Annotated in this window: 50 protein-coding genes and 1 pseudogene (1 of these 51 running past the window's edge); 23 read left to right on the top strand and 28 right to left on the bottom strand. The window is 69.4% G+C overall.

Annotation, left to right across the window (positions count from 1 at the left end):
* A protein-coding gene (gene arsB / locus GSI01S_RS03485) for an ACR3 family arsenite efflux transporter (RefSeq protein ID WP_039866870.1) crosses the window boundary here: on the top strand, positions 1-240 show its 3' end. It extends 852 nt beyond the left edge of the window; 240 of the gene's 1,092 nt are visible here — the last part of the coding sequence; its start codon lies beyond the left edge, outside the window; it ends in the stop codon at positions 238-240.
* 54 nt (positions 241-294) lie between these two features.
* On the opposite strand, the gene aztD is transcribed toward arsB, so the two are convergent.
* The 4 genes from aztD to aztB are packed head-to-tail and all read right to left on the bottom strand — an operon-like array spanning position 295 to position 4,573.
* The gene (aztD, locus tag GSI01S_RS03480) at positions 295-1,497 is read right to left on the bottom strand and encodes a zinc metallochaperone AztD (protein ID WP_006895005.1); all 1,203 of its coding nucleotides are present in this window, start codon (positions 1,495-1,497) and stop codon (positions 295-297) included.
* Positions 1,498-1,546: 49 nt separating this feature from the next.
* Positions 1,547-2,479: a zinc ABC transporter substrate-binding protein AztC gene (aztC, locus tag GSI01S_RS03475; protein ID WP_006895004.1), complete on the bottom strand. Its 933-nt coding sequence runs from the start codon at positions 2,477-2,479 to the stop codon at positions 1,547-1,549.
* Entirely contained in the window at positions 2,476-3,669 is a 1,194-nt protein-coding gene (locus tag GSI01S_RS03470; protein ID WP_006895003.1) for a hypothetical protein, read from the bottom strand. The genes aztC and GSI01S_RS03470 overlap by 4 nt, the downstream gene beginning before the upstream one ends.
* A gap of 46 nt (positions 3,670-3,715) precedes the next feature.
* Positions 3,716-4,573, bottom strand: coding sequence for a zinc ABC transporter permease AztB (gene aztB / locus GSI01S_RS03465; RefSeq protein ID WP_006895002.1), 858 nt, complete (start codon positions 4,571-4,573; stop codon positions 3,716-3,718).
* Between the two features lie 48 nt (positions 4,574-4,621).
* Here aztB and aztA point away from each other — a divergent pair, with 48 nt between their 5' ends.
* From aztA to GSI01S_RS03450, 3 genes and pseudogenes are all read left to right on the top strand, one after another.
* A complete protein-coding gene (gene aztA, locus GSI01S_RS03460) occupies positions 4,622-5,254 on the top strand; it encodes a zinc ABC transporter ATP-binding protein AztA (protein WP_006895001.1) in 633 nt (210 codons plus the stop codon).
* A 75-nt stretch (positions 5,255-5,329) separates the two neighbouring features.
* Positions 5,330-6,244 (top strand): homoserine O-acetyltransferase MetA, encoded by a 915-nt coding sequence (gene metA / locus GSI01S_RS03455; protein WP_006895000.1) that lies wholly within the window; start codon positions 5,330-5,332, stop codon positions 6,242-6,244.
* A 172-nt stretch (positions 6,245-6,416) separates the two neighbouring features.
* A pseudogene (locus GSI01S_RS03450) lies at positions 6,417-6,749 on the top strand (linear amide C-N hydrolase); the annotation flags it as partial.
* An 83-nt stretch (positions 6,750-6,832) separates the two neighbouring features.
* On the opposite strand, the gene GSI01S_RS03445 reads toward GSI01S_RS03450, so the two are convergent.
* The 5 genes from GSI01S_RS03445 to GSI01S_RS03425 form a co-directional block, all read right to left on the bottom strand.
* Positions 6,833-7,204: a hypothetical protein gene (locus GSI01S_RS03445; RefSeq protein WP_101841569.1), complete on the bottom strand. Its 372-nt coding sequence runs from the start codon at positions 7,202-7,204 to the stop codon at positions 6,833-6,835.
* Positions 7,205-7,253: 49 nt separating this feature from the next.
* Complete coding sequence (locus tag GSI01S_RS03440) at positions 7,254-7,856, bottom strand: TetR/AcrR family transcriptional regulator (protein ID WP_039866831.1); 603 nt, start codon at positions 7,854-7,856, stop codon at positions 7,254-7,256.
* A gap of 125 nt (positions 7,857-7,981) precedes the next feature.
* A complete protein-coding gene (locus GSI01S_RS03435) occupies positions 7,982-9,493 on the bottom strand; it encodes an MFS transporter (RefSeq protein WP_006894996.1) in 1,512 nt (503 codons plus the stop codon).
* Between the two features lie 35 nt (positions 9,494-9,528).
* The gene (locus GSI01S_RS03430; RefSeq protein ID WP_039866829.1) at positions 9,529-10,560 is read right to left on the bottom strand and encodes an Atu2307/SP_0267 family LLM class monooxygenase; all 1,032 of its coding nucleotides are present in this window, start codon (positions 10,558-10,560) and stop codon (positions 9,529-9,531) included.
* Between the two features lie 42 nt (positions 10,561-10,602).
* Positions 10,603-11,439: a mycofactocin-coupled SDR family oxidoreductase gene (locus GSI01S_RS03425; protein WP_006894994.1), complete on the bottom strand. Its 837-nt coding sequence runs from the start codon at positions 11,437-11,439 to the stop codon at positions 10,603-10,605.
* Positions 11,440-11,648: 209 nt separating this feature from the next.
* Here GSI01S_RS03425 and GSI01S_RS03420 point away from each other — a divergent pair, with 209 nt between their 5' ends.
* The 5 genes from GSI01S_RS03420 (at position 11,649) to GSI01S_RS03400 (ending at position 21,299) form a co-directional block, all read left to right on the top strand.
* Positions 11,649-14,909, top strand: a complete 3,261-nt coding sequence (locus GSI01S_RS03420; RefSeq protein ID WP_039866827.1) for an arabinosyltransferase domain-containing protein — start codon at positions 11,649-11,651, stop codon at positions 14,907-14,909.
* Positions 14,902-18,234, top strand: coding sequence for an arabinosyltransferase domain-containing protein (locus GSI01S_RS03415; RefSeq protein ID WP_006894992.1), 3,333 nt, complete (start codon positions 14,902-14,904; stop codon positions 18,232-18,234). The genes GSI01S_RS03420 and GSI01S_RS03415 overlap by 8 nt, the downstream gene beginning before the upstream one ends.
* Positions 18,235-18,271: 37 nt before the next feature.
* Positions 18,272-19,351 carry an NADH:flavin oxidoreductase gene (locus GSI01S_RS03410; protein ID WP_006894991.1) on the top strand — a complete coding sequence of 360 codons (1,080 nt, stop codon included), beginning with the start codon at positions 18,272-18,274 and terminating at the stop codon, positions 19,349-19,351.
* 108 nt (positions 19,352-19,459) lie between these two features.
* Entirely contained in the window at positions 19,460-19,966 is a 507-nt protein-coding gene (locus GSI01S_RS03405; protein ID WP_006894990.1) for a hypothetical protein, read from the top strand.
* 49 nt (positions 19,967-20,015) lie between these two features.
* Positions 20,016-21,299: a flotillin family protein gene (locus GSI01S_RS03400; RefSeq protein ID WP_006894989.1), complete on the top strand. Its 1,284-nt coding sequence runs from the start codon at positions 20,016-20,018 to the stop codon at positions 21,297-21,299.
* 55 nt (positions 21,300-21,354) lie between these two features.
* On the opposite strand, the gene GSI01S_RS03395 is transcribed toward GSI01S_RS03400, so the two are convergent.
* The 3 genes from GSI01S_RS03395 to GSI01S_RS03385 are packed head-to-tail and all read right to left on the bottom strand — an operon-like array spanning position 21,355 to position 23,332.
* Positions 21,355-21,699, bottom strand: a complete 345-nt coding sequence (locus GSI01S_RS03395) for a GNAT family N-acetyltransferase (RefSeq protein ID WP_006894988.1) — start codon at positions 21,697-21,699, stop codon at positions 21,355-21,357.
* A gap of 16 nt (positions 21,700-21,715) precedes the next feature.
* Positions 21,716-22,702, bottom strand: coding sequence for a pirin family protein (locus GSI01S_RS03390; RefSeq protein ID WP_006894987.1), 987 nt, complete (start codon positions 22,700-22,702; stop codon positions 21,716-21,718).
* 3 nt (positions 22,703-22,705) lie between these two features.
* A complete protein-coding gene (locus GSI01S_RS03385; RefSeq protein ID WP_039866865.1) occupies positions 22,706-23,332 on the bottom strand; it encodes an LON peptidase substrate-binding domain-containing protein in 627 nt (208 codons plus the stop codon).
* A gap of 236 nt (positions 23,333-23,568) precedes the next feature.
* On the opposite strand from GSI01S_RS03385, the gene sfnG reads away from it, so the two are divergent.
* From sfnG to GSI01S_RS03360, 5 genes are read left to right on the top strand one after another with little or no spacing between them, the layout of a single operon-like run.
* Complete coding sequence (gene sfnG, locus GSI01S_RS03380) at positions 23,569-24,741, top strand: dimethylsulfone monooxygenase SfnG (RefSeq protein WP_006894983.1); 1,173 nt, start codon at positions 23,569-23,571, stop codon at positions 24,739-24,741.
* Between the two features lie 43 nt (positions 24,742-24,784).
* Positions 24,785-26,002, top strand: coding sequence for an acyl-CoA dehydrogenase family protein (locus tag GSI01S_RS03375; protein WP_006894981.1), 1,218 nt, complete (start codon positions 24,785-24,787; stop codon positions 26,000-26,002).
* 42 nt (positions 26,003-26,044) lie between these two features.
* Positions 26,045-27,247 (top strand): acyl-CoA dehydrogenase family protein, encoded by a 1,203-nt coding sequence (locus GSI01S_RS03370; RefSeq protein WP_006894979.1) that lies wholly within the window; start codon positions 26,045-26,047, stop codon positions 27,245-27,247.
* A gap of 19 nt (positions 27,248-27,266) precedes the next feature.
* A complete protein-coding gene (locus tag GSI01S_RS03365; protein ID WP_006894978.1) occupies positions 27,267-28,538 on the top strand; it encodes an LLM class flavin-dependent oxidoreductase in 1,272 nt (423 codons plus the stop codon).
* Positions 28,539-28,560: 22 nt separating this feature from the next.
* The gene (locus tag GSI01S_RS03360) at positions 28,561-29,058 is read left to right on the top strand and encodes a flavin reductase family protein (RefSeq protein WP_039866824.1); all 498 of its coding nucleotides are present in this window, start codon (positions 28,561-28,563) and stop codon (positions 29,056-29,058) included.
* 61 nt (positions 29,059-29,119) lie between these two features.
* Here the strand turns inward: GSI01S_RS03360 and GSI01S_RS03355 are convergent, their stop codons facing one another.
* The gene (locus GSI01S_RS03355) at positions 29,120-29,821 is read right to left on the bottom strand and encodes a VOC family protein (RefSeq protein ID WP_101841570.1); all 702 of its coding nucleotides are present in this window, start codon (positions 29,819-29,821) and stop codon (positions 29,120-29,122) included.
* A gap of 80 nt (positions 29,822-29,901) precedes the next feature.
* Between GSI01S_RS03355 and GSI01S_RS03350 the strand changes: the two genes are divergently transcribed.
* Both GSI01S_RS03350 and GSI01S_RS03345 read left to right on the top strand, forming a co-directional pair.
* Positions 29,902-31,683, top strand: coding sequence for an alpha/beta hydrolase (locus GSI01S_RS03350; protein ID WP_006894973.1), 1,782 nt, complete (start codon positions 29,902-29,904; stop codon positions 31,681-31,683).
* A 60-nt stretch (positions 31,684-31,743) separates the two neighbouring features.
* On the top strand, positions 31,744-32,607 hold the full coding sequence (locus GSI01S_RS03345) for a crotonase/enoyl-CoA hydratase family protein (RefSeq protein ID WP_051999595.1): 864 nt from the start codon (positions 31,744-31,746) through the stop codon (positions 32,605-32,607).
* A 21-nt stretch (positions 32,608-32,628) separates the two neighbouring features.
* Here GSI01S_RS03345 and GSI01S_RS03340 read toward each other — a convergent pair whose 3' ends face one another.
* The 3 genes from GSI01S_RS03340 to GSI01S_RS03330 all read right to left on the bottom strand — a co-directional run bounded on the left by GSI01S_RS03340 (position 32,629) and on the right by GSI01S_RS03330 (position 34,079).
* Complete coding sequence (locus GSI01S_RS03340; protein WP_006894968.1) at positions 32,629-32,913, bottom strand: hypothetical protein; 285 nt, start codon at positions 32,911-32,913, stop codon at positions 32,629-32,631.
* Positions 32,914-32,915: 2 nt separating this feature from the next.
* Positions 32,916-33,716 carry an adenylate/guanylate cyclase domain-containing protein gene (locus GSI01S_RS03335; RefSeq protein WP_006894967.1) on the bottom strand — a complete coding sequence of 267 codons (801 nt, stop codon included), beginning with the start codon at positions 33,714-33,716 and terminating at the stop codon, positions 32,916-32,918.
* An 81-nt stretch (positions 33,717-33,797) separates the two neighbouring features.
* Positions 33,798-34,079, bottom strand: coding sequence for a hypothetical protein (locus GSI01S_RS03330; protein ID WP_006894965.1), 282 nt, complete (start codon positions 34,077-34,079; stop codon positions 33,798-33,800).
* 172 nt (positions 34,080-34,251) lie between these two features.
* Here GSI01S_RS03330 and GSI01S_RS03325 point away from each other — a divergent pair, with 172 nt between their 5' ends.
* On the top strand, positions 34,252-34,596 hold the full coding sequence (locus GSI01S_RS03325) for an RNA polymerase-binding protein RbpA (RefSeq protein WP_006894962.1): 345 nt from the start codon (positions 34,252-34,254) through the stop codon (positions 34,594-34,596).
* Positions 34,597-34,680: 84 nt separating this feature from the next.
* Here the strand turns inward: GSI01S_RS03325 and GSI01S_RS03320 are convergent, their stop codons facing one another.
* The 5 genes from GSI01S_RS03320 to cobN form a co-directional block, all read right to left on the bottom strand.
* Positions 34,681-35,457, bottom strand: coding sequence for a polyprenol monophosphomannose synthase (locus GSI01S_RS03320; RefSeq protein ID WP_006894961.1), 777 nt, complete (start codon positions 35,455-35,457; stop codon positions 34,681-34,683).
* Positions 35,438-37,057, bottom strand: a complete 1,620-nt coding sequence (gene lnt / locus GSI01S_RS03315) for an apolipoprotein N-acyltransferase (RefSeq protein WP_006894959.1) — start codon at positions 37,055-37,057, stop codon at positions 35,438-35,440. The genes GSI01S_RS03320 and lnt overlap by 20 nt, the downstream gene beginning before the upstream one ends.
* Entirely contained in the window at positions 37,054-38,670 is a 1,617-nt protein-coding gene (locus GSI01S_RS03310; RefSeq protein ID WP_039866822.1) for an amidohydrolase, read from the bottom strand. The genes lnt and GSI01S_RS03310 overlap by 4 nt, the downstream gene beginning before the upstream one ends.
* A gap of 64 nt (positions 38,671-38,734) precedes the next feature.
* Positions 38,735-39,274, bottom strand: coding sequence for an FxsA family protein (locus GSI01S_RS03305; RefSeq protein WP_006894957.1), 540 nt, complete (start codon positions 39,272-39,274; stop codon positions 38,735-38,737).
* A 106-nt stretch (positions 39,275-39,380) separates the two neighbouring features.
* Positions 39,381-43,016: a cobaltochelatase subunit CobN gene (gene cobN, locus GSI01S_RS03300; protein WP_006894956.1), complete on the bottom strand. Its 3,636-nt coding sequence runs from the start codon at positions 43,014-43,016 to the stop codon at positions 39,381-39,383.
* 207 nt (positions 43,017-43,223) lie between these two features.
* Between cobN and cobG the strand changes: the two genes are divergently transcribed.
* From cobG to GSI01S_RS03285, 3 genes are all read left to right on the top strand, one after another.
* Positions 43,224-44,396: a precorrin-3B synthase gene (cobG, locus tag GSI01S_RS03295; RefSeq protein WP_006894955.1), complete on the top strand. Its 1,173-nt coding sequence runs from the start codon at positions 43,224-43,226 to the stop codon at positions 44,394-44,396.
* A 72-nt stretch (positions 44,397-44,468) separates the two neighbouring features.
* The gene (locus GSI01S_RS03290; protein WP_006894954.1) at positions 44,469-45,092 is read left to right on the top strand and encodes a precorrin-8X methylmutase; all 624 of its coding nucleotides are present in this window, start codon (positions 44,469-44,471) and stop codon (positions 45,090-45,092) included.
* An 11-nt stretch (positions 45,093-45,103) separates the two neighbouring features.
* Positions 45,104-46,618, top strand: coding sequence for a precorrin-2 C(20)-methyltransferase (locus GSI01S_RS03285; protein ID WP_006894953.1), 1,515 nt, complete (start codon positions 45,104-45,106; stop codon positions 46,616-46,618).
* On the opposite strand, the gene GSI01S_RS03280 is transcribed toward GSI01S_RS03285, so the two are convergent.
* Genes GSI01S_RS03280 through dprE2 form a run of 4 tightly spaced genes read right to left on the bottom strand, consistent with a single transcriptional unit; the run spans position 46,615 to position 50,132 of the window.
* Positions 46,615-47,379, bottom strand: a complete 765-nt coding sequence (locus tag GSI01S_RS03280) for a cobalt-precorrin-6A reductase (RefSeq protein WP_006894952.1) — start codon at positions 47,377-47,379, stop codon at positions 46,615-46,617. The two genes, GSI01S_RS03285 and GSI01S_RS03280, sit on opposite strands and share 4 nt — an antisense overlap.
* Positions 47,372-48,145 (bottom strand): precorrin-4 C(11)-methyltransferase, encoded by a 774-nt coding sequence (gene cobM, locus GSI01S_RS03275; protein WP_006894951.1) that lies wholly within the window; start codon positions 48,143-48,145, stop codon positions 47,372-47,374. Before cobM ends, GSI01S_RS03280 begins: the two co-directional genes overlap by 8 nt.
* Entirely contained in the window at positions 48,142-49,386 is a 1,245-nt protein-coding gene (locus tag GSI01S_RS03270) for a bifunctional cobalt-precorrin-7 (C(5))-methyltransferase/cobalt-precorrin-6B (C(15))-methyltransferase (RefSeq protein WP_006894949.1), read from the bottom strand. Before GSI01S_RS03270 ends, cobM begins: the two co-directional genes overlap by 4 nt.
* Positions 49,383-50,132 carry a decaprenylphospho-beta-D-erythro-pentofuranosid-2-ulose 2-reductase gene (gene dprE2, locus GSI01S_RS03265; protein WP_433820935.1) on the bottom strand — a complete coding sequence of 250 codons (750 nt, stop codon included), beginning with the start codon at positions 50,130-50,132 and terminating at the stop codon, positions 49,383-49,385. The genes GSI01S_RS03270 and dprE2 overlap by 4 nt, the downstream gene beginning before the upstream one ends.
* 80 nt (positions 50,133-50,212) lie before the next feature.
* Here dprE2 and GSI01S_RS03260 point away from each other — a divergent pair, with 80 nt between their 5' ends.
* On the top strand, positions 50,213-50,629 hold the full coding sequence (locus GSI01S_RS03260; protein WP_006894947.1) for a TIGR03618 family F420-dependent PPOX class oxidoreductase: 417 nt from the start codon (positions 50,213-50,215) through the stop codon (positions 50,627-50,629).
* A 692-nt stretch (positions 50,630-51,321) separates the two neighbouring features.
* Positions 51,322-52,836: an HNH endonuclease signature motif containing protein gene (locus tag GSI01S_RS03255; protein ID WP_006894945.1), complete on the top strand. Its 1,515-nt coding sequence runs from the start codon at positions 51,322-51,324 to the stop codon at positions 52,834-52,836.
* On the opposite strand, the gene GSI01S_RS03250 is transcribed toward GSI01S_RS03255, so the two are convergent.
* Entirely contained in the window at positions 52,796-53,914 is a 1,119-nt protein-coding gene (locus tag GSI01S_RS03250) for a M24 family metallopeptidase (RefSeq protein WP_006894944.1), read from the bottom strand. The two genes, GSI01S_RS03255 and GSI01S_RS03250, sit on opposite strands and share 41 nt — an antisense overlap.
* 42 nt (positions 53,915-53,956) lie before the next feature.
* On the opposite strand from GSI01S_RS03250, the gene GSI01S_RS03245 reads away from it, so the two are divergent.
* Positions 53,957-54,892, top strand: a complete 936-nt coding sequence (locus tag GSI01S_RS03245) for a 5'-3' exonuclease (protein WP_169317705.1) — start codon at positions 53,957-53,959, stop codon at positions 54,890-54,892.
* A gap of 43 nt (positions 54,893-54,935) precedes the next feature.
* On the opposite strand, the gene GSI01S_RS03240 is transcribed toward GSI01S_RS03245, so the two are convergent.
* A complete protein-coding gene (locus tag GSI01S_RS03240) occupies positions 54,936-55,736 on the bottom strand; it encodes a DUF4333 domain-containing protein (protein WP_006894942.1) in 801 nt (266 codons plus the stop codon).
* 65 nt (positions 55,737-55,801) lie between these two features.
* Positions 55,802-57,671 (bottom strand): helicase-related protein (locus GSI01S_RS03235; RefSeq protein ID WP_006894941.1); only part of this gene is annotated, 1,870 nt, incomplete at its 5' end.

Here is a 57,671-nt window from a genome sequence, read left to right as displayed (position 1 = left end):
CGACTGGGGTACGCGCGGACCACCACTCTGGCCTTCACCGCGGCAGGCAACAATTTCGAGCTCGCCATCGCGGTGGCCATCGGCACGTACGGCGCCACATCGGGCCAAGCTCTTGCGGGCGTCGTCGGCCCGCTGATCGAGGTCCCGGTCCTCGTAGCGCTCGTGTACGTGTCTCTCGCACTGCGCAGACGGTTCGCCGCCGACGCTCCCGGGGACGGAGACGAAGCCGAAAACGCTTGAGGCCCCGGCTGTTCCGAGACCGGAACAGCCGGGGCGCCGAGCCTCACACCACGGTCAGTGCTTGTGGAGGGTTCCGCTGATCTCGTTCGGTGTCACGTCGAGCGACGCCTCGGCACTCACCGTGCCGGTGGACAACGACACCCGCTTGATCGTCTTCGTCGCGGGATCGGTCACATAGGCGGTGTCGTCACGGACGAACAGGGACGGCCGCGGCTCCTGCCAGTCCATCGGTTCCTGCCACTTGCCGACGACCGGAATCGACTTGACGTTCGCGCCGGAGACGACGTCGAAGACATGCAGATGTCCGTCGGTGCCCAGGATCAGAGCTTCGCCGCCGGGTCCACGGCCGAGCGAGCGGAAGCTGTAACTGGCGCCGCCCGGCATCTGGACCAACCGCTGCTTCTGGGCAGCGGTATCGATCAGAGCGAACTGCGTGGGGAATTCGCGCTCGGCATCCGGGTCGGTCTTGTAGTCGCCGACGAGCACCGGCGACGCGTCGCTGCCGACCTGAGTGGACGTGGCGCCGTACTCCGGATCGACGGAGGGCACCTTCACGAACGCGCCGTTCTTGAACAGGAGGACCCCGTCCTTGCAGCCGAGCCCGACCACCTCCCCGGACGCCACCGCCTCGCCGTGGACTCCCGGGCACTGATCACTGTGAGCGATCTGTCTGCCCTGCGCGTCGACGGCCCGCGCTCCGCGCCGGTTCTCCTCGTCGCCCACCGAGGCGACGATAGTCCCGTCGGTGAGTTCCACGGCGACGCCGTGATGCGGACTCGCACTCGTGTATTCGCGTGTGGTCGGTGCGCCGTCCGACAGTTCGTGCGGATCGAACGAGAGCGCCGACCCCGTGGAGTCGGTGAACAGCACGGTCTTACCGCCGTGCAGCACGACGTGACCCGGCTTCTCCCCGGGATAGACGAGATCGGTCAATTCGGCATGGGAGGCGTCCATCACCGTGAACCCCTTCTCGTCGGAGACGATGAGATGGTCGTCGTCTCCCGCCGGATTGACGCGAGTGAATCCGTCCATCGGAACCTTGCTCACCACGTCGAGGCTGGTGCCGTCGAGGAGCGCGATGCCTCCGTCGTAGGTGACGGCGATCGGTTCGGCGACTTCGGTTCCGTCGGGAGGCGTGCTCGACGACGCCGACTCGTCATCGGCCGACGAGCACGCGGTCATCGTGAGGGCGGCCGCGGCCGCCAGCGTGAGCACTACCCTGCTGTGCCGCACCCACTCTCGGTTGCTGAGCATCATTCACTGTCACCTTTCATTCACATGGGTGTCCGTCGAGGCCCGGGACGGGTCAACGCGACAGACCTGAACTGATACGAGAAGCGTTGGTTCGCATCATGGCGATGTAGCTGTCTGCCTCGGTGCCCCGCTCGTCGAGAGACTCCGAGTACAGCGGAACGATGGCGACCGCCGTCCGGGTCTCGGCTGCGAGGGCCTTCGCGAGGCGGTCGGGCTGGGACGTGTCGACGAAGATCGCCGACACCGCGGTGGTCCGGATGGCCGTCGCGAGCGATGCCAGGTCGGAGCTGCTCGGCGACGCGAGGGTGGTACCGCTCGGCACGACGGCGCCGATCACCTCGAAGCCGTAGCGATCAGCGAGATAGCCGAATACGTGGTGATTCGTCACCAGCTTGCGGCGATCCTGGGGAATCGCCGCGAAGAGCCCGCGCATCCACTCGTCCAGATCGTTCAGCTCCGAGAGATACGCCTCGGTGTTCGCGCTCAGCCGGGCCCGGTCGACGCCATCGATCTCCGCGAGCCGGTGCGAGACGGCACGGACCGCGTCGCGCATCCGGGTCGGGTCGGTCCAGAAGTGCGGGTCCGCGGCTCCGGAGGTCTCACCGGTGCGGAACGTGATCGGTCGGGCGGCCCCGCCGGCTTCGACGATCGGGACCCCGTCGTCGTGCGCGGCGCGCACATGATGCTCGATGCCTTCTTCCAGGCCCAGCCCGTTGTAGACGATCAGGTCCGCATTGCGCATGGCGCCCGCCTCGCGGGCCGAGACGGCGAACGAATGCGGGTCCGCGTTCGGCTTCATCAGGGTCATCACCGTCGCCTGATCACCCACCAGCCGACCGACGACGTCACCCAGAATGTTGGTGGTCGCCACCACCTGCGGCTGGTCGTCGTGCGCGATGCCGCAGCCGGTGAGCGCCACTGTCCCGAGCAGGGTCCCGATCACCGCTGCGAGCAGTGTCGCCACGAGGCGACGCGGCGGCGTCATCGACCGACCTCGACCATGAGCTCGGGCTCGACGTCGACCGGGAGGGTGCGTGTCCTGCGCAGGGAGTCGCCGTAGTCGAACTCGTGAACGGCTCGGGCCGTGGGCTCGGAGAGGTACGCCCGGCCGGTGTCGGCGGTCAGCACCTTCCCGGCCATGCCCGCAGACGCACCGGCCGTCGCGACCGGCCGCCCGGCGCCGGTTGCGGGGTCGACGGCCAGGGTGCGCAGTTCACCGTCGTCGGTGAGCACGATCAGCGTCTCGTCGCGCCCCGGGGCCAGAGCGGCGGACAGCCGGTCGGCCGAGGGCACCCACCGAAGCGACCCTGCCGAGGAGTCGAGCAGCCACGAGCCGGCCGCGGTGGCCGCGACGGCCCGGTTGCTGCGTGGCCGAACGCCGAACGCACCCGCCCGCGGTCCCCTGCGTCCGTAGTCGAGTACCTGTGCGGCGACCTCGCCGCCCCTGTCGGTGAAGAGGATGATCGCCTCGGCGCAGGACACCGCGACCGCGTTGCGCAGCAGCGCCGGGCCCTGCGGGTCGACGCAGGGCTGGGCCGGTCGGCGGGGATTTCCGTCCCGATCGGTGAAGACGACTCTTGAGGCGGGGCGGTCCGGACCGTCGCCCAAGCCCAACACCAGGCCATCTGCGTAGGGCACGGCGAAACCCGCACTGCTGCGGGTGTCGATGGTCGAGATCGGGCGCGGGGCCGAACCGTTCTCCAGACCCCGCCGGTCCAGCACGGTCACCGAGCCTCCGCGCGCGCCCACCGCGGTGATCTCGTCCGCTCCCGACACGGTCGTGACGGCCGCGGGCACGGTCAGCGTGCCGAGCGGCTTGGTCGTCGCCCGGTAGTAGTGAACGTGATCGCCGTGATCGACGGTCCAGCCGCCGCTGTCCACCACTTCCAGAGTGTCGCCGTCGATCACGTAGACGAAACGGCCGTCCTCGTCCAGACGCTGCGCCGCCGTGGTCAGGTCCACCGTCACGGTGCTCTCCTCCGCCGGGTCGAGGAAGCTCAGCTTCTTCCCGTTCCGGGCGGCGACGGCGAGTGCGATCTGGGGTTCGGACTTCTCTTTCGCTCCTTCGACGTAGCCGTGCGGGCGCTCGGTGCCGGCCAGGCCGTTCTCCGGCGCCGGTTCGTCGGCGCCGCAGCCGGCGGCCAGGATGACGGTCGACGTCGCGAGCGCCGTCATCGCTGTTCGGACTGTTCGCGTTCGGTTGGGCAAGAGTGTTCGCCTTTCATGTCGTCGGGTCGGCGATGCCACGGGCGCGCCGCAGCACCGCGCGTCCGATGGCGCGGAGTGTGAGGGTGAGGAAGAACAGGACGACCGCGGTCGCGGCGATGGTGGCACCGGCCGCCGTGGCCCGATGCCAGGAGACGAGCAGCCCGACGAAAGTGGCGAGGGCGCCGAATCCGAACGCCATGAGCATGGCCGCGGGAACCCGGCGCACGATCAGCAGTGCGGACGCCGACGGCGCCACCAGCATGCCGAAGGCCAGCAGGGTGCCGACCACGCTGAAGGCGCCCGCCATCGCAACGGCGAGTGTCAGGACCATCAGCAGATTGGTCGCGGTCGGCCGCAGACCGAGCGTGCGCGCCTTGCGGACATCGAAGGTCACCGCGAGGAATCCCCGGTAGGACAGCGTTGTCACCGCCAGGACCGCCGCGACGAGTACGCACAGCCGCACGAGGTCGCCGTCGTCGACGGCCAGCACGTCACCGAATAGGAAGCCGGTCAGGTCGGTCGCGAACGACGAGGAGTGCGAGACGATGATGACCCCGACCGCCAGCAGTCCGACGAACAGCAAGCCGATGCTCGTGTCCCGGCCGAAGTCGCGGTGGGTGCGCATGGACTCGACCCCGAGCACCATCACCACCGCGCTCGCCGCCGCGCCGACGATCAGGTCGACCCCCGTCAGCGCCGCGACCGCGACCCCGGGAAGCATGGCGTGTCCCATCGCCTCGCCGAGGAAGGTCATGCCGCGGGCGATCACCCACACCCCGACGAGTGCGCACAGCGCCGACAGCACCACGCCGGCCCACAGCGCGCGCGCCATGAACGCGACCGAGAACGGCTCCAGTATCGTTGGGATCACGCGTTAACAGTAACGGTTATCAATTTCATTAACTCGAAGGGGTCCCGATTGACTGCCACCGGCTACACCGTGCGCGGGCTGAGCTTCAGCTATGGCGCGACGACGGTCCTCGAGAATCTGACGACGACTCTGCAGCCGGGGGCGGTCACCGCCCTCGTCGGCGCCAACGGCACGGGCAAGAGCACGCTGCTGGAGCTGATCGCCGGAGTGCGCACACCGGACGCCGGCGAGATCACGCCCCGACCGCGACGCCCCGCTCTGCTGACACAGCGCAGCGAGCTCATCGACGGACTGCCGTTGACCGTCCGGGACTGCGTGCGAATCGGGACCTTCGGACAGGTGCCGTGCTGGCGCCCGACGGCACGGCGTGAGCGGCGCGCGGCAGAGGAGATCATCGAACGAGTCGGCATGACGCCGTTGCGGGAGTCCCGGATGCGCGACCTCTCGGGTGGGCAGCGCCAGCGGGTGTTGATCGCGCAGACGCTGGTTCAGCCGGCTGATCTCTATCTCCTCGACGAGCCCTCGACGGCGCTGGACGCCGGGACGCGAGAGCTCCTCTGCACCCTGCTGCGGGAACACGCGGACGCCGGTAAGACGGTGGTCGTGGCGTCGCATGATCGCGAGGAGATTCGATTCGCCGACACGGTCATCGAGCTCGCGAGCCCGTCGATGTCGCGATGACCGTCGGGGCCGGCGCGGTCGGCTCCCGCACCGGTCCGGGGCGCGCCACGGGCATCCAGACTAGACTTATCGGCTATGCCCGTCACAGTGCCGCACGATCTCCCCGCCCGGGCCGTCCTGGAGGCGGAGAAGGTCTTCGTCATGTCCGACGAGCGCGCGGGGCATCAGGACATCCGCCCGATGCGGATCGCGATCTTGAATCTGATGCCGATGAAGGTCGCGACCGAGACACAGTTGCTGAGACTGCTGAGCAACAGCCCGCTGCAGGTCGAGATCACCTTGCTGCACATGTCCAGCCACGTCTCGCGGAACACGCCGCCCGGTCATCTCGAGTCGTTCTATTCGACCTTCGGCGATGTGGCAGACAAGCACTTCGACGGATTGATCGTCACCGGGGCCCCGATCGAGAGGCTCGACTTCGAGGACGTCGACTACTGGCCCGAGATGACCAGAATCCTGGATTGGACACGCAGCAACGTGCAGTCGACGCTGCACATCTGCTGGGGCGCGCAGGCTGCGCTCTACCGGCACTACGGGGTCGGCAAGTACGAAGTGCGCCAGAAGATCTCCGGCGTGTTCACCCATCGCCTCACCGGCGCGAAGTCGCCGCTCGTCACAGGTTTCGACGAGGAGTTCCTGGCCCCGCATTCCCGGCACACCGACGTCCACGCCCGTGACATCGAGGCGACCGGTGCGGTCGAGGTGCTGGCCGTGAGCGACGAGGCAGGCGTCTTCCTGGCGGCCACTCCCGACGGTCGCGAGGTCTTCGTCACCGGGCATCCCGAGTACGACGCGGACACGCTGGCCCGCGAGTATCGGCGCGACAGTGACCAGCAGAGCGACGTCGCGGTGCCCGCACACTACTTCCCGGGCGACGACCCGACCGCGCTCCCGCTCAACCGCTGGCGCGGACACGGTCACCTCCTGTACACCAACTGGCTCAACTACTGCGTCTACCAGGAGACGCCGTTCGATCCGAACGGCGTCTGAGACCCGATCGATCGCCGACTTCGGCGCAGGGGCTCCGCTCCGTGCAGAAACCGGACTGATCCGTGCCGCCACGGCCTTGCGCGACGCGGACCCCACGGGGGCACCTTAGGCTGACAGTGACGCCTGAGCCCACTGCTCACCGCGCCTGAACTGCGACGAAAGCGATTGACGTATGTGTACACGTGTTATATGGCCGGACGCGGGTGGTTCGGTGGTCGTCGGACGCAACATGGACTTCGCGCGCGATCTGCACACCAACCTCTGGAAGCTCCCCCGCGGTGTGAAGCGCGACGACCGGGTCGGCGGAGGCCTCTCGTGGACCGCGAAGTACGGCAGCGTGGTCGCCGGAGTGTACGACATCATCTCCGCCGACGGGGTCAACGAGAAGGGTCTGGCCGGACACGTCCTGTGGCTGGCGGAGTCGGATTACGGCACGCCCGATCCGGCGCGCCCGCAGCTCGCCATGTCCGTGTGGATGCAGTACTACCTGGACAACTTCGCCACCGATCCAGGAGAAGGTGGAGGCGAAGATCGCCGAGTTCATCGCCTCAGAGTAGGAATCTCGACGAACCCCCTGGTTGTGTCCGGTCAGCGGTGGGGCGTGAGAGTGATCGCGCCGATGACGGTGCCGCCGAAATAGGCCGGGCCCCGGTAGCCGCCGTGACCGTCGCTGTTGAGAATGACGCGATGTCCCGGGAAGAGGTCGACATAGCCGCCGGTGGCAGTCCGATGAATCGGGTACCGCCCGATGAGTACCAGTTGATCGCCCTCGACGCGGGCATCACGTTGCAGAAGGACGATCCCGGACGACGAGGTCGTTGACGTGTAGGAGCCCGGAGCGACGTCCGCGGCCGCCTGGCCGGCGGAGCCGAAGAGCGCCATGGCTCCGATCCCCGCCGCGATCGCGGCGGTCCGAACGACAGCGGTCCGAACGACAGTGGGGCTGGGGCGCATCGACATCGTCGTCTCCTGGCTGCTCGGGCCTATCAGCGTACGCCGCGCCGGTCGCTCAGCGCGAGCGAAGCCCGTCGGCGACGGTGGCGATGTACGTCGCGAGCAATCGGTCGAGCCGATCGTGGTCGGCACGCAGCGCCCCGGGGCGCCAGGCCAGTGCCAGCAGTCCGTTGAGGGTGGCCCAGAAGGCTGTCGCCAGATCGTCCGGATCGAGATCGGAGCGGGCGCTGCCGTCGGCCATGCCCGCGCGGATGGTCGCCGCGAGCTTGGCGTTCTGCTCCCCCGTCAGCTCCGCGATGTGGGCGACGGCGTCCGGCTCGTCGGGCGGCTCCACAAGGATGCGAAACTCGTGCGGCCGTTCCCTGGCGAACTTGGCGTAGGCGGCGGCCGCCAGCAGGAGGCGTTCCTCTGCGGTCCCCTCCGCGTCGTAGGCGGCGTCCATGTAGACCCGGCTCTCCCTCATCGCCTGCTCAGCCACCGCCGTGAGCAACGCCGACCGCCCGCCGACCCTGTTGTAGATGGTCTGGACTGCGACGTCCGCGCTTTCGGAGACCGCATCGAGCGTCAGCGCATCGGTGCCGCGGGTGGCGACGAGTTCGCGCGCGGCGTCGACGATCGCCTGACGCGTCGCCGCGGCGCGCCGCTGGGTACGCGTCATCGGCGCCTGCCCGTCCCCCGGCTTCGACGCCGACTGCTTCCGTACGCCACTGGGAGTCACGGACCCACCCTATCGACTTCCAACGGTGGAATCGATTCCAAGTCGGCTGCGGCCCTGCGGCCCGCTCAGACCGGTGCGGCGGCCGGTTCCGGACTCGCGGTGTTCAGCCCGAGCGGGTGTCGGACGTTGATCAGCAATCCCGCCACGACTGCCACGAACGCGAGGATGGCGGCCGCGACATAGAAACCGACACTGTCGCCGTGCACCATGGCGAGAGCCTGGAAATGAGGAATGTCCGCGGGGCCGCGGACCGAGTCCCGGTGATCGGTGATGTAGCGCGCGGCCGCGTTCGCGGCGATCGTGTTCAGCAACGCAGTCCCGACGGCGCCGCCGACCTGCTGCGAGGTGTTCACCATCGCCGAAGCGACACCCGCGTCGTACGGTGCGACTCCGAAGGTCGCCAGGTTCATCGACGTCATGAACACCGTTCCCATGCCGAAGCCGAGAATGATCAGACCGGGGAAGATCACGCTCCAGTATCGGGTGGCGTCGGCCGAGACCTGCGCGAGGATCAGCATGGCGCACGACCCGAGCAAGGCGCCGGGCACCAGCAGATACCGCGGCGGGACGCGGGTGATCAAGCGGGCCGCCACCTGCGTGGACCCGATGAGCATGCCGAACACCATGGGCAGGAACGCGAACCCGGCACTCAGCGGAGTGTAGTGATGCACAGTCTGCATGTAGAGGGTCAGGAACAGGAACGATCCGAACATCGCGATCACGGACAGCGCGACGGTCAGGTACGCGCCGCCGCGCGAACGGTCTGCGACCACGCGCAGCGGAAGCAGCGGATACGAGTACCTCCACTGCCAGCCTACGAACAGAGCGAGCAGCACCACCGCCGCCACCAGACAGGTCAGCGTCCCGCCGTCGGCCCAGCCCTTCTCCGCGGCCCGGCTGAAGCCGTACACCACCAGCGCCAGCCCGGAGCCGCCCAGCACCACGCCGAGCACGTCGAGCTTGACGACGTGGTCGGTGCTCCTCGGCGGCTCCTTGATTTCGAAGACCGCGCCGAGCAGCGCGACGGCCGCGATCGCGACGTTGATGTACATCGTCCAGCGCCAGTCGAGCACCTGCGTCAGCAGGCCGCCGAGGAGCAGGCCGACGGCGGCGCCGCCGCCGGCGATCGCGCCGAAGACGCCGAACGCGCGTGCACGTTCCTTCGGTTGCGTGAACATCACGGTCAGGAGGGAGAGCGCCGCGGGCGCCAGCAGGGCTCCGAAGGCCCCCTGCACGGCTCGCGCGGCGAAGAGCATCGCCTCATTGACCGCCGCGCCGCCGACCGCGGATGCGCAGGCGAATCCGACCAGGCCGATCATCAGCGCCCGGCGGCGGCCCCACATGTCCGCCACGCGGCCGCCGAACAACAGCAGTCCGCCGAAGGCGAGGGCGTACGCGGTGATCACCCACTGCTGGTTCGCGGTGCTGATTCCGAGATCCCGCTTGGCATCGGGCAGGGCGATGTTGACCACCGTGCCGTCGAGAACCACCATCAACTGTGCGAGACAGATGAAGACCAGGGCCTTCCAGCGGCGGGGATCGGGTTCGGTGACGGGTTCGGCTGCGGGCACTGACATCGGGTCGCTCGATTCGTCGTCGCTATCGTGCAATCTCAGGCAAGGTCAGCCAGAATCCTACGCACCGCGGGCACCACCTTCTCGCCGTACAGCCGGATGGACTCCTGCTGGTCGTCATGGGTGACCGGTTGGTCGTATTTGAGGTCGAAGCGGTCGACCTTCAACGTGTGAACAGTCGCCGCGATCTTCTCTGCGACCGTCTCGGGGGAGCCGACGTACAGCGATCCGGTCTCGATCTCGCGCTCGAAGTCGCCCGCGGCCGGCGGCGGCCATCCCCGCTCACGCCCCATCCGTTCCCGCATCTCGAACCAGCCGTCGCGCACCAGATTCCGGGCCGCTTGGTCCGTATCGGCGATCAGGCCCGGCGAGTGGACCGCCACCGGCCTGCGTGGAACGCCGAACTGATCCTGCGCGCGCTCGAACAGGTCGACGTAACCGGCGAAGCGGTCGGCGGGTCCGCCGATGATCGCCAGGAACAGACCGAAGCCGTATCGTGCGGTCCGGACCACCGATTCGGGACTGCCGCCGACGCCCACCCACGCGGTGATGCCGTGGGCGGTGGCCGGGTAGACGCGCTGGTCCGACAGCGAGGCGCGGGTGCTGCCCGACCAGGTCACCGGCTCCTCGGTCAAGAGCGCCGAGAGCAGGGCGAGCTTCTCCTCGAACAGCACCTCGTAATCGCGGAGGTCGTACCCGAAGAGCGGGAACGACTCGGTGAAGGACCCGCGGCCGGCGACGATCTCGGCTCGGCCGTTCGAGACCGCGTCGAGCGTCGCGAACCGCTCGAAGACGCGGACCGGATCGTCGGAGCTCAGCACCGTCACGGCCGAACCCAGCCGGATCCGTTCGGTCCGCGAAGCGATGGCGGCCAGGACCATCTCCGGACTCGACACCGCGAAGTCGGGCCGGTGATGTTCACCGACGCCGAAGAAGTCCAGGCCCGCTGCATCGGCGACCACCGCATCGTCCACCAGATCACGGATCACCTGCGGGTGGGGCACCGGCTCTCCGTGTGCGTCGCGGGTCACTCCGCCGAAGGTGTCCAGGCCGAATTCGATGTGGTTCACGGTTGGGTCAACGATCACCGTGGACCGAATGATTCCCGCACGTCAGCTCGAGACCCGGGCGGCGGCGCCCGCGTCGACGGGAAGCACGGTGCCGGTGATGTGGGCGCTGGCCTCCGCGGCGAAGAACAGGACCGCGCGAGTGACCTCCTCGGGTTCGAGGAAGGCGATCGGCTGCGCGTGCAGCATCGCCATCACCGGCTCCACATCCGCGCGCGTGGGTGCGTCCAGGTCTGGCCGCACCACCGAGTACAGCGCGTCGTTGTGCACCATCGGCGTCGAGATATTGCCCGGCGCAATGGCGTTCACCGTGATCCCGTGAGCGGCGAGATCGAGCGCCACGCTCTTAGTCATGCCGATGACGCCCCATTTTGACGCGCCGTACGCGGCCTGACCCTGTGCCGCGCTCCGCCCGAGCATCGAGGAGATGGTGACGATGCGCCCGTAGCCGCGCGCGATCATCCCGGGCGCTACCGCGGCGAGGGTGTTGTACACACCGGTCAGGTTGCTGCCGATGACCTCCTCCCAGACGGCCGCGGACGCCTCGGTGATCGGCGACGTGCCGGAGACGCCTGCATTGGCGACTGCGACGTCGACGCGGCCCAGCTCGTTCTCGGCGCGTGCGACCAGCGCCTCCATCGCCGCCCGATCTGCGGTGTCCGCCTTCACCGCGATGCATCGCCGCCCGGTGGCCTCCACCAGTCGGACCGTCTCGGCGAGATCCTCCTCGGTGCCCATCGGGTAGGCGATCGCGGGGCTGTCCGCACACCGATCGCAGACGACGACGTCCGCGCCCCGTTCGGCGAACGCGATCGCGTGCGCACGTCCCTGACCGCGTGCGGCTCCGGTCACCAATGCCACGCGATTGCTGAAGTCGTCCATGCCGTCTCCTTGCCGCCGGACGTGCGTCCGGATCGTCGATCGAAACTCGTCTGTCCAGAGGACACACCACATCTATCAGTCGCGGCGAGTCCGTGCGCCCACTGAGCGGGATCGCGTCCCGCGACAGTGCCTTCGGCCGCACCGCCGGTGCGGCTCGCCCCGTGCGGCTCTTGGTGAAGGTTAAGAGACAGCGCCTATCCTCACTCCCGATGAGTACTTCACACAGGGTGACCGCGCGCGGGTACGCGGTCATCGCCGCCGTCGCGGGTCTGGTCGCCCTCGTAGCTGCCATCGCCACACCGTTCCTGCCGGTCACCGAGCGGACATCGTCGTTCGACTGGCCGCGGGGCCAGAGCATCTCCGCCGACAATGCGTCGGTCACGGCGCCCCTGGCGACGCAGACCGCCCGGCGGCTCGACGTCACGGTGAATTGCCGGGTGCTCCGGGAGGCGGGGGCGGAGGGCTCCACCGCGGTCGTCGTGTCGACGGTTCCCGCTTCGGCACCGCGCGACATCCGCGACACCGCCCTCGTGGTCACGTCCGGTTCTTCCGGTGCGACGGTCAACGTGCGCGGATCGGCGTTGACGAGCATCGACCGCGCGGGCCTGAACAACTGTTCGCAACTGCGCTTCTGGGCGTCGGAGGACTCCTTGGGAGCTCAGTTCGTCGGGGCCGGCGCAACGGTGCACGGTGATCCCGCCACCCGGCCGGCGGTCGCCGGAGTCTTCACCGATCTGTCCGGGGACACCGTGCGACGGGCACAGCAGGGTCTGACCGTGCACGTCGACGTCGACAACGCCTTCGACGTCGCCCGAACCGCGCTCAAGACCGCGGTCATCGTCATCGGTGTTCTGGCCGCCCTGGTGGCGCTGTTCGCGTTGAGCCGCCTCGACGCCGTGTCGCGCTTCCGGGCGCCGACCGCCGGGCGCCGACCGCTCCGCAGGCTCGTCGCACCGAGCGTCACCGATCTCACCGTCACCGCCGCCCTGCTGATCTGGCACGTCCTCGGAGCGGGCACCGCCGACGACGGCTACGTGATGGTGATGGGCCGCAACGCGACCGACGCCGGGTATCTGTCCGACTACTATCGCTACTTCGGTGTCCCCGAGGCCCCGTTCGACTGGTACTACTCCTTCCTCTCCCACTGGGCCACGGTGAGTTCCGCGGGCGTCTGGATGCGTCTGCCGGGCCTGGTGGCCGGGCTGGTGTCGTGGTTCATCCTCAGCCGCGTCCTGCTACCCCGTCTGGGCGCCGCCGTCCGGTCCTCACGGTGGGCGGTGTTCAGCGCCGCCGCGGTGTTCGTCGCGTTCTGGATCGCCTTCTGCAGCGGCCTGCGGCCGGAGCCGATCATCGTCGCGGGATCGCTCGCGACCTGGTGGCTGGTCGAGACGTCGATCGCGACGCGCAGGCTGCTGCCCGCGGCGCTCGCGACGTTCGTCGCGTTGCTTACACTCGCCACCGGACCGCAGGGCGTCATCGCCGTCGCCGTTCTGATCGTCGGCTCCCGGCCGATGCTGCGAGTGGTCCGGACACTGCGCGGGCAGTACCGTCTGCTGCCGCTGTTCGCGCCCGTCGCCGCGGCCGTCTCCCTCATCTGCTTTCTGGTCTTCCGCACCCAGACCCTGGGCGCGGTCGTCGAGGCGATCCGGGTCCGGTACGTCGTCGGCCCGACGCTGTCCTGGTACCAGGAGTTGATGCGGTACTACTTCCTCACGCTGGGGACCCCGGACGGTTCCCTCGCCCGTCGTGTACCGGTGCTGCTCCTGCTCGCCACACTGGGGTTGACGACCGCGGTCATGATGCGGCGCGGCCGCCTGCCGGGCTTCGCACGCGGCCCGGTGTGGCGACTGATCGGCAGCGTCCTCCTCACGATGGGTCTGCTCTCGTTCGTGCCCATGAAGTGGACCGTCCAGTTCGGGATCTTCGCCGGGTTGGCCGCCGCCTGTGCCGCCGTTGCCACCGCGGCGATGATCCGGGTGTCGGCGCATGCGCCGCGCACCCTCTGGACGTACGTCACCGTGCTGGTCGGCGCGTGTGCCGTCGCGACGGCCGGCGACAACGCCTGGGGATGGTCGTACGACTACGGCATCCCGTGGTTCGACAAGGCTCCCGTCCTCGCCGGACGACCGGTGTCGACGCTGTTCCTCGTGCTGACCGCGCTCTCGTTCCTCATGCTGGTCTGGGTCAGCGTGCGGCCGCACACCGCACGTCCCCCGTCGGCCGCAGCGGTCCGCCGGCGCCGCATCGTATCGGCGGTGCCGGTCCTGCTGATCGCCGCAGCGCTGGTGCTCGCCGAGTTCGCACTCTTCGGCAAGGCTGCGCTGAGCCGCTCGGACACCTATACGGCGTTCAGCGCCAACGCGCGCGCCCTGACCGGGAGCGCCTGCGGGATGGCCGACCGCGTGCTCGTCGAGGAGGATCCGAATGTCGGGATGCTGCAGCCGGTCGGGGCCGTCGACGCGTCGCGGGCGCTCGCCGGGGAGTCGACGGGGTTCTCCCCCGACGGCGTCGCCGACGATCTGACACCCGATCCGGTCCGGCTCGGCGCCGGCACCCTCCGCACCGCGACGCCCGGCCACTCGTACTCCGGCGACGGCGCTCCAGCGGGTACCACCGGGGGTACCGGTCCGGAGACCGCGAACGGCGGCACCGTGGCACTGCCCTTCGGTCTCGATCCGGCCACCACTCCGGTGCTCGGCAGCTACGGCTTCGACAACGGCCGGGCGGAACTGACCACCGACTGGTACCGGCTCCCCGACCGGACTACGTCTCCGCTGATCGTCATCACCACGGCGGGTTCGGTCTTCTCCGTGGGACAGGACGGGGCCGTGACCGCCGGCCGCGATCTGCATGTCGAGTTCGGCGTCGACACCGACGGGGAGTTCACCCCGGTGGGTGCGCCGTTCGTTCCCATCGATCCGGGTCCCGACCACCCCAACCGGCCGTGGCGCAACCTGCGGATCCCGATGGCCGCGATCCCGCCGTCGGCGACCGCGATGCGGATCGTCGCCGTCGACTCGAACCTGAGTCCCGACGAGTGGCTGGCGATCACCCCGCCGCGTGCCCCGCGGCTGCAGACCCTGCAGAACGTCGTCGGCAGCCGGGAACCGGTGCTGTTGGACCTGTCGGTCGGCAGTCAGTTCCCCTGCCAGCAGCCGGTGACCGCGCGCGACGGGGTGTACGACGTTCCCCGATGGCGCATCACACCCGACCGGACCACGACCTATTCGACGTCGAAGAGCTGGCAGGCCGCGTCCTCCGGCGGAATCCTGTCGGTGTCGGAGTCGCTGACCAGGCCGTCGACGATGGCCACCTACCTGGAGAACGACTGGTACCGAGACTGGGGCAACCTCGTGAGACTCGAACCGCTCGTGCCGGATGCACCGGCCGCTGCGTTGACCACCGCGACAGTCCGGCAGGCCGGCTGGCGCAATCCGAGCACAATCGTGGCTGGAGGTACCGATGAGTGATCGGACACCGAGCCCCCGGACGGTCCGCATCGCACGGATCGTCGCCGTCGTGGCCGGCGCCATCGGCATCCTGCTCGCCCTCGCGTCGCCGTTCCTGCCGGTCACGTACGCCAAGACCGAGATCACCTGGCCGCAAGCCACGTCGTCGACGTCGGCGCCGACCGTGGCGAACATCGCGGCGCCCAACGTCTCGTACAACCCCGTGTCGATGGATGCGACCGTGCCCTGCTCGCTGGCATCGCTGCTGCCGGCCGACGGCGGCGTGCTGCTCTCGACCGTGCCGAAATCCGGTGTCGACGCGCGCAAGGTGGGCCTGTTCATCAGCGCCACCCACGACAACCTCCTGGTCACCCAGCGCAACGCCGTGCTGATGACGATCCCGCGCGAGCAGGCGCAGCGCACTCCTGAATGCCGCATCGTCGTGCACGCCGACACCGCCGGCACCCGCGGCGACGTCGAGGGACTGACGGTCCCCGACTCGGCCTTCGACATCCGCGATCCGAACGCGCGGCCGCAGATCATCGGCGTGTACACCGACCTGCCGGCCACCGCCCCCACCGCCGGGCTGAGCTTCCGCTCCACCGTCGACACCCGGTTCAGCACCAGCCCCACCCCGCTCAAACGCACCCTGCTGATCGTCGGCGTGGTCGCGACGATCCTGTCTCTCATCGCGCTCGCCGTGCTCGATGCCCGGGACGGGCGACGCCTGCGCCGACTGCTGCCTCGGCGCTGGTGGCGACCGACCGTGCTCGACGGATTCGTCACCGCGGTGCTGCTGATCTGGCTGATGATCGGCGGCAACACCGCCGACGACGGCTATCAGGTGACTGTCGGGCGCGTGGCGCCCGGCGCGGGTTACCTCGACAACTATTACCGGTACTTCGGTGTCCCCCAAGACCCGTTCGGCTGGCATTACCAGTACCTGGCCAAATGGATGGAGGTCAGCACCGCGATCCCGTGGCTGCGCCTGCTGCCGTTCCTGTTCGCGATCGTCGGATGGTTCCTGATCAGCCGCGTGGCGATCCCGCGCCTGGGTCGGACGATCGCCGGTTCCGGTGTCGCACGCTGGGCCGCGGCCCTGGCCTTCCTCGCCGTGTGGCTGCCGTTCAACAACGGCCTGCGCGTGGAACCGGTGATCACCGTCGGCATCCTGCTGACCTGGGTGCTCGTCGAACGCGCGATCGCCACCGGCCGACTGCTCCCCTTCGGTCTCGCGATCGTTTCGGCCGCCTTCACCCTGACCATCCACCCGGTGGGCGCGGTCGCGGCGGTCGCGCTGCTGGCCGGGCTCCGGCCGATGCTCAAGCGGGTGCTGTACCGGCGGCGTCGCGACGGGCTGGCGCCGATGCTGGTGCCCCTCGTGGCGGCGGGTCTGGCCGTCCTGTACGAGATCTTCGCCGACCAGCCGCTCGCCACGATCGTCGAGGGCGTGCAGGCTCAGGGCATCGTGGGTCCGACCAATCACTGGTGGACCGAGGCGATGCGGTACTACATCCTGCTCAATCCGACACCCGACGGCTCCATCGCGCGCCGGGTCGGAATCTTCGTGACGATCCTGTCGGTGCTGCTGGTCGTCCTCGTCCTCGTCCGCAAGCACAGCGTGCCGGGTGTGGCGACCGCGGCCCTGTGGCGGCTCGTGGCCGTCACCGGCGGCGCCGTGGCGGTGCTGGCCTTCGTCCCGACCAAGGCGACCCACCAGATGGGCATCTTCGCCTGCCTGGCCGGGCCGCTGGCCGCGGCCGCGACCGCCTTCCTGAAACCGAGTGTGCTTCGGCGCCCATGCAACCGGACGTTCTTCGCCGCGGCGTCGGCGTACGCGCTCGCGGTGGCCTTCGCCGGCCGCAACCAGTGGTGGTATGTGGGCAGCTACGGCATCCCGTGGTCGGACGACACGCCGCATATCGCCGGCATCGGTTTCTTCTGGCCGATCTTCGCCGTCGCCGTACTGCTGACGGCCGTCGGACTGTGGCAGTACTACCGGGACGACGGCCGAGCACAGTTCGCCGACGCCGCGGAACCCTTCCGGCGCCCGGAGCCGAGCCGTATGGCCGACCTGCCGATGTACTCGCTCGTGATCGTCTCCGCGGTGATCCTGGCCTTCAACATGATCTCGTTCGGTAAAGCGGCCAGGACGCAATCGGATTCGTGGACCTGGGCGAGTTCCAACATCGCGTCCCTGCAGGGGCGCCCGTGCGCACTCGCCGACGCCGTGCTGGTGGAGGCCGATCCGAACACGGGTCTTCTCGCGCCGGCGCAGTTGGCCGGCCAGCGGCCCGCGAGCGCCGGCCAGGCCCTCGCGGGCGGAGCGACGCCCCCGGCCGGGTTCTCACCCGACGGCGTGCCGACGCACTTGGAGACCGACGACAGCGACACGTCCAGCAGTGACACCGACGCTCATCCCGCCCAAGCGGTCGACCAGGATCAGAGCGGGCAGTCGACCACCGGTGATTCGACGACCGCCGACACCACCTCCGACACCAGTGGCGGCACCACGGTCAGCCGTGGTGTCAACGGTTCGTCGGTGAAGCTGCCCTTCGGTCTCGACCCGCAGCGGGTGCCGGTGCTCGGGAGCTTCGGTGCGCCCGCCGGGACCGGCCGCCTGACCTCGGACTGGTACCAGCTGCCCGAACGCTCCGACGATCGGCCTCTGATCACCCTGTCGGCCGCGGGTGCGGTGGAGTCGATCGACGAACTGGCGGTCCGGCATCCGGGCCAGCAACTGCGGCTCGAAGCCGGACGGGTGCAGCCGGACGGCACCGTTGCAACCGTCGCGTCCCTGACCCCGTACGACGCAGGCGGCGCACCGCAGTGGCGCAACCTGCGGTTCCCGATGGCCGAGATTCCTCCCGGCGCGTCCGTCGTCCGGATCGTCGCCGAGGACACCTCGCCGGGCTACGATGCCTGGCTGGCCGTCACGCCACCGCGTGCCACACGACTGCAGACGCTCAATTCGCTCGTCGGCAGCGATGATCCGGTACTGCTCGACTGGGAAGTCGCGTTCGCGTTCCCCTGCCAGCGCCCGGCCGGCGTGGTGCACGGCATCCTCGAGACGCCGAAGTGGCGCATCACCCCCGATGCGGTCGGTGAACGGGTGAACTCGGCGCAGTGGATGGCCGGCGACTACGGCGGCCCGCTGGGCATCACCGAGAACGAGCTGCGACAGACGGAGGTCCCGGCCTACCTCGAGAACGACTGGGGCCGTGACTGGGGTTCACTGCAGCGGTTCACCCCGCTCCTGCCGCAGCACGACGCCGAACTCACCGTCACCCACGAGGACCACACCGGTCTCTGGACTCCCGGGCCGATGCGGGTGATCCGCAACTGAATCGGGACAGTGGAAGGCACCCCGGTAGCCTGGGACGGTGATCACACCTGCCTCTCCCTTGGATTTCGCACGCGGCCCCGCCTGGGCCAACCGCATCGCCCTGGCTCCGCTGACGAATCTGCAGAGCAATGCCGACGGCACTCTCTCGGACGACGAGTACCACTGGCTCGTGAGGAGAGCCGAGGGCGGCTTCGGCATGGTGATGACATGCGCGGCATGGGTGTCCGGCCGGGGGCACTCGTTCTCCGGACAGCTCGGCGTCGCCGGCCCCGAGCACCTCGACGGACTGACCCGGCTGGCGCACGGGCTGCGCGCGGCGGGAGCGGTCTCATCGATCCAGTTGCAGCACGGAGGGCGACGCGGCGACGGACAGTTCGACCCCGTCCGGGTGGCGCCGTGGAACGATGCCGCCAAGCAGGCGGTGGAACTGAGCACCGCCGAGGTGGAGGCGATCGTGGAGGAGTTCGCCGAAGCCGCAGTCCTCGCCTCCGAGGCCGGTTTCGACGGGGCCGAGATCCACGGGGCCCACGGCTACCTGCTCTGCCAGTTCCTCGACGCGCGCAGTAATCACCGCGCCGACAAGTACGGCGGCAGCGCCGACAACCGATTCCGCATCATCCACGAGGTGGTCGATGCGGTCCGTCGCGCCACCGGACCGGATTTTCAGCTGGGCCTGCGACTCTCGCCCGAGCGTTACGGCGTTCCGCTCGCCGAGTCGCGCGAGCTGGCGGCTCAGGTTCTCGCCTCGGGACGGCTCGACTACCTCGACATGTCGATGTGGGACGCGTTCAAACACCCGGCCGAGGAGGAGCACCGCGACCGCACTCTGCTCGAACACTTCACCGATCTGCCGCGCGGGGGCACCCGTCTCGGCGTCGCCGGGAAGATCCTGACCGGTGCTCAAGTGCGCGAGAGCCTCGACGCCGGCGCCGACTTCGTCTTGATCGGGACCGCCGGGATCCTGCACCACGATTTCGCAGCCAGAGTGGTCGCCGACCCCGCGTTCACGTCGACGCCGCAGCCCGTGTCTGCCGATCACATGCGCGCCGAGTCCGTCGGTCCGGCGTTTCTCGAGTACCTGTCGACGAACTGGGACGACTTCGTGCTCTCCTCCTGAGGCCGGCGTCCCGCGGTTCCGGCCACACGCGCCGGTCGCCCGTCCGAATGGTCGGCTCTGAACGGTGTGTCACACTGGGGGCACAGGTGACTGCAGACGGGGGTATGCGTGCTGGGAATCGTGCTGTTGATCGTCGGCGGCGTCGGTCTGGTGTTGACGTTGCTGTCCGTCCTCGGTGTGGATGCCGGCGGCGTGGACGTTCACCTCGGCGACTCCGGCGCCGGACTGCTGTCCATTGTCACCCCGTTCGCCACTGGGTTCGGCCTGCTCGCGGGCGGGCTCCTGACGTTCACCGAGACGGCGACCTGGCCGGCACTGCTGGTCGGTGCGCTCGCCGGCGTGGTGCTCTCGGTCGCGGCCGTCGTCGTTCTGGGGTACCTCGTCGGCGCCGAAGCCGAACTGCCGAACGTCGACCTCATCGGTTCGGCGGTACGCATCGTGGAACCCGTCACTCCCGGCCGCTTCGGGATCGGTGAGGTACGGACGCCGCTCGGCACCCGCCAGGTGACGGTCACCTCCGACGCCCCGCTCGAACACAACGATGAGGCCGTGATCGTGGACCGCATCGACGGCGGCGACAACTACGTCGTCGCCCGCATCTCCCTCACCGACTGATCCCCACCCGGTTCCCTGCGGAACCGGGGCAACGAAAGGAACCCGCAAGATGGGAGCCGTCATCGGCGCCGTAGTGGCCATCGTGGTGCTACTCGTCCTCATCGTCCTGCTCGTGCTGTCGCGCTACCGCGTGCCGGGAGCGGAAGAGGCGTTCATCGTCACCGGCACCGGCAAGGGGCACGAGGGCAAGGTGTATCGCGGAACCGGAACATTCGTGCTTCCGGTGGTGCAGCGCGCGACCCGGGTGCAGTTGTCATCGGTCAAGGCCGATCTGGACACCTCGACCCCGGCCAACGACGGCATCGAGCTGAAGGTTCGAGGCGTCGCGGTCGTCAAGGTCGGCGACACGCCGGAAGCCATCCTCAAGGCGGGTCCGCGTTTCGGCGACGACCTCAACCGGGTCAAGGCCCTCGTCACCGAGCAGCTCTCCGGTGAGCTGCGGTCGATCGTCGGCACAATGACCGCCAAGAGCATCCTCGTCGATCGGCAGCAACTCGTCGACCAGGTCGCGCGCTCGATCAAGGAGATCCTCGGCAACCAGGGATTGATCCTCGACAGCTTCTCGATCAACGACGTCCAGGACTCGGACGGCCAGTACTTCTCCGACCTCGCCGCCAAGGAGCGATCGGATCAGGCCGCGATCGCAGCACGGTCGCGCGCCGTGGCCCACCGCGTGGCCGAACAGAGCCGCATCGAGAACGAGCAGGCGATCATCGAGCAGCAGCGCGAGCTCGACATCGAGCGGGAAGCCGCCCGCCAGGCCACCGACCGTGCGGCGGCCGAGGCCGACGCGGTCCGCCCGCTGGTCGAGGCCGAACGCCGGCGCATTCAGGTGGAGAAGGACAACGAGGTCGCCGAGCAGACCGCCCGACTGCGCGACACACAGCTCGACGCCGAGGTGCGCCGCCCCGCCGAAGCCGAGCTGTATGCGGCGCAACAGCGGGCCGAGGCCCGTAAAGCCGAGATCATCGCCGAGGCGGCGGCCAAGGCCGAGGGTATCCGGATCACCGGCGAGGCCGAGGCCGACGCCCTGGAGAAGCGCGCCGAGGCGCTCGGCAAGCTCGACGAGGTCGGCCAGCTGGAACTGGTGCTGAGCAAGCTCCCCGACATCGTCCGCGCGGCCTCGGCACCGCTGGCCGATGCGAACATCACACTGGTCGGCGACTCGGTGAGCCCGGTCGCCAAGGGCGCGGGATCGAGCCTGGTGAGCACCATGGAGCTGATCCGCGGCGCCACCGGTATCGACGTCGCGCAGATGCTGTCCGACCTCGGGACCAGTGATACCGACGGAAGCGGGCGCGCCGCGCCGGCGGAGCCTCCCCAGGATCACTGACGGTGGATCACTGACGGGCCACCGGGCCGGGGCAGCGCTGCCCCGGCCCGGTGGTCTATTCGCCCCGCAGGAACTGCAGGATGTCCGGGGTCACCGGATCGACGAGATCGGCCACCTCCTCATGCTTGCTCACATACTTGGCCACGAGCGGACAGACGGCCACCACCCGCCGGCCCGCGGCCCGGGTGTCGTCGAGCGCCTCACGGACCAGGACGGAGCTGAGACCGCGACCGGAGAACCGGTCGTCGAGTTCGGTGTGTGGAAAGATCCGCTGGTCTCCACGGTCGATGAATCGGGTGAATCCGGCGGTCTCACCGTTCACCAGGATCTCGTAACGGCCCAGCGCGTCGTTCCGGACCACCTCCGTGCGTTCTGCGTCGGTGTGTCCTGCGTCGGTCATCGCCCGTCCCCTCTCGTCATGGTCGAGTCCGCCTGCGCGGCTTCAGCCGAGTGTTCGGCAGCGGCGGCGCTGGGATCCATTCGTCGGCTCCCCAGCCGCCCACTGTTCCGAAACGTTCCGACCGCCGCTGCCATTCCTCGCGGTACTCGGCGATCTCGTCGTGGTCGCGGCCGACGAAGTTCCACCACATGACGATGTCCTCGGCGAAGGGCTCGCCGCCGAGCAGCACCGCGCGTGCCGGTCGGTCCGTGGGATTGTGCACTTCGAGCCGGCTGGACCCCGGGCCCACATAGGCGAGCGAAGCGCGCCCGATCCGGACTCCGCCGACCTCCGCGGCGGCCGTGTCGAGCAGAACACCGTGCTCGAAGGACTCGTCGACCTCCAAGACCGCACACGCGCCCGGGTCGATCGACAGTTCCGCGCCGAGCAGCGGTGTTGCCGTGACGATCTCCGCCGACGATCCGCCCGAGTCGCCCACGAATACCTTCATGCTGCCGACCACGGCTCCCGACGCATCGGTCAGGTCCACCGAGGGTGCACGATAGTGCTGAAAGCCGTTCTCCCCGTGGCGGGCGCCGTCAGGCAGCGCGACCCACAGCTGCACCCCGTGCAGCGTCTCCACCCGGCGTGTGGAAACCTCGGAGTGACTGATCCCGCGGCCGGCGGACATCAGGTTCATCTCCCCCGGCAGCACCATCGCGTGCACCCCCGCGCTGTCGCGGTGCTCGATCTCTCCTTCGAACAGCCAGCTCACGGTCTGCAGTCCGGTGTGCGGATGCGGCAGCACCCGCATCCCGCCCGACTCCGAGACCGGTTCGGGACCGTAATGGTCGGCGAAGCACCAGGCGCCGATCATCGATCGATCACGTGTCGGCAACGTCCGGTTCACCTTCATCGCCCGGATGCCGCCGAGCGGCACCAGGCGAGGTTCGATCACTTCCACACCGGCCGCGGGCGTCGCACCGCACTCCACCTCGGCGGGCTGTGCCTCCATGTTGCTCATCGATCAACCCCTCAATCTGAATCTGAGCGCTGCGATCAGGTCGTCGAGCGCGGCGTCGATCACATCGATCCGCGATCCCGGATCGGGGCTCTCCAGCACGCTCTGCCGGTCGGCCGGTCCGAGTGGAAGATCCGAGGCGGCGCGAAACGTCTCCGTGACCGGGTCGCCGTCGCCGTAGTCGACCGGCGCGGCGAGTTGCGAGGCGATCCACCGCAACTGCGGATCCTTCCGGCCGCCCTGCCCGCAGAGCAGTTGCAGCTGAGCCCGCTTCTCCAGGACGTCCGACCACTCGACGGGGCCGGTGTCCGGCTCGGGGAGATCCTCGACCAGAGCACGCGGATACGGATCGTCGGGCAGCCACTCGGTCACCCGGATGCGCGAGGTTCCGCTGCAGAGCAAGGAGTAGCGGCCCGGTCCCGCGTCGGTGAGGCGGTCGATCCTCGCCACGGTGCCCACCATCGAACGCACGTCGCCGCCGCCGACTTCCGAGCCGCGCTCGATCAACACGACACCGAACTCGCCGCCGTTCTTCTCCACCACGGGAAGCATTGCCGCATAACGGGGTTCGAAGATCCGGAGAGGCAGCTGCTCCCCTGGCAGGAGCACAGCGCCCAGCGGAAACATCGGCATCTCCCTCACGCCGATCACCCTACCCGCGGTCGGTCAGACCCACCCTGATTCGAATGGTTGTCGGCCTTCCCGTGCGAACAGCACACTGTCAACGTGCTCGCGCCGATGTACTCACCCCGCCGATGTCGCTGATCGGTCCCGCCTGATCCGCTCCGCCCGATCCGGCGGCGCCGATCGCCGGCCCCGTCCTGCTTCACCGAACTCTCGTCACCAACCTCACCGGAGGTCTATTCGTCATGTCCACCAACAGTTCCGACCGTCGTCTCGAGACCGCGTATCAGCCGCTCCAGTTCGCGTACTGGGTGCCGAACGTCAGCGGCGGTCTGGTCGTCTCCCGTATCGAACAGCGCACCGACTGGGGGTACGACTACAACCGCACTCTCGCCCGGCTCGCCGAGAACAACGGCTTCGACTACGCACTGAGCCAGGTCCGCTACACGGCCTCGTACGGTGCCGCGTACCAGCACGAGTCGACCAGTTTCTCGCTCGCTCTGCTGCTCGCCACCGAGCGGCTCAAAGTCATCGCCGCGGTCCATCCCGGGCTCTGGCACCCGGGCGTCCTCGCCAAGTTCCTCGCCACCGCCGACCATCTGTCCGGGGGCCGCGCCGCGGTCAACGTCGTGAGCGGCTGGTTCAAGGATGAGTTCACCAAGCTCGGCGAGCCGTGGCTCGAGCACGACGAACGCTACCGCCGCGCCGAGGAGTTCATCACCTACCTACGGCGGATCTGGACCGACGACCACGCCGACCTCGCGGGCGACTTCTATCGTCTCCATGATTTCGATCTGAAGCCGAAGCCGCTCGACCTGCCCGGACGCCCGCATCCGGAGATCTTCCAAGGCGGCAACTCGACCGCGGCTCGAGCGATGGCCGGTCGGGTCTCGGACTGGTACTTCAGCAACGGTAGAGACTTCGACGGTATCAGCGAGCAGGTCAGCGACGTGCTCACCGAAGCGGCACTGCACGACCGCACGGTCAAGTTCGGCCTCAACGGCTTCCTCATCGGACGCGACACGGAGAGCGAGGCCCGCGACGTGCTCCGAGAGATCGTCGACAAGGCGGACCGCGAGGCAGTAGAGGGATTCGGATCCGCGGTCAAGCAGGCCGGCTCGTCCACCTCGGACGGCAAGGGCATGTGGCAGGACTCGGAGTTCGCCGACCTCGTCCAGTACAACGACGGTTTCCGCACCGGACTGATCGGCACACCCGAACAGATCGCCGAGCGCATCGTCGCCTACAAGACCCGCGGCGTGAATCTGCTGCTCCTGGGCTTTCTGCACTACCACGAGGACGTCGTCTACTTCGGCGAGAAGATCCTGCCGATCGTTCGCGATCTCGAGAACGACCTCGCCGTCAGCGGCCGCCTCGAATCCGAGCTCGCCCGTCACGGCGTCCTCGCCGCCCGGTGAGCTCCCACCTCCTCATTCCATCCGGATCGAAAGAAGGCAACCCATGACCGTCACCGACCACACCGCACCGCCCGCGTCCGACGACCTGGCCCGGTTCGACGCCGCGCTGCGCCGCGCCGACCTCGTCGCGGCGCAATTGCGGGCCACCGCCGCCGAGCGTGATCGCGCGAACAAGCCGCCGCTGGCCGAGATCGAACTGCTTCGCGAAGCCGACCTGCTGCAGGTCGGTGAGCCGGTGGAGTACGGAGGCTCGGGACTGGACTATTCGCAGTCGCAGCAACTGACCCGACGCGTCGCCCGCGGGGACACCTCGATCGCGCACCTGCTCGGTTACCACTACGCACAGCAGCGCATACCGCACCTGTTCGGGACCGCCGATCAGGCCGACGAACTCTCGCGCCGCAACGCACAGTTCAAGCCCTTCTGGGGCGGCGTGCAGAATCCGCGCGGCGCATCCGGTCTGACGCTCACCCGTGACGGGTCCGGTTTCCGGCTCGACGGCCGGCGCACCTTCGCCTCGGGAGCCGGTGTCGCCGACCAGCTGTCGGTGACCGCCGAACTCGACGGCGACCTGGTGTTCCTGTCCATCCCGGCCCGGCGCGAAGGGTTCACACCGCTGAACGACTGGGACAACATCGGCCAGAGACTGACCGACTCCGGCGGAGTGGTCTTCGACGGTGTGCGCATCGAGCGCAGCGAGATCCTCGGCGAGGATCCGCTGACCGGACGCGTGCCGAGCGCATATCAGACTCTCGTGACCCCGCACTGGCAGCTGGCTTTCGTCAACTTCTACATCGGCACCGCCGAAGGTGCACTCGAGGAGGCACTGGACTGGACTCGCCTGCACGCCTCACCGTGGGAGACCTCCGGTCTGGAGAGCGCGACCGACGATCCGTACATCCTCGAGCTGGTCGGCGCGCTGCGCTCCGAGGTCACCGCCGCGGCGTTGCTCGCCGACCACGCGGGTGAGGCGCTGCAGAGCGCACTCGACATCGGCCCGGACCTCACGCCCGACCAGCGTGCCGAAGCCGCGATCGCGATCGCCGAGGCCAAGTACGTCACGACCAAGGTGTCCCTCGACGTGGCTTCGCGGCTGTTCGAGATCCAGGGAGCTCGCGCGACGACGACCTCCTACGGCTTCGATCGGCACTGGCGCAACCTGCGAACGCACACGGTGCACGATCCGGTCGCATACAAGGCCCGCGAGGTCGGCGATTGGACGCTGAACCGCCGCGCCCCGCAGTTCACGCTGTACAGCTGAACCGACCACCGCCCGCCGTCGAACCCAGAGGTCCTCTCCACCATGAGTCCCGTCTCGAATCGAGCCGCAGAGACCACCGCCGTCACAGCCGATCCTATCGCCACCGTTCTACCGGGCCTGCTGCCGGAGATCGCGCGCACCGCCTCGGACCGCGACCGCGACCGCGTGCTTCCCCGCGCGGAGCTCGATCTCCTGGCGGGGGCGGGATTGCTGGCGGTCACCGTTCCGGTGGAGTACGGCGGACACGGTCTGGGCATCGGGTCGGCGGCGGGGCTCATCGCCGCACTGGCCGCCGTCGACCCGAGCCTGGCGCAGATCCCCCAGAGCCACTTCACCTTCCTCGACGCCCTCGCGCGGCTCGCGCCGCCCGGACTCGCCGAGGAGGTCTTCGGACGGGTCGCCGGCGGTGCGCGCCTGGCCAACGCCCAGAGCGAGCGCGGCGGCGCGACAGCCGTGGACGACGCTACGAGCGTGGTTCGGACAGCGCGCGGACTGCGCCTGTCGGGCGAGAAGTTCTACTGCACCGGTGCGGTCCTCGCCGATCTGCTGGCGGTGCGCGCCCTCGGCCCCGACGGCGGTCGCGTTCTGGTCTATCTGCCGGCCGAGACCGAAGGCGTGTCGATCCTCGACGATTGGGACGCGGTCGGCCAGCGGACCTCCGCATCGGGGACGGTCGAGTTCGACGATGTTCCGGTCGAGCCGGAGCAGGTGGTGGCTTTCGACGAGCTGTTCGAGAGACCGAGCACGTATGGCGCTCGCGCGCAGCTGCTGCACGCCGCCGTCGACGCCGGTCTGGCCTCCGGTGCGCTGGCGGCCGGAGCCGAGGCCGCGCAACGCGCTCGCCCCTGGTTCGAGGCCGGCGTCGAGCGCGCGGTCGACGATCCCCTCCTGCTGGCCTCGGCCGGCGAACTCGAACTCACGGTCCGCGCGGCGCGGGCTCTGCTCGACGCCGCGGTCCGGGCCATCGAGACGGCCGAAGTCGCAGGCGAGCCGCCCGAGCTCGTCGCAGAGGCGTCGCTGGCCACGGCCGCGGCCAAGGTCGCCGCCGGGCGTGCGGCCCGGCATGCGGGCGAGGCGCTGTTCGACTTCGGCGGCACCAGGGCGGCCGCGGCGGCGTCGAACCTCTCGCGGTACTGGCGCGACGCGCGAACCCACACCCTTCACGATCCCGAGCGATGGAAGCTCGCTCATCTCGGCCGATGGGCGCTCGCGGGCACCCGGCCCCCCGCCCACGGCAACATCTGATCCTCCACAGGAAGAAGACATGGCACAGACCCCCTCCTCGACCACCGTGACGGCCAACCGGTCCGCGATCCCGACACCTCCGGTCGCGAGTCCGTCAGAGCAGTCGAACACCGAGCGCCCCGCACTGAAGCTCCACTGGTTTCTGCCGACCTACGGCGATTCCCGGTTCATCGTCGGCGGCGGACACGGGCTTCCGGCCGGGGCCGCCCGCGGCGATCGGCCCGCCTCGATCGGCTACCTGAGTTCGATCGCCCGCGCGGCGGAGGACTTCGGATTCACCGCGGCACTCACGCCCACCGGTGCCTGGTGCGAGGACGCCTGGCTCACGACGGCGATGATCGCGCGAGAGTCGGAGCGCCTGGGATTCCTGGTCGCCCTCCGTCCGGGGCTGGTGAGCCCGACTCTTGCCGCACAGATGGCTGCGACCTTCAGCAGGCACGCGCCCGGCAGGCTCCTGCTGAACGTGGTCACCGGCGGCGAGCCCCATGAACAGCGGGCGTTCGGCGACTTCCTCGACAAACCCTCGCGCTACGCCCGCACCGACGAGTTCCTGACCGTGGTCCGCGGACTGTGGCGCGGCGAACGGGTGACGCACCGCGGCAGGCACCTGCAGGTCGACGACGCAGCGCTGCATCGGCTGCCCGCGGAGGAGATCCCGATCTACTTCGGCGGATCCTCTCCCGAGGCCGGTCCCGTCGCCGCGCGGCACAGTGACGTCTACCTGACCTGGGGCGAGCCGCCGGCGGCGGTGGCGGCGAAGATCGACTGGATCCGCGGCCTCGCCGCGCAGCGGGGCCGAACGGTGCGATTCGGCATTCGGCTGCACGTCATCTCCCGGGACACCGCGGACGAGGCGTGGACCGCGGCAGCCGGCCTGCTCGCAGCGCTCGACGAGGACACCGTTCGCGCCGCCCAGGAGGGCCTGGCACGCAGCGAGTCGGCGGGACAGGCGGCGATGCGCGATCTGCACGCCGCCCACCGCGGTGACGGATCGTGGCGCGATCCGCGGGCTCTGGAAGTGGCCGAGAACCTGTGGGCGGGTGTCGGTCTGGTGCGCGGAGGCGCGGGCACCGCGCTAGTGGGCAGTCATGCCGAGGTGGCCGACCGCATCGCCGAGTACGCCGCGCTGGGCATCGATGAGTTCGTCCTGTCGGGTTACCCGCACTTGGAAGAGCTGTACTGGTTCGGGGAAGGCGTGATACCGCAGTTGGTGCTGCGCGGTCTGTTCGCGGTGCCGGGAAACACTCCCGGACGCGTCGCGGCCGCGCCTTTTCAGACGGCCGCACACTGACGCCGCGGGGAGGACTCTGGTGATGACCACCGCGTTCGAAACCGAGCCGACGTTGCGGGCAACCATGGCCCGCTACCCCACCGGGTTGGTCACCGTGGCCGCCGTCGATGCGGACGGACCGTTCGGCCTGATCGCGAGTTCGTTCACCTCGGTGTCACTGGACCCGCCGTTGGTGTCGGTCAACATCGCTGCGACGTCGACCACGCTCCCGCGGCTCTCGGCTGTGCCGCAGTGGGGAGTGAGCGTGCTCGCCGCGGACCAGCCGCCGGTGGCCGACGCCTTCCGTCGACCGGCTCCGCGCAGATTCGACGGTCTTGGTTGGCGCCGTGAGGCCGGCGGCGCCGTTCTGCTCGACGGAGCCGCCGCGGTGTTCGTCACCCGGCCGCGGCAGATCGTCACCGCGGGCGACCATGTGATCGCGGTGCTCGCCGTCGATCGACATTCCGGTGACCCGACTGTCGATCCGCTGGTCTTCTACCGGAGCCGGTGGCACCGCGTGTCGGCGCTCGAAGCGGACTGAGCCTTCGGCGCGGAAGTCGCTGCTGCTGGCTGACTACTGCGCGATCCCTACTGCGCGATGCCTACTGCTCGATGAGCAGGGTGGCCGTGCCCAGTGCCGGTTCTCGGACGGTGCATACGCGAGTGCCTCCCTTGCGGCCGGTGCGGACATCGCTGACTTCGAGGCCGGCGCCTGCCAGGCGATGCCGTTCGGCGACGATGTCGTCGGTGCGCCAGGCCAGTCCCATGAGTCCGAGGTGGTCGCCGGCGTCCGGGGCTCCGGCGACGACCTCGATCACGACGGTCCGTGTCCGGAAGAAGAGCTGGCACATCCCGTCGCCGAGTTCGCGGACGAGGCGCAGGTTGATCCCGAGCCGGCCGCCGAGGAGCGCGACGGCGCGGTCGGCATCGGGCGCGGTGAGGACGATGTGGTCGAGCATCCGGCCGGTGGGCCGGACCTGCGGGCCGGCGGTGATGCGCAGCGGCGAGGCGCCGACGATCGCCGCAGCGCCGTCCTTATCGGCCAGGGTCAGGCCCCGCCGGCGCAGGAGCGCTGCGGCACCGTCGTAATCGGCCACGGTCAAGTCGACCGTCGGTTCGACGGCGTGCGCGTCGGCGTCGGTCCGCCCGTCCCGGAGTGCGACCGTCGCATTCGACGCCGCCCAGCGCAGCCCCTCGGATTCACCCAGGAGAAGGTCGTACATCCGCGACGCGGCGTCGAGATCGGCCACCGGCAGGCTCACGTGGACGTCGGCGATGGACAGCGGATCAGGGATCGAGTTCACGAAACCATCGTGGCACACGCGATCTCGGCACTCCTGCTTCTAAAGTGAGGGGTCACACCAGGCACATGGAAGGCAGGCTCATGGCCGCTGAAGAACCGACCGACGCGCCGCCGGCGACCGAAGCCGACGCCGTCGAAGAGACCCGCGCCGACGCCGCGCACGCCGGCGATGCGGAATCGGACGCCTCGTCTCCGAACGCCTCGTCTCCGAATGCCGTGGTGCGTCTGTGGTCGCGGTACTCCAAAAGATTGTCGTACGGCGGTCTGGTCGTCGCGACGGTCCTGCTGTGGCTGTCGGTGACACCGTCGCTGCTGCCGCGCGGACCCCTGTTCCAAGGCCTCGTCAGCGCCGCTGCCGCCGCGATCGGCTACGCGATCGGAGCCTTCTTCACATGGCTGGCGCGATACCTGGTGTCCCGTCGAGAACCCTGGCCGCGTCCGCGCGGATGGTGGTGGGTGGGACTCACGATCGTCTTCCTCGCAGGCACCGTCTTCATGCTCTACTGGTATCACCGCTGGCAGGAGGAACTGCGTGACCTGATGGGCGTGGAACACCTCAACTGGACCGCGTACCCGATCATCGTGGTGGTGGCGGTGGTGGTCTTCGGGGTCCTGCTCGGCGTCGGACAGGCATGGGGTGCGCTGCTGCGGATGCTCGCGCGCCGCATGAGCCGGCGCATCCCACCCCGGATCGCCGGGATCACCGCGGCGACGGTGATGGTCGTCGTGAGCGTCCTGATCCTCAACGGCGCGGTCGCCGACTACGGCATGTCGGCGTTGAACAACTCCTTCGCGGCGCTGAACAATGAGACCAATCCCGATTCGGCTCCCCCGACCTCCACACTGCGTTCCGGCGGACCGGAGTCGGTGGTCAGCTGGGCGAGCCTGGGCCGCATGGGTCGCACCTTCGTCTCGACCGGCCCGACGGTCGCCGAACTCGAGGCGTTCAACAAGGCGCCGGCGAAAGAACCCATCCGGGTCTACGCCGGGCTCGATTCGGCGGACTCGATCCAAGACAGCGCTGAACTGGCGGCCCAGGAACTGGTCCGGACGGGCGGTCTGCAGCGCAAACTGATCGGCATCGCTGGGTCGACGGGCACCGGCTGGGTCAATCAGGCCAACCTCGACTCCCTGGAGTACATGTACAACGGCGACACCGCGATGGTGTCCATGCAGTATTCGATGCTGCCGAGCTGGCTCTCGTTCCTCGTCGACCAGGAGCGCGCGCGCCAGGCCGGACGCGCGCTGTTCGAGGCGGTCGACCGGCTGGTGCGGCGTATCCCCGAGGCGCAACGGCCCAAGGTCGTGGTCTTCGGCGAGAGCCTCGGATCGTTCGGCGCCGAGGCCCCGTTCGGCTCTGTCGCGACGATGAGCGCCCGGACCGACGGCGCCCTGCTGACCGGCCCCACGTTCAGCAACCAGACGTGGGTGGACACCACCGCCGACCGTGACGCCGGTACCTCGGAAGTGCTGCCGATCTTCAATGACGGTGAGCAGGTCCGATTCATCAACAGGGCCAAGGACCTCGACCGCCCGGCCGGTGTGGAATGGGACCGCGGTCGCATCGTCTACCTACAGCACGCGTCCGATCCCATCTCGTGGTGGAATCCGGATCTCGTGCTCAACAAGCCCGACTGGCTCAAGGAGCCCCGTGGCTCCGACGTGCTCTCAGCGGTGAACTGGATCCCGTTCGTCACCTTCCTGCAGGTCGCCGCCGATATGGCGGTGGCCGTCGACGTCCCCGACGGACACGGTCACAACTATCTGCGAGAGATCCCGACGGCGTGGGCAGCGATCCTCACCCCCGAAGGGTGGACCGATCAGAAGACCGCCGAACTGCTGCCGCGGCTGCATCGCGACTGACGACTGCCGGATCCACCCGGGGTTACTCATGAGTAACCCCGGGTGGGTAGCATCGGGTCCGTGACTCAGGACAAGACTCTCACGGACTCCCCCGCATACCGGACGCATCCCTACAAGGCGTTCGAGGTGACCGTCGCCGATCACGTCGCCGAGGTGACGCTCATCGGCCCCAGCAAGGGCAACGCTCAGGGCCCCGACTTCTGGGCCGAGTCCGCCCCGCTGTTCGAGGCGATCGACGCGGACCCGGATGTGCGCGCAGTGGTGCTCTCCGGATCGGGCAAGCACTTCTCGTTCGGCCTCGACCTGCCCGCGATGATGGGCGACTTCGGCAAGGTGCTGGCCCCGGATGCGAAGGCCGGTCCGCGCACTGAGTTCCACCACACCATCAAGCGCATGCAGCGGGCCATCGACGCCGTCGCCGACTGCCGCAAGCCGGTCGTCGCCGCGATCTCGGGCTGGTGCATCGGCGGTGCCGTCGACCTGATCAGCGCCGCCGACATCCGGGTGGCCAGCGCCGACGCGAAGTTCAGCGTGCGCGAAGTCAAGGTCGCCATCGTCGCGGACATGGGCTCGCTCGCCCGGCTGCCGCTGATCATCGGCGAAGGTCACACCCGTGAACTCGCGCTGACCGGCAAGGACATCGATGCCGCTCGCGCAGAGAAGATCGGTCTCGTCAGCGACGTGTACGACGACAAGGACGCCACCCTTGCCGCCGCGCGGGGGATCGCGGCCGAGATCGCGGCCAACGCTCCCCTCGTAGTGCAGGGCGTCAAGGATGTCCTCGATCACAGCCGGAGCGCGCGCGTCGACGACAGCCTCCGCTACGTCGCGGCGTGGAACGCGGCCTTCCTGCCGAGCGACGATCTCACCGAGGCGGTCACCGCCGTCTTCGAGAAGCGTCCGCCGAACTTCCGCGGGCAGTGACGCCGTCGCCGGGCACCCGGATCACCGGCTGCCCGGCGGGCGGGGTATGGCACTCGTGAGATGCCATGCGCCGCACACACATTCGTATGACCGAAGGCTGGGGCGACCTCGAGAGTTGCGAGCCACCGCCAGGATCGCGCCGGTCACCGCCGCCTGCGACGGATAGGCGATCTTCTCCGGCGTCGGACAGGCGAACTGCACGCGGGGCACCTGGCGCCTGCGCTTGCGCGGACGCGCATTCGCCGCCGCGGTCCGCGATTCGATGCGCCGGTAGAACTCTTCCAGCTCGTCGTCGTCGAAGGGCATCGTCAGTACCGCGGAACGACGCGGAACACCTGGAGTTCGCGCGGTACGCCCTTGGCCTTGAACCGCTTGCGGCGGAGCACATAGTCATCGGGATCGAGCTGGTCGAGGGCGGACTCGCTCGCATACACCTCGCCACCGCCCGCCGCATCGCAGACCCGCGCCGCGATGTTCACGTCCACACCGAGGAAATCCGAACCGACCGCTCGCGGGGTGCCGGTGTGCAGCCCGGCGCGCAGAGCCGGCCGGAAGCCGCCGACTACGATCGCGCTCACCGCACCCACCGCCTCGTGAGCTGCGGCGATAGCCTCCCCCGGATCGAGGAAGACTGCCATCGTGCCGTCGCCGAGCGTTTTCACCACCTGGCCGCCGTGCGCCCTGATCACCTCCTCGCACGCAGCGTTGACGGCGGTCAACAACTCCAGCACCTGGTCGTCTCCGGCGCGCAGCGCCCAGGACGAGAAGCCGACGAGGTCGGTGAAGAGAATCGTGGCCGGGATCGGACCGGCCGGGTCGGGGCGTCTGCGTTCGATGAGCGACTGCCAGACGGCCACCGAGGCCAGACCGAGTTCCCGGATCGCGCTGGGACGGTCGGGCCGCACGTCGTTGAGGAGGCGGGCGACCCGGTCGGAGGTGCGGTCGCCGGACGGGAGTCGGCCGTCCACCGGCGCGAGCCTGCGCGCGATCTGAGCGGCCCGAACAGCCGCCTGGCTCTCATCGGTGCGCGCGAGCAGTTCCCCCGCCCGGTGAAGAGGACGCACGGAGACGACGTCGGGGGCCGAGTCGTCGCGCCGTTCGTCGTTCACTCTGACGATCTTAACGGCGTTCGCGCGCGCCGCCGGCTCCGGAAGTCCGTGACCTGCCTCTCCCGGCTCGGCAGCCGGCGATCAACGCAACCGTTCGGCCTCACTCGCCAGCCGCAGGACCTCGGCGGCCAGGTCGGTCAGCGTCTGACGATCGGCCTTCTCCCCGAGTGCGGTCGACAAGTCCTCCGCAGCGCAGCGGAGCGCGAACATCCGGTCTCCGAGGTCTTCGGCCTCCGCGTGGCTGAGGATGATCGCATCCTCGGGAATAGAGGTGCCCTCGAGGAGCGTTCTCTGTTCGTAGGCGCGCTGCCGGCACGACCGCTTGCAGTACTTGCGTCTGCGCCCCCGCTCCGAATCCACCATCTGACGACCGCACCAGGCGCATGCGTACGGGCGGCGACGAGACTGCGGTTCGTTCGCAGGGCTTTCGGGAGCCGGGGATTCGGACACATCACGACGGTACCGTGGAACGCCGTCCACGTCGTGGACCGCGTAGAATGGACACCGTCACCCGACCGTTTGAGAGGAAGACTTCATGGCTGATCGAGTCCTGCGTGGTAGCCGGCTCGGGGCGGTGAGCTACGAGACCGACCGTGATCACGACCTCGCGCCGCGTCGGCTCGTCCAGTACCGCACCGACAACGGTGAGATCTTCGACATCCCGTTCGCCGACGATGCGGAGATTCCCGCGACGTGGCCGTGCAAGAACGGCATGGAGGGCAAGCTCCTCGAAGGCGGCGTGCCCGAGGAGAAGAAGGGCAAGCCGCCGCGCACGCACTGGGACATGCTCCTGGAGCGTCGCTCCGAAGAGGAACTCGAGGTGCTGCTGGCCGAACGTCTGGACCTGCTCAAGCAGCGCCGGCGCGGCGGCTCGGCATAACCGCGGCGCAATACGACGTCAGCCCCCGGAGAAATCGATTCTCCGGGGGCTGATTCGTTTCCGGGTGCGAGCCCGTGCCGGAGACTAGCGTCCGCGGAGCCTGTCGAGGCGGCCGCGGATTCCCCACCGGGCGACATTGAGGAACGATTCCGCGATCACGCCGCCGTCCATCTTCGACTCGCCGATCTCGCGTTCGGTGAAGGTGATCGGCACCTCACGGATCGTGAAGCCGTTCTGCAGCGAGCGCCACGCGAGGTCGATCTGGAAGCAGTAGCCCGCCGACTCCACCTGATCGAGACCGATCTTCTCCAGCACCTCTCGGCGGAAAGCGCGGTAACCGGCGGTGATGTCTTTGACCTTGGCGCCGAGCGCCAGCCGCGCATACGTGTTGGCACCCTTGGAGAGGAGCTCGCGGCGCTTGGGCCAGTTCACCAGCTCGCCGCCGGGAACGTATCGCGAACCGATCACCAGGTCGGCGCCCTCATTGATGCCCTCCAGCAGCCGGAACAACTGCTCGGGAGCGTGACTGCCGTCGGCGTCCATCTCGACGATGACCGCGTAGTCACGCTCCAGACCCCACGCGAATCCGGCCAGATAGGCCTTGCCCAGACCGTCCTTGACGGTGCGATGCATGACGTGAATGCGGGCCGCCGCGTCGTCCGCTGCGAGCCGGTCGGCGACCTCGCCCGTGCCGTCCGGGCTGGAGTCGTCGACCACCAGCACGTGAATGCCCTGCTGAGCGGTCAACAGGCGACCGACGATGTGTGGCAGGTTCTCGCGCTCGTTGAAGGTCGGGATCACCACGAGGGCGCCCTCGCCGTTCGCCCCGACGATGCGCGATTCAGGTTGCCTGCTGGCCATCGTGCTCCTTCTTCGTGGCCGGTCCCCTCCGACCGGCGAACACATCGAGGCTAATGCGTCCGCGCAGCGCGTACAAAAATGCCACCACCGTGGCGAGGATAGCGAGCCGCTGCGGCCAGGGGCCGAGCCTGACGGCGAGGGTCTGCCCGGACCGCAACTCCATGCGGGCCTGCAGGACGTCGGGTGTGAAGATCTCGCTCTCGGCGATCAGCGAACCGTCCGGCGCGATGAGCGCGCTGACTCCGCTGGTGGCCGCCACGACGACGCTGCGACCCGTCTCCACGGCGCGGACCTGCGACATCGCCAGCTGCTGGTAGGTCATGTCGGTCTTGCCGAAGGTCGCATTGTTGGTCGGCACGAACAGGATCTGTGCGCCTTCGCGAACCGATTGCGCGGGTGCGCGGTCGAAAGCCACCTCCCAGCAGGTCGACACGCCCATCACCACGTCTCCGTGACGGGTGTGCGCGGTGAGGACCGCGGGTCCCGTGCCCGGCCGGAAGTCGCCGGCTCGATCGGCGTACGACGAGAAGACCCGGAAGAAGCTGCGCCACGGGAGGTATTCGCCGAAGGGCTGGACGATGTGCTTGTCGTACCGTCCCGAGGGCTGGTCGTCGGCGAATCCGCCGTGTTCGCCCCAGAGCAGCACGGTATTGGTGGTGCCGCCGCCGTCGAGGGGAATCCAGGTGCCGAAGGCCACCGGGGCGCCCACCGCCGTGACGGCCGCCCGGATGCTCTCGGCGGAGTCCCGGTACACCGTCGGAGGCGCGTCGGCCGCGTTCTCCGGCCACAGCACCAGGTCGGGCCTGCTGCGCCGGCCGGAGTCGATCTCGGCGGCGAGCCCGAGCGTCTCCCGGACGTGATTGTCGAGGACGGCGCGGCGCTGGGTGTCGAAATCGAGACCCAGTCTCGGCACGTTTCCCTGCACGGCCGCGATGTCGCTGGTGCCGGCCGGCGACGTCAGCGGGCTTCCGATGCGCGACAGCGCCGCACCGGCGGCCAGGGGCACGACCACCGCCGCGATCGCCAGAGCGGCACCCGCCGATCGGGCGGTCCTGGTCGGTCGATGCAGGAGCCTGCCGAGCAGAGCGGCCGCGGAGGCACCGCTGAGCGCGATCACGAAGGAGACGCCGGGAACGCCGATCACCGACGTGAGCGGCAGGTACCAGCCGTCCACCTGGCTGAAAGCGGTACGCCCCCAGGGAAAGCCACCGAAGGGGAAGGCGGAGCGGACGGCTTCGACGGTGACCCAGCTGAGTGCGAACCACAGCGGCCGCGCGCGCAGCCGCATGGTGACCGCCGCAAGAGCGCCGAAGAGCGCGAGATAGCCGGCCATCACGGCGGCGAGCGCGAGCCACGGCAGTGGTCCGACGTACTCCCCTATCCACGGCAGCAGCGGGACGAAGAAGGCGAGGCCGAAGACGAAGCCGGACCCGGCGCAGCTCTTCACCGACGGGCGGCCGATGGTCATGACGGCGTACAGCAGCCCCAGTGAGACGGGCGCCAGCCACCACACATGGTGCAGAGGCGGAAACGACGCGTACATCAGGCCGCCGGCCGCCGCGGCGACCGGGACCCGCTGCCACCAACGGACGGCGGTCACGCGCGACGGAAGATGGTCCGGCCTCCGGCGACGGTCTCGACGCACTCGGGCAGTCGAGCTCCCGGTGCCACATCCGGCAGGGCCGGCACCCGCGAGCGCGGATCGGTGGACCACCGCTGCACGTTCTCGGTGGCCGCTGCGACCACGAGTTCGTCCACCTCCCACACGGCGTAGTGCGCGGGCGCACCGGGGACCAACGTTCCGGTGAGGCCGTCGTTGACCCCGCCCGCGCGCCAGCCGCCCCGGGTGCACGCCGCGAAGGCGGCGCGCGGCGAGATCGAACTCGAGGCCGTGCGATGGTGCGCCGCGGCCCGGACGGTGGACCACGGGTCGATGTCGCACACCGGGGAGTCGCTGGAGAAGGCGAGGGACACTCCGGCCTTCGCGAGCATCGCGAAATCGTTCAACCCGGTACCCCGATCGCCGAGGCGCGTGGCGTACAGATCCTCGGTGCCTCCCCATGCGGCGTCGAACAGCGGCTGCATGCTCGCGACGGCGCCGCACCGGGCGAAGATCTCGGCCTGGGCGCGGGTCACCATCTCCGCGTGTTCGAGACGGTGAACGCACCGCGCCAGGGCCGGCGTGCCGAGTTCGGCCGCCAACACCTCCATCGCCTGAGCGACGGCGGCCGCGGCGGCGTCACCGATCATGTGGAAGCCGGCCTGCACGCGGGCCTCGGTGGTGGCGCGCAGGTGATCGAGGATCACCTGCTCGGAGAGGTAGCTGACACCGCTGGTGCTCGACCAGTCGCTGTAGGGCTCGCACAGCCAGGCGGTGTGGGAGCCGAGCGCGCCGTCGACGAACAGGTCGCCGCCGATGGCATCGGCCCCGGTGCGGTCGAGGATGTGCCGCACCTCGTCGACGGACGACGCCGCCTCGCCCCAGTACCGCCGCACGCCGACCCCGTGGTCGAGGTCGGCGAGCGACCGGAAGTCGTCGAGCCCGCTGATGTCGGGGCCGCCGTTCTCGTGGACGGCGACCACACCGCGGGCGGCCGCGTGGTCGAGGGCCCGCAACTGGGCGCGCCTGCGCGCGGTGGCACCGATCAGATTGCGCGCTGTGGTGCGGACCCGGTGGTGCGCGTCCGCGACGAGCGGCTGTTCGGGCGAGTACCCGTGCTCGGACTCGAGTCCCGGAACCAGGCGGCGCAGCCCCGACGACGCCGCGGCCGAATGCTCATCGATCCGGGCAAGGTACACGGCGCGGCCGCCGGCGACGGCGTCGATGTCGGACGTGGTCGGCGGCGAGTCCTGGCCCGGCTCGTCACTCGACCACGCCGATGCGTCCCAGCCGAGCCCCCAGACGAGGTCCTCATCGTGCTCGGAGAGGTACTCGGCCAGCATCCGCAGGCATTCCGAGCGGCTGCCGGCTCCGGACAGGTTGAGGCCGCCGAGCGCGATGCCGGTGTCGGTGAGATGAACATGGCAGTCGACGAACGCGGGGCTGACGAACCGTCCCTGCAGATCGATCACGTGCGCGTCCGGGTGCAGGGCCCGGCCGACGTCGTCGGTCCCTACCCATACGACCGTCCCGTCGGTCACCGCCATCGCGGTGGCGTCGGGTACCGCCGGCGAGGAGTAGACCATGCCTCCGAGGAGCAGCTGCGTCGTCACGCCGTCATTCTCCCAGACGGGTCTTCTGCCGCGCCGGTCGCGGTTCGCCAAGGTGACGGACTACTCAGTCGCGGCGGGTCGGCGGCAGCGACGGCACGTCGGCGTGAACCGAGCCGTCCGGGTTGCGCACCGTGGTGTCCACGACCACGCCTTCGACCGTCCCGTCGACGTAACCGTGCCCGCCGAACCCGAAGCCTCGGCCGCCGGCGGGCCGGCCCCCGAGGTCGATCACCGTCATCCGGCCGGCCATCGCCGTGGCTCTGCGGGCAGCGGTGGCGGCGACCACCGGTCGCAGCAGGCGGCGCGCCGGCGGAGTCATCAGCAACAGTCCGACGATCGTCGACACGATCCCGGGAAGGATCATGAGCGTGGCGGTGACCGCGAACAGAGCGGAGTCGGTGATCGGGCGGCCCGCGCCGATCTCGTTCCGCATCGCCTTGCGCATGTCGGTGCCCAGCGTGCGGGCTCGGCGCCCGAGCACCGCGAACCCCACGCCGGCGGCTAGCACGGTGATGAGGAATGCCCAGGCGAATCCGAGGAAGTGCGCCATCGCCCAGAAGGCCGCGATCTCGGCGATCACATAGCCGACGAACAGGTATCGCATGTCAGGTCCTCTCTGCGCCGGTGCAGTCACCGGCGCTCACACAGAGTTCAACGAACGAGGACCCGGTTTTGCTCCCCCGCTGCTCAGCGACCTCGGCGCAGGCGGCTCACTCCTGTTCCGAGCGCGCCTCGATGTCGCCCTCGGCTTCGAGGTACACGCGGCGGAGTTCGGTCAGCATGTCGGCGGGTGGCTCGTGCCACATCTTCCGCTCCACCGCCTCGAGAAGCCTTTCGGTGATGCCGTGCAGGGCCCAGGGGTTGGCCGCATCGAGGAACTCGCGGTTGGTCTCGTCGAGCACGTACTGCTCGGTGAGCTGCTGGTACATCCAGTCGGCCACCACATCGGTGGTGGCGTCGTATCCGAAGAGGTAGTCGACGGTGGCGGCCATCTCGAAGGCCCCCTTGTATCCGTGCCTGCGCATTGCCGCGAGCCAGCGCGGGTTGACCACCCGCGCGCGGAACACGCGGGAGGTCTCTTCGTGCAGGGTGCGGGTGCGTACCGAGTCCGGGCGCGTGGAATCGCCGATGTAGGCCTCCGGTGCGGTGCCGGTGAGCGCCCGCACGGTGGCGACCATCCCGCCGTGGTACTGGAAGTAGTCGTCCGAATCGGCGATGTCGTGTTCGCGGGTGTCGGTGTTCTTCGCCGCCACCGCGATGCGTCGGTACGCGGCCCGCATGTCCTCGACGGCGGCGACTCCGTCGAGACCGCGGCCGTAGGCGTAGCCGCCCCACTCGGTGTAGACCGCGGCCAGATCCTCGTCGGTGCGCCACTGCTTGGAGTCGATGAGCTGCAACAGGCCGGCGCCGTACGTGCCGGGCCGCGAGCCGAAGACGCGCGTGGTGGCGCGGCGGGCGTCCCCGTGTTCGGCGATCGCCGCCCGAGCGTGCGCGGCGACGTAATTCTGCTCGTCCGGCTCGTCGGCGTCGGCCGCGAGCTGCACGGCATCGTCCATCATCGCCACGACGTGGGAGAACGCGTCGCGGAAGAAGCCGGAGATCCGCACCGTCACGTCGATCCGCGGGCGGCCGAGTTCGGCGAGCGGCACGAGCTCCAGATCGACCACGCGGCGCGAGCCCTCGTCCCACACCGGCGTGACGCCCAGCAGCGCCAAGACCTCCCCGATGTCGTCGCCGGAGGTACGCATGGCGCTGGTCCCCCACACCGAGAGCCCGACGGACTCCGGGTACTCGCCGTGGTCGGCGAGATAGCGCTCGAGAAGCGAATCAGCCATCGCCCGACCGGTCTCGGCGGCCAGCTGCGACGGGACGGCCTTCGGGTCGACGGAGTAGAAGTTGCGACCTGTGGGGAGCACGTTGATCAGGCCGCGCAACGGCGATCCGCTCGGGCCGGCCGGGATGAACCCGCCGGCGAGCGCATGCAGGACCCGGTCCGTCTCGCGCGTGGTCTGGCGCAGTCGCGGGATCACCTCGTCCCCGGCGAAGGCCAGGATCCGGTGCACGTCATCGGGGTGGCCGTCGGCCGCGGCCGCGACGGCCTCGGGGGTCCAGCCCCCCTCGGCGCAGGTGCTGACCAATCGCCTGGCGATCGCCTCCACTCGGTCGACCTCCCCGCGCGGCGAGGCGTTCTCGGTGAGTCCGAGGGCCTCGCGCAGTCCGGGCAGCGTCTGCGAGCCGCCCCAGAGCTGGCGGGCGCGCAGCATCGCGAGCACGAGGTCGATCTCCATCTCGCCGTCTGGCGCCTGCCCGAGGACGTGCAGGCCGTCGCGGATGGCGGCGTCCTTGATCTCGCAGAGCCATCCGTCCACGTGCAGCAGCATGTCGTCGAAGACGTCCTCGTCGGGCCGCTCGGAGAGCCCGAGGTCCTGGTCCATCTTGGCCGCGGTCAGCAGTGTCCAGATCTGTTGCCGGATGGCGGGGAGTTTGGCCGGGTCGAGCGCCGAGATGTTGGCGTGCTCGTCGAGCAGTTGCTCGAGACGGTTGATGTCGCCGTACGTCTCGGCTCGCGCCATCGGCGGGATGAGGTGGTCCACCAGGACCGCGTGCGCGCGCCGCTTGGCCTGCGTTCCCTCGCCGGGGTCGTTGACGAGGAACGGGTAGATCAGCGGCAGATCGCCCAGTGCCGCGTCGGTGCCGCAATCGGCCGAGAGCGCCACCATCTTGCCGGGCAGCCACTCCAGATTGCCGTGTTTTCCGATGTGCACCACGGCGTCGGCTCCGAAGCCCCAGCCGTCCCGATCGGGTCGCGACGCGAGCCACCGGTAGCTGGCGAGATAGTGGTGCGAGGGCGGAAGATCCGGATCGTGGTAGATCGCGACCGGGTTCTCACCGAACCCGCGGGGCGGCTGCACCAGCAGCACGATGTTCCCGAAGACCATCGCAGCGATCACGATCTCGCCGTCGGGGTCGTGAGAGCGGTCCACGAACAGTTCGCCCGGAGGCGGACCCCAGTGCTCGACGACGTCGGAGCGCAACTGCTCCGGCAGCGTCTGGAACCACCGTGAGTAGTCGGCGGCGCCGACGCGGATCGGGTTCGCCGCGAGCGCCTCCTCGGTGAGCCAGTCGGCGTCCTGCCCGCCGGCGTCGATCAGCGCGTGCATCAGGGCGTCCGGATCGTCGTCGTCGGGCCGTGATCCCAAGCCCGGGACGGCGGCGTCGCCGCCGGCCGGACCGATGTCGTAGCCCGCATCCCGGAGGGCGCGCAGCACTCCGACCAGGCTGCGCGGCGTGTCGAGACCGACCGCGTTGCCGATGCGGGCGTGCTTGGTGGGGTACGCCGACAGCAGCAGGGCCACCTTCTTCTCCGCCGGTGTCACGTGCCGCAGCCGCGCATGGGCGACGGCGATGCCGGCGACGCGCGCGCATCGTTCGGGGTCGGGTGCGTAGAACGGGAGCCCGTTGTCGTCGAATTCCTTGAAGGAGAAGGGTGCGGTGATGATGCGGCCGTCGAACTCGGGCACGGCCACCTGGCTGGCGACGTCGAGTGGGGTCAGACCGTCGTCGTTGGCTGCCCAGTCGGACCGGGAACTGGTGGAGCAGAGCCCCTGCAGGATCGGGATGTCGAGCGCGGCGAGGCGCTCGACGTTCCAGGATTCGTCGTCGCCGCCGGCCGAGGCGAGCGCCGGCGTCGACCCGCCCGCGGCCAGCACCGTCACCACGAGCGCGTCGTATTCGGCGAAATGCTCGATCAGTTCATCGGGTGCGCTGCGCAGGGAGGCGCAGAAGACTCCGGTGGCGCGGGCCCCGTGGGCCTCGATCGCATCGCAGAGGGCGGCGACGTAGTCGGTGTTGCCCGCGAGATGCTGGGCGCGGTAGTACAGCACCGCCACCGCGGGCGCGTCGTCCGGGACGGCGGCCGCCGGCCGCTCGAGTACCCCCCAGTCCGGTGTCTGCGTCGGGCTGTCGAAGCCGAGCCCGGTGAGCAGCACGGTGTCGGAGAGGAAGTTGTGCACCGCGAGGAGGTTCTCGCGGCCGCCGGCCACGAAGTACGCGTGCGCCTGCGCGGCGACGCCGGCCGGCACCGTCGACAGTGCCATCAGATCCGGATCCGGATTGTGCTCCCCCGACAGCACGACCACCGGCGCCCGGCCGGCGAGGACCGCTGCCAGCCCGTCCTCCCACACCTGCTTTCCGCCGAGCAGCCGGACGACCACCAGGTCGGCGCCGTCGAGCAGCCCGGGCAGATCGTCGATCAGCGTGCGGGCCGGATTCGCGACCCGGAAGTCGGCACCGCAGGTGGCGGCCGTGCGCAGGTCGGTGTCGGAAGTGGAGAACAGGGTGATCACGGTGATACTCCTCGCCGGGAGTGCGCGCCCGGCGTCGTACGGTCACATCGGCCCGGTGGACCGAAGGTCGCCTGACGCTGCGGGTCTGACTCGGGACACACGCCGGCAGTGGCGGGCGGTGTCCCACACAGTGGCGCGACCGTGCCGGACTCGAACCGGCTTCCGCGCGGGCAGGCTGGGCTTCACTGTAGGCCATATCCTGGAGGGGTGAACAAACCCGCCGACCGCTGTCCCGGCGTCTTCCGCACCCATCCGGCCGACGACGGCCGGCTGGCCCGGATCCGGTTGTCGGGCGGGCAGGTGGAACCGGCCGCGCTGGAGGCGCTGGCCCTGGCCGCCGAGGAGTTCGGCGACGGCCACATCGAGATCACCGTCCGCGCGAACCTGCAGGTGCGCGGGATCGCCGACGACCGCGTGGACGCCTTCGCCGACCGCATCCTGGCGGCCGGACTCGCCACCGACCGGGCTCACGACCGCGTCCGGAACATCGTGGTGTCGCCGCTGAGCGGTCGGATCGGCGGTCTGGCCGACGTCCGGCCCGCTGCTCGCGAACTGGAGGCCGAACTGCATCGGCATCAGTGGACCCGCGACCTCTCGGGCCGGTTCTGGTTCGGCTTCGACGACGGCCGCGGTGACGTCAGGGGCCGCGACGTCGACGTGCTCGGCGCGGCCGTGAGTCCCGACGAGGCGGCGATCCATCTCGGGGGCGTCCCGACCGGCCGGGTGGTGCCGCTGACGGAACTGCCCGCCGCGATGGTCGCCGCCGCGGCGTCGTTCCACGAGCACCGTGCCGACGAGTGGCGGATCCGGGAACTCGACGGTCGGGCCCGCGTTGCGGTCTCGGGCGCCGTGGCGGGCTTCGGGCGTCTGGCACCGACCGAAGCCGCGGCCTCCGCGAATGGCGGCCGGCCGGACGTCCGAGAGCCCATCGTCGGATGGTTCGAGCAATCGGACGGACGGGTGCTGCTCGGTGCCGTCACCGAGTTCGGCCGGCTCTCGGCACGGCAGGCGCAGTTCGCCGCCGCCATCGGCACGCCGATCCTCATCACGCCCGAGCGCGAGATCCTGATTCCCGACCTCACCGAGGCCGTGGCCGAGACCGTGGTGCGCGTGCTCGCCCCGCTCGGGTTCATCTTCGATTCGGCCAGTCCGTGGACGAGATTCAGCGCATGCACCGGCTCGCCCGGATGCGGCCGGTCGCACGCCGACGTCCGCAGCGACCTGCTCGCGCACCTCGGTGCCCCGGATGCGGCGCCCGGTCGCGAACGCGAGCATTGGCTCGGCTGCGACCGCGGGTGCGGATCCCCGAACGGTCCGCACGTCCGGCGGATCGCCACGGGCGACGGCTACCGCACCGACCGTCGCGTCCCGGGCGGCTGATTCTCACCGGCACGGCGCGGTGCCGTACCGGGTCCACCGCCGCCGCCTCGGGTGCGTAATCTTGGGCACACCATGACCGAGTATGTCCGCGACGGAGCCGAGATCTACCGTCAGTCGTTTGCCATGATCCGCGCCGAATCCGATCTGACGGGCTTTCCCGCCGACCTCGAGCCGGTGGTGGTCCGGATGATCCACGCGTCCGGACAGACCGACCTCACCGACGACGTGGTGGCGACCCCGGGAGTGGTGACGGCCGCTCGCGCCGCCTTGGCAGCGGGCGGGCCGATCCTCTGCGACACCAACATGGTCGCGTCGGGTATCACGCGGCTGCGGCTTCCCGCCGACAATGCGGTCCGCTGTCACCTCAAGGAGCCGGGGATCGCCGATCTCGCCGAGCGGATCGGCAACACTCGGACCGCCGCGGCGCTGCAGTACTGGCGCGACGACCTGGACCGCGCCGTGGTCGCGATCGGCAACGCTCCCACCGCGTTGTTCGCGCTCCTCGACCTGATCGACCAGGGCTGGCCTCGTCCGGCCGCGATCGTCGGCGCACCGGTGGGCTTCGTCGGGGCCGCCGAATCATGTGCGGCGCTCGCCGAACGCACTGATCTGGAGTTCATCACCGTCACCGGCCGACGCGGCGGCTCGGCGATCACCGCGGCCGCGGTCAACGCTCTCGCGAGCACGGCGGAATGAGCGGTCCGGTGATGTCGACGACGGGAGCGGACTCCGCTGTGAACGGAAAACTGTGGGGTGTCGGCCTGGGGCCGGGCGACTCCGAACTGGTGACGGTGAAGGCTGCGCGGATCATCGGCGAGGCCGACGTGATCGCGTATCACTGTGCACGGCACGGTAATTCGATTGCCCGCTCGGTCGCGGAACCGTATCTGAGCGAAGGCCAGATCGAAGAACGGCTGATGTACCCGCTCACCGTGGAGACCACCGATCATCCCGGCGGCTACGCGGGCGCGATGGCCGACTTCTACGCCGAGAGTGCCGAACTCCTCGCCGGGCACCTGGCCGCCGGACGCGATGTGGCGCTGCTCGCCGAGGGCGACCCGCTGTTCTTCAGCTCGTACATGCACATGCACAAGCGGCTCGTCGACCGGTTCGAGGCGCAGATCATTCCCGGGGTGACGTCGGTGAATGCGGCGTCCGCGGCGCTCGGCATCCCGCTCGTCGAAGGCGAGGAGACGCTGACGGTCCTGCCCGGAACCGCCGAGGCCGGCGAGCTGATCGCGCATTTCCGGTCCGGCGAGGCCTTGGCGATCATGAAACTCGGCCGCACCTTCGTGAAGGTGCGCGACGCTCTGGCCGCCGCCGGGCGTCTCGACGAGGCCTGGTACGTCGAAAGGGCGTCCACCGACCGCCAGCGCGTGGAGCGCGTGGCCGACGTCGACCCGTCGTCGGTGCCCTATTTCTCCCTGATCGTGGTACCCGGGCGACGCAACAATCCGCTCGCCGCGGGAGGCGACCGTCCGCGCGGTGAAGTGGTGGTGGTCGGCCTCGGTCCCGGACCGGTGGACCAGACGACGCCGCAGGTGGCCGCGGAGTTGGCGGCGGCGACCGATTTCGTCGGATACAAGACCTACCTGAACCGGGTGGTGGCGCGCCCCGGACAGCGGGTCCACGCCAGTGACAATCGAGTCGAGGCCGAACGCGCGGAGTTCGCCCTCGACCTGGCCTCGCGCGGCGCCAGGGTGGCCGTCGTGTCGTCGGGCGATCCGGGGGTGTTCGCCATGGCGACTGCGGTGGCGGAGGCCGCTGCGGAGGAACGGTGGGCGCATGTGCCGGTGCGAGTGACGCCGGGGGTGAGCGCCGCGCACGCGGTGGCGGCCGCTGTCGGTGCGCCGATCGGCCACGATTTCGCCGTGATCTCCCTGTCGAATCTGCTCAAGCCCGGATCGGTCATCGAGGAGCGGCTCCGGCACGCGATCGCCGCCGACCTGGTGGTCGCGATCTACAATCCGGCGTCTCCGAAACGCGTGGAGCAGATCAATCGCCTCAAAGAACTCCTGACCGAACTGGTTCCGGCCGACCGCGTGGTGATACAGGGCCGTGACGTGGGCGGCCCGGGACAGCGCCTGACAGTGACCACGGCCGCGGACTTCGATCCGTCGACGGTGGACATGCGCACGCTGTTGATCATCGGCTCGTCGATGACCACCGTCGCCCACCGACCTGCCGGCGACCTCGTGTACACCCCGCGGCATTACTCCTAGCGGATCTCTCCTCGGCCGGCCGGCCCGGACAGCCAGTCGAGGGCCTCGCTCGGGGTATTGACGCGCGCGATCCCGCCGGGTTCCGCGGGACGGTCGACGACAATCACCTCGACACCGAGCCGCGCGGCGGCGCGGAGTTTGGCGACGGTCATCTCTCCCCCGCTGTTCTTCGTGACCAGCACGTCGATGCGGTGCTCGCGCAGCAGCGCCGTCTCATCGGCGAGACGGTACGGGCCGCGGGAGCGGAGAACCCGGTGATGCGGCGGCAGCGGCCCCTCGGGCGGATCCACCACCCGAATCAGGAACCACGCGTCGTCGATCTCCGCGAACTCGGACACGTCCTGTCGTCCGGTGGTGAGGAAGACCCGGCTCCCGCCCCTCTCGGCGACCGCGGTCGCGGCGGCGGCGATGTCGGGCACGCGCGTCCAGCGCTCGCCGGCCCCGGGTGACCACGGCGGTCGTGCGAGGCGCAGATATCCGACCCCGGTCAGTTCCGCCGCCGCGACGGCGTTCGGCGTGATTCTGGCGGCGAACGGGTGCGTCGCGTCGACGATCGCGGTTATTTCGGCCTCGCCGATCCACGCGGCGAGACCGTCGACGCCGCCGAAGCCGCCGACGCGCACCCGGCCGACCGGCAGACGCGGATCGGCGACTCTGCCCGCGAGGGAGGTGACGACCGGAACACCGGACTCATCGAGCAGGCGTGCGAGTTCGCGCGCCTCGCCGGTTCCGCCCAGGATCAGCACGGACGGCTCAGGCATGGCGGTCCTCACGCAGCTTCGTCATCCGGGCATGCGAGTAGAGATAGCTGTCGGTGCCGGCGGGATGCGTCCGGGCGTCCAAGACGCGCCCGACGAAGATCACGGCGGTCTTGGTGATGCGCGCCGCCGACAGTTCCGCGGGCAGTTCGTCGAGCCGGCAGCGCACGATCCGCTGATCGGGGCGCGAGGCGTACGCGACCGTCGCCGTCGGGCAGTCGGCGCCGTAGTGCGGCGCCAGTTCGGCGACGATCTGCTCGGTGCGGTGTGCGGCGAGGTGGAGGGCGAGAGTGACGCCGCTGCGAGCCAGGGAACCGAGGTCCTCCCCCGGCGGCATATCGGTCGAGAGTGTCGAGACGCGCGTCACCATCAGACTCTGCCCCACTCCCGGGACGGTCAGCTCGGTGTCGAGGGCGGCCGCCGCCGCCGCGAACGCGGGCACCCCGGGAATCAGTTCGTAGGCGATGCCCAGTTCGCGCAGACCGCGCTGCTGCTCGGTCAACGCCGAGTACAGGGCGAGATCGCCGGAGTGGAGTCGGGCCACGTCGTGACCGGCGGCGTCGGCGCGTGCGAGTCTGCTCAGGATCTCCGTCAGCGGCATTCGCGCGGTGTTCACGATCTCGGCACCGTCGGGCAGACGACCGAGGAGTTCGTCTGGCACCAGCGATCCCGCGTACAGGCACACCGTGCATCGACTGAGGATCTCGGCGCCGCGAACCGTGATGAGGTCGGCGGCCCCCGGGCCGGCGCCGATGAAGTAGACGGTCATGTGTCCTCCCGCGCGGCGTCGTCTTTCACCGCGACCCATTGGACGATCGGCAGAGCGGGTCGCCACGCCGTGAGGCGGCCCAGTGGTGCGGCACGTTCCACGGACAGGCGGGTGAGGCTCCCCCCGTACCGCTCCTGCGCGTCGATGAACAAGTGCTGGGTCTCGATCGCGACCGCGTTTCCGACGATGCGTCCGCCAGGCATCAGCGCATCCCAGGCGGTGTCGAGGACGTCGCGGTCGACGCCGCCCCCGAGGAAGACCGCGTCGGGGTCGGCGGCTCCGGCCAGCGCCTCGGGCACCGCGCCGGCCAGCGTGAGCCGGTGACCGACGCCGAGCTTCTCGGCATTGCGTCGCAGGGCGGCGGCCCGGAGCCGGTCGGCCTCGAAGGCGACGGCCCGGCCGTCGCGCGTGCACCGCAGCCACTCGATACCGATGCTTCCGGCGCCCGCGCCGACGTCCCACAGCAGTTGTCCGGCGGCGGGAGCCAGGGCCGAGACAGAGAGTGCCCGCACGGTCTGTTTCGTCAGCTGGCCGTCGTGCTCGTACGCCTCGTCGGGCAGTCCCGGGCAGTGCGACGAACTCGGGCCCACACAGTCGAGCGCGGTGATGTTCAGTGGCGCGCACGGGCGGTCGTCCCATGAGCGAGCCAGTCCGGTCCGGACGGCCTGCGTCGCGGCTCCGAGATTCTCGAGCACACTCATCGTGGTCCAGCCGTACCCGTGCGCCCGGCACAGCTCCGCGATTTCGGCCGGTGTGGAGCCGTCTCTGGACAGGACCAGAAGGCGGATGCCGTCGCCGAGTTCGGGAACCACCGCCGAGGCGGGTGCGGTGACTGTGCTGACGATGGTGGTGGATGCCAGGTCCCAGCCCAGTTCGGCGGCCGCGAGCGAGACGCTCGACGGTGCCGGGACGATGGTGACGCGGTCGCGACCGACCTGTCGGACGATGGTGGAGCCGATGCCGTGGAACATCGGATCACCGCTGGCCAGCACGTGAATCGTGCCATGTGCCGAGCTGTCGCGCAGCACTTCGCGCAGGTGCTCGGACATCGGCGAACGCCACGGCACAGTATCCGCGGTCAGGTGTTCGGCGACCAGGTCGAGTTGGCGCGCCGAACCGTACACCGTCGTCGCCTCGTCCAGCGCTGCTCGGGCGCGGGCGCTCAGTCCGCTCCATCCGTCGGCTCCGATTCCCACCACGACGAAGCGGGCGGGCTGCTTCGGCCCGGACTCTCCCGTCATCGCGGCAGCCTCCGCCAGACGGGGCGGGGAAGCAGGCGCATGCCGAAGAAGATGGGCCGGAGCACACCGGGGATCCACACCTCGCCTCTTCCCTTGCGATAGGCCTTGGCGACGGCGTCGGCGACCTGGTCCGCGGTCCTGGCGAAGGGAGCGGGCTCGACTCCGGAGGCCATCAGCTCGCGTGTCATCGCACCGACCACGAATCCTGGCCGCGCGAGGAGGAGGCGGACGCCGGAACCGTGCAGCGCGTCGGCCAGCCCGCTCGCGAAGCCGTCGAGCCCGGCCTTGGTGGAGCCGTACACGTAGTTCGCGCGGCGCACGCGGACACCGGCGACCGACGAGAACACGATGATCGTGCCCGACCCCTGGCGTCGCAGGGCCACCGCGAGAGGAGTCATCACGCTTATCTGCGCGTAGTAGTCGGTGTGGGCGATCTGCAAGGCGTGGGCCACATCGGTCTCCGACCGGGCCGCGTCGCCGAGAATCCCGAACGCCACGATCGCGACGTCCACCCGGGCACCGTCGCGGAACAGCGATTCGACGAGTGCGGTATGCGAGGCGATGTCGTCGGCGTCGAACGCCACGGTGTCGACCGCGGTCGCGCCCGCCGACAGCAATGTCTGCGTCTCACCGGCCAGGTCGTCGGGTCGGCGCGCGGCGAGGACCACGCGATTTCCCTCGGCCAGGCGCGCCGCCGTCGCCACCCCTATCTCGCTGCGTCCACCGAAGACCACGATCGTTCCCACCGGACCAGTATCGCCGGTGCTGCCGGACCGCGACGCGGCCGGGTCGATGACGGCGCGACGTCGCCGATACCGTGGGGACCATGAGCCGAACCGTCGCCGAACTGTCCGCCGAAGCCGCCCAGATGCTGTCCGAGTACCACCTCGCGACGCTGGCGACCACCCGAGCCGACGGAACGCCGCATGTGGTGGCAGTCGGCTTCACCTTCGACGGCGACGCGCAGAAGGCACGGGTGATCACCTTCGAGGGCTCGCAGAAGGTGCGCAACGCCGATCGGGGCGGATACGCGGCGCTGACGCACGTGGACGGCCCACGGTGGCTGACCCTCGAGGGTCCGGTGACCGTCCGCCGCGATCCGGTCTCCGTGGCCGACGCCGAGGCACGGTACGCGGCTCGCTACCGGACTCCGAAGCCGAATCCCCGCCGCGTCGTGATTGAGATGGACATCGCGCGCGTGCTCGGGTCGGCCGGAATGTTCGGCACTGCTGCTGCCGGATGAGTCGCGGGCCGAGGTCACGGAGACCTCGATGACGCGAGGTCTTCCCCGAAGATGCGGGGACCGGCGCCGCGCTGCGTCAGATGCAGGGCGCGGACCATGTTGGTGCGTTCGTCCTTCGGGATCGCGATACCGTCGCCGGCCAGGACCGCGCGGGCCGCGGCGACAGCATCAAGCGGGTCGGACTTGCCCCTTGATTCGTTTCTTGTCCTTGCCGCCGCCGTACACTTCGGCCACCGACAGCCCTGCCGCCTGGAGCACGCTGGTGATTCCCCGCCCGTAGCTGCTGGTGCATTCCACCCCGACGGCACTGACGTCGTGACCATCGAGGCACGAAGTCATCGCCCGGTACCCGGCCGAGGTCGCCGGGAACTCTCGCCTCGGCCGGCTCGCCGCCGACCGAGGTGATGACTGCGACGGCGCTCGGCGGGCGGCGGCGGTCAGACAAGACATCGGTTAGGCAACCGGCCAAGCTCCTGATCAGGTCATGGCCACCGCCGCTCGTGAACATTCGACGCCCCACACCGACCGGACAGACCAATTCGTGGACAACCCAGCAGGGGGTCAGTCGTACCCGGAGTCACGACCGTCGTGGAACTACCAACCATCATCAATGTCATACCCCGTTGGTAGAGTTCTGGTAGGTCAAGAAAACATGGTGTGAACAGCTGAAACACTCGGGGGAGGTGACAGCGATGACCGATCCGATCACCGATTCGATCGCCACTGTCGTCGCCACCGGCGCGCTGCCGGCGCGGCCCGCCGAACTACTCGCACTGATCGATGCCGCGGCGGTCAAACTCGCCGAGACCTCCCTGTCGCCGGAGACCGAACCGGACCTGTTGGCGCACACACAGACCGCCGAACGCATTCGGCGACGCTGGGACGGCGTTTCGTCCAGATTGTTGGTGGAGGTCTCCGACCGCAACGCGCACCGCACCGCCGGCTATCTGAATCCGCACCAATACCTGTCACAAGGCTTGCGGCTGGGAACCCGCGAGGCCGGCCGACGGCTGCGGATGGCCGAGACCATCGGCGAGTTCTCCAACTTCCAAGGTGAAACGCTGCCGCCACGGAAGCCCGCCACCGCCGCGGCAGTGGCGGCCGGGACCGTCGGCGCAGAACACGCACTGGTGATCTCCGCGGTGCTGGCGAAAGTGCCCGGCTGTATCTCGCCGGAGGTCAAAGCCCGCGCGGAGGCGGAGTTGGCCGAGGCTGCCGTCGGGTTGAATCCGGATGATCTGGGCAAGGTCGGTGACCGGCTGCTCGCCCATCTGGATCCGGATGGTCAGGAGAGCGATCACGTCGACCGGCAACGCCAACGCGGAATCACGATCCTCCCGCAGGATCGGCAGTTGATGAGCAGAGTCCGCGGCGCGATGACTCCGGAGTTGCGGGCGAAGTTCGAGGTGATCTTGACCGCCTGGGCCGCACCCGGGATGAACAATCCCGCCGACCCCGACTCACCTACCGGAACCATCGACGCCGACGGCATCGACGCCGAGGCTCTGGCGGCGGCGCGGGGTCGGGATCTGCGCAGCGCCGCTCAGCGCACGCACGATGCGTTGCTGGCGTTGTGTGATTACGTTCTCGCCCACGGCGGACTGGGTGCACCGAACCGGATACCAGCCGAACTCGTCATCACCGTCACCGACCAGGAACTCGCCGCCCACGCCGGAATCGCCCTGACCGCCACCGGCACCCGCATCCCGATCGGCGAACTCGTCCGGCTCGCCGCCGACGCCGTCCCGCACCTGGCCGTCTTCCGCAATCACACCAGCGAAGTCCTCTACCAGGGCCGCGGTGCACGCTTCGCGAGTAGAGCGCAGCGGTTGGCGTTGTTCGCCCGCGACCGCGGCTGCACCGCTCCCGGCTGCGACCGCCCCTTCGCGCAGACTCAGGCCCATCACGCACCGGACTGGATCACCCCGGCCGGACGCACCGACATCGACGCCCTCGGCGCCGCCTGCGGACGCCACAACCGCGCAGTCGGCACCGCACGCGGACAGTGGGAGACCACCATCCTCACCGACGGACCCGATGCCGGACGCATGGCCTGGCGACCAGCCACCACCGACCAACCCTGGCGCCTGAACCCGATCCACCATGCCGGACAAGCACAATCGCTTCACCCGCGCGCGCAGCGATCGCGGGGGCTGCCCCGCCCGATCAGTTCGGCAGGACCACCAGGCCGTGCGGCCGCGAGTTGACCGGTTCACAGCCGTCGGCTGTCACGATGACGATGTCTTCGATACGTGCGCCCCAGTCGCCGTCGAAGTACACGCCAGGCTCCACGCTGAAGGCCATGCCCTCCCGCAGAACGTCCGCATTGCCCGCGACGATGTAAGGCTCCTCATGCACCGACAGCCCGATCCCGTGGCCGGTCCGATGAATGAACCGGTCGCCGAGTCCCGCGTCCACGAGGATGTCGCGGGCCGCGGCGTCGACGCTCTCCGCGGAGACGCCGGGCCGGACCGCAGCGACCGCGGCCGCCTGCGCCCGTTCCAGGACCGCATAGGCCTCGGCGACGTCGGCGCGCGGCGGGCCGAAGCAGTACGTGCGAGTGGAGTCGGAGTTGTAGCCGGGCTCCACCGGTCCGCCGATGTCGATCACCACCACGTCGTCTTCGGCGATCACGCGATCGGAATGCTCGTGATGCGGATCGGCGCCGTTGGGCCCGGACCCCACGATGATGAACTCCGCATGAGTGTGGCCCTCGGCGCGAATCGCCGCATCGATATCAGCCGCCACCTCCGCCTCCGTACGGCCCGGCTTCAGAAACTCGGCCATACGCGCGTGAACTCGGTCGATGGCCTCTCCCGCCCTCCGCAGTGCTTCCAGTTCGGCGTCGTCCTTGATCATCCGCAACTCGCGCAGCACCGGCGTCGCCAGATCCGGGGCCACCGAGGTCCGGCGCGCGAACGGGATGAGGTGCAGCGCGGGCAGACTGTCGGACACCGCCAGACGCGCCGACTCACCGAGTCCGTCGAGGGCCAGCGCGTACGGGTCATCACCGTCCACCCAGTCGGCTATGCGCAGGCCCAGTTCGCCGATCGCCGACTCGCGAAGAGCCGCCAGTTCGAGCCTCGCGGTGACCACCCACGCCTGCCCGCTCGCCGGAATCACCAGAGCTGTCAGCCGCTCGAAGGTCTCGGCCGTCGATCCCGTCAGATACCGGAAGTCGGGTCCGGTCCCGACGATGATCGCGTCGTAGCCCGCATCGCGGGTGAGATCGGCTGCCCGTCGCAGACGGCGGGCATACACCTCGGAGTCGAATCTGGTCGCCATGCGTTCAGGGTATTTCACCGGCGGTGTGACAAGGTGATGACCATGACCGGATCATTGATGCTCCTCGACGGAGCGAGCCTGTGGTTTCGTTCGTTCTACGCGCTGCCGGAGAAGATGACCGCACCCGACGGACGCCCGGTCAACGCGGTCCGGGGGTTCGTCGACACGATCGCGGCGTTGGTCACCGCACATCGCCCCACACGGCTGGTGGTGTGCCTCGACCTCGAATGGCGACCATCGTTCCGAACCGATCTGATCCCGTCGTACAAGGCACACCGGGTCTCCGACGGCGGCGACGGCGCCGAAGAGGTTCCGGAGACCCTCACCCCGCAGGTCGACATGATCCTCGATGTGCTGCGGTGTGCGGGCATCGCGACTTCGGGCGCTGCCGGCTGCGAAGCCGACGATGTCATCGGCACGCTCGCCTTCCACGAGGCCGACGACGAGGTGCTGGTCGTCAGCGGCGACCGCGACCTGCTGCAGGTGGTCGCCGATGATCCGGTCCCGGTCCGCGTGCTGTACGTGGGCAGAGGACTGGCCAAGGCCGAACTGATGGGCCCGGAGGAGGTCGCCGCCAAGTACGGAGTTCCGCCAGAGCGCGCGGGCGTCGCCTACGCCGAGATGTCGATCCTCCGGGGCGACCCGTCGGACGGGCTTCCCGGCGTTCCCGGGATCGGCGAGAAGACGGCCGCGAAACTGCTCACCCAGTTCGGCAGCCTCGACGCACTGGAGGCAGCGGCCTACGACGACCGGACCGCCGTACCGACACGGGCTCGGAACTCGATCCGCGATTCGAGGGACTATCTGGCTGCGGCCCGCACAGTGGTCGCCGTACGGACCGACGCCGACACCGTCGACAGCACCGAGACCGATGCGCTACCCGCGGCGCCCGCGGACCGGGACGGACTCGACGCCCTCGTCGCCGAGCTCGGCATCGACGCTTCGATCACGCGGCTGGCGAAGGCGCTCGAATGGTGATCGGGAGCCCGCAGCACGGCCGGCGGGCGGTCGGTCCCGCGCGTCAGTTGGTCGGACGCGAGACCTCGTAGGTGCCCTTGTCGTCCTTTACCGTGACGGTGACGTGCTTGTTCTCGCCCTTCACCTTCACCGAGCAGGTGAACACGGTTCCCGCCTTCACTTCCTGACCACTCGGGCACTGGACGTCCTTCACGTCCGACAGACCGTATCCGTCGTCCTGGTTCTTCGCGGTCAGCACCTTCATGACGCCGTCCTGCACCGCGGACTGATTGAACGTCTTCGTGACCCATCCCGGCCAGACGAACGCAGTCAGCGCCACCACGGCCGCGATGAGGACCAGCACGCCGACGATGACGCCGATCAGCTTCCCGGTCGCCTTCTTCGGCGCGGGCTGCGCGGGAGCGTAGGGATTGAGAGTGGGATCGCCGCCGAGCGGCGGAGCCGGCGGCTGCTGCTGACCGAACGGGGCCTGCGCATACGGCTGCTGCTGACCGTACTGGGACTGACCGAACTGGGGTTGCCCGTACTGCTGCTGATATCCCTGCTGCGCGTACGGCTGCTGGCCGTACGCCGGACCCCCCTGCGGAGCACCGGACGGAGCGCCGTACTGGCCCGGCTGCCAGCCGGTCTGCGTCTGCCCCGCCTGTTCCTGCCCCGGCTGCCCGTGCCCCGGCTGCGGCTGACCCGGCTGCGGCTGACCGATCTGCTCGGTGGGGCCCGCGAATGACTGCTGATCTCGCTGCCACGGGCTCTGCTGCTGTCCCGCCGCGTCCGGACGTCGCACCACCGTGGTCTCCTCGTCCCCCGGCTGCCCCGGAGCGGTGGGCTCGTTTCCGTTCGTCATGTCGCGCCTTCCTCCTCAGCAGATGCCACCTGCGGCCGTGGCTGGTGTCACGTTACCGCAGCGACTCAATCCAATTCGGAGGCGACGACCCCGCGTTTGACACCCTTGACCGCCCGTGCCGCAGCCACCGCGAGACCGGTGTCCGGATCCACGCTGCCTCGGATCTGCTCCAGCAGATCGATGACCTGGCGGTTCCACCGAACGAAGTCGCCAGGTGAGAGCAACTGTCCCCGTTCCGACGCGGCCAGCAAGGCTTCCCGCAGCGACCGGCCCGAGGCCCAGGCACCGATGGCGATACAGAATCCGGTGTCGGGTTCACGCGTCTGAACGACTCCGTGTCGCTCCTGCACGTCGTTGGTCGCCTGCCACACGTCGACCGTCGCGAGGAGGGACTCCCGCAGCGCCCGGTCGCCGGGCATCGAGTCGACACCGCCGCTGTAGGAGTCGCGCCGCGACTCGTACACCATCGACGACACCACGGCGGCCAGGTCCGGCGGTGAGAGCCGGTCCCAGATCCCCGCACGAATGCACTCGGCGACGAGCAGGTCGCTCTCGGAGTAGATCCGTCGCAGAACCGCGCCGGTCGGCGTCACGACCAGCTCCCCGGAGTCATCGGTCTCGAGATACGACAGTTCGGTCAGCACACCGGTGATCGCGTCGAACTCGGTCTCGAGTGCCGCGGTCCGTTCGTCCACCGCTCGTTCGAGACTGTCGATGTCGCGAAGCAGCCGGTGACGACGTTCGGACAGCCGGTGCAGATCGTCGATGCCGTTGAGCTTGTGGACCGGGTGCTTGCGGAGCCGGTTGCGCAGTTCGGTGAGCCGCAGATCGTGCTCCGACAGCTCCCGCTTCTTCTTGTTGCGTCCCCGTGGCCGCGCGATTCCGCTGGAGCGGATCAGCTTGACCAGTTCGCGTCGGCCCTGTGCGCTGCGCCGATTCGCCGACTTCGGTATCCGCAGGTGTCCCAGCACCTCGGGCGGATTGACGAAGTCGCGCACGCCGACCCTGCCGGTCCAGCCGTCCTCGCTCAGCACCAGCGGTTTCGGGTCCACATCCATGGCCGCGCGCTCGAGCACCAGTGCCAGTCCGCGGTGCCTGCCGTTGTTCAGGCCGATCACGTTGCCGGGCTTCAACGACAGCAGGTCCTCGGACACCGCATCGGACGCCTCCATCCGACGGACGAACTTGGCCGCGCGTTCGTGCCTGCGGATGTCCTCGCGAAGCGAGACGTATTCGAGGAACGACTCGGGGGCCAGCCCCTTCCGTTCGGCCGAGTGCTCGAGTTCGGCGTCCACCTTGCGGAGCGTCATGCGGGCGCGGTCGAGTTGCCGCGCCTGACCCACCACCGATCTGTCGGTCTGGAACTGCGCGAACGACCGTCGGAGCAGATCGCGCGATCCGTCCACCCCGAGCCGATCGATCAGGTTCATCGCCATGTTGTATTCGGGGGCGAACGAGCTGCGCAGGGGAAAGGTCCGTGCTCCCGCCAGGCCGGCCACCCGGTCGGGGGCCACTTCGGGAGTCCAGACGACCACCGCATGTCCTTCGACGTCGATTCCGCGTCGTCCGGCGCGGCCGGTGAGCTGGGTGTACTCCCCCGGCGTCAAGTCGACGTGCGCTTCGCCGTTGTACTTCACCAGGCGTTCGAGGACCACGCTGCGCGCGGGCATGTTGATGCCCAGCGCCAAGGTCTCGGTCGCGAACACCACCTGCACGAGTCCCTCGACGAACAGCTCTTCGACGGCCTGCCGAAAGGTCGGCAGGAGTCCTGCGTGATGGGCGGCGAAGCCGCGGCGCAGGCCGTCGCGCCACTCGTCGACCCCGAGAACGTCAGCATCACCGGGGGCCAGCGCCGAGAGATGGCGGTCGACGATCGCGTCGACGGCGGAGACCTGGTGCGGCTCGAGCAGATTCAGGTCCGAGCGCAGACACTGC

It is taken from the genome of Gordonia sihwensis NBRC 108236, from assembly GCF_000333035.1.
Classification (GTDB): domain Bacteria; phylum Actinomycetota; class Actinomycetes; order Mycobacteriales; family Mycobacteriaceae; genus Gordonia; species Gordonia sihwensis.
The sequence above is the reverse complement of the archived record's forward strand: the minus strand, read 5'-3'. Positions and strand labels throughout refer to the sequence as shown.

Bases quoted from the DNA above. Each gene is read 5' to 3' on its own strand.
- aztD (WP_006895005.1), bottom strand. From the start codon at position 1,497: ATGATGCTCAGCAACCGAGAGTGGGTGCGGCACAGCAGGGTAGTGCTC.
- aztC (WP_006895004.1), bottom strand. From the start codon at position 2,479: ATGACGCCGCCGCGTCGCCTCGTGGCGACACTGCTCGCAGCGGTGATC.
- GSI01S_RS03470 (WP_006895003.1), bottom strand. From the start codon at position 3,669: ATGACGGCGCTCGCGACGTCGACCGTCATCCTGGCCGCCGGCTGCGGC.
- metA (WP_006895000.1), top strand. From the start codon at position 5,330: ATGCCCGTCACAGTGCCGCACGATCTCCCCGCCCGGGCCGTCCTGGAG.
- GSI01S_RS03445 (WP_101841569.1), bottom strand. From the start codon at position 7,204: ATGTCGATGCGCCCCAGCCCCACTGTCGTTCGGACCGCTGTCGTTCGG.
- GSI01S_RS03440 (WP_039866831.1), bottom strand. From the start codon at position 7,856: ATGACGCGTACCCAGCGGCGCGCCGCGGCGACGCGTCAGGCGATCGTC.
- GSI01S_RS03435 (WP_006894996.1), bottom strand. From the start codon at position 9,493: ATGTCAGTGCCCGCAGCCGAACCCGTCACCGAACCCGATCCCCGCCGC.
- GSI01S_RS03425 (WP_006894994.1), bottom strand. From the start codon at position 11,439: ATGGACGACTTCAGCAATCGCGTGGCATTGGTGACCGGAGCCGCACGC.
- GSI01S_RS03420 (WP_039866827.1), top strand. From the start codon at position 11,649: ATGAGTACTTCACACAGGGTGACCGCGCGCGGGTACGCGGTCATCGCC.
- GSI01S_RS03415 (WP_006894992.1), top strand. From the start codon at position 14,902: ATGAGTGATCGGACACCGAGCCCCCGGACGGTCCGCATCGCACGGATC.
- GSI01S_RS03400 (WP_006894989.1), top strand. From the start codon at position 20,016: ATGGGAGCCGTCATCGGCGCCGTAGTGGCCATCGTGGTGCTACTCGTC.
- GSI01S_RS03395 (WP_006894988.1), bottom strand. From the start codon at position 21,699: ATGACCGACGCAGGACACACCGACGCAGAACGCACGGAGGTGGTCCGG.
- GSI01S_RS03390 (WP_006894987.1), bottom strand. From the start codon at position 22,702: ATGAGCAACATGGAGGCACAGCCCGCCGAGGTGGAGTGCGGTGCGACG.
- GSI01S_RS03385 (WP_039866865.1), bottom strand. From the start codon at position 23,332: ATGCCGATGTTTCCGCTGGGCGCTGTGCTCCTGCCAGGGGAGCAGCTG.
- sfnG (WP_006894983.1), top strand. From the start codon at position 23,569: ATGTCCACCAACAGTTCCGACCGTCGTCTCGAGACCGCGTATCAGCCG.
- GSI01S_RS03375 (WP_006894981.1), top strand. From the start codon at position 24,785: ATGACCGTCACCGACCACACCGCACCGCCCGCGTCCGACGACCTGGCC.
- GSI01S_RS03370 (WP_006894979.1), top strand. From the start codon at position 26,045: ATGAGTCCCGTCTCGAATCGAGCCGCAGAGACCACCGCCGTCACAGCC.
- GSI01S_RS03365 (WP_006894978.1), top strand. From the start codon at position 27,267: ATGGCACAGACCCCCTCCTCGACCACCGTGACGGCCAACCGGTCCGCG.
- GSI01S_RS03360 (WP_039866824.1), top strand. From the start codon at position 28,561: ATGACCACCGCGTTCGAAACCGAGCCGACGTTGCGGGCAACCATGGCC.
- GSI01S_RS03350 (WP_006894973.1), top strand. From the start codon at position 29,902: ATGGCCGCTGAAGAACCGACCGACGCGCCGCCGGCGACCGAAGCCGAC.
- GSI01S_RS03340 (WP_006894968.1), bottom strand. From the start codon at position 32,913: ATGCCCTTCGACGACGACGAGCTGGAAGAGTTCTACCGGCGCATCGAA.
- GSI01S_RS03330 (WP_006894965.1), bottom strand. From the start codon at position 34,079: ATGGTGGATTCGGAGCGGGGGCGCAGACGCAAGTACTGCAAGCGGTCG.
- GSI01S_RS03325 (WP_006894962.1), top strand. From the start codon at position 34,252: ATGGCTGATCGAGTCCTGCGTGGTAGCCGGCTCGGGGCGGTGAGCTAC.
- GSI01S_RS03320 (WP_006894961.1), bottom strand. From the start codon at position 35,457: ATGGCCAGCAGGCAACCTGAATCGCGCATCGTCGGGGCGAACGGCGAG.
- GSI01S_RS03305 (WP_006894957.1), bottom strand. From the start codon at position 39,274: ATGCGATACCTGTTCGTCGGCTATGTGATCGCCGAGATCGCGGCCTTC.
- GSI01S_RS03290 (WP_006894954.1), top strand. From the start codon at position 44,469: ATGACCGAGTATGTCCGCGACGGAGCCGAGATCTACCGTCAGTCGTTT.
- GSI01S_RS03285 (WP_006894953.1), top strand. From the start codon at position 45,104: ATGTCGACGACGGGAGCGGACTCCGCTGTGAACGGAAAACTGTGGGGT.
- GSI01S_RS03280 (WP_006894952.1), bottom strand. From the start codon at position 47,379: ATGCCTGAGCCGTCCGTGCTGATCCTGGGCGGAACCGGCGAGGCGCGC.
- cobM (WP_006894951.1), bottom strand. From the start codon at position 48,145: ATGACCGTCTACTTCATCGGCGCCGGCCCGGGGGCCGCCGACCTCATC.
- GSI01S_RS03270 (WP_006894949.1), bottom strand. From the start codon at position 49,386: ATGACGGGAGAGTCCGGGCCGAAGCAGCCCGCCCGCTTCGTCGTGGTG.
- GSI01S_RS03260 (WP_006894947.1), top strand. From the start codon at position 50,213: ATGAGCCGAACCGTCGCCGAACTGTCCGCCGAAGCCGCCCAGATGCTG.
- GSI01S_RS03255 (WP_006894945.1), top strand. From the start codon at position 51,322: ATGACCGATCCGATCACCGATTCGATCGCCACTGTCGTCGCCACCGGC.
- GSI01S_RS03250 (WP_006894944.1), bottom strand. From the start codon at position 53,914: ATGGCGACCAGATTCGACTCCGAGGTGTATGCCCGCCGTCTGCGACGG.
- GSI01S_RS03245 (WP_169317705.1), top strand. From the start codon at position 53,957: ATGACCGGATCATTGATGCTCCTCGACGGAGCGAGCCTGTGGTTTCGT.
- GSI01S_RS03240 (WP_006894942.1), bottom strand. From the start codon at position 55,736: ATGACGAACGGAAACGAGCCCACCGCTCCGGGGCAGCCGGGGGACGAG.